A 54,714-nucleotide genomic window follows, 5' to 3' on the forward strand; every position below is an offset into this window, starting at 1 on the left:
CCGCCACATGCAGCCGCTTGAAACCGGCTTCATCGAAAAGTCCGGTCTCCATCAACTGCATCGAACTGTCGAAATCCCCGTGCGGCGTGGCCACACCGCCGGCGAGCAGGAGCGCCTGATCGACGTCCGCTTCGCCCTGATAGCGCGCGATCCAGTCAGCCAGCGTCGCCTTGTCCTTGATGATCCGTGCCGGAAAATGCGGCATCACTGGGTAGCCGTCTGCGTTCAGCCGCTTGGCCGTGGCGATCATGTCCTCGATGGGCGTGCCTTCGATATGAGCGATGTAAACGCGGGTGCCCTCGGGCAGCAGGTCGCGGAAGTTCTCGACCTTCTCTGCCGTGCGCGGCATCACCTCGATGGAGTAATCCTGCAAAAACGCCTCGACCTCCGGGCTGGCGGGGGTCTGCGGGGCCGTGTCTTTCTTCTTGAAGTTCAGCAGAGCCATCAGGCGATCCTTTCGGGTCAGAAGTCGGTCGAAAAATCGGGGCAGGGGTCAGGCCCAGCCATCATTGTTGATCAGGGCCTTGATCCGGTCACGGTCATATTCCGCATCCAGACGGGCGGCTTCGGCGTCGGCAACGGCATCGGGGTCGCCCTCAACGGGAAAGGGGGCGGCCTTGCGCCACTCTGCCAGATAGGCATCGGTGTCCTCCGCGCCAACCTTCATGGCCGCCCGGTCAATCGCCTGCTCAAACCGCTCAGGCAATTGCCGCTTGGAGCCACGACGGCCTTTGCCTACGATCACCTGGGCCGGAATATCGCGCCAATAAACAATCGTGACGTCAGGCATGGGCTGATTCCCCTTCACTCTCTTCTCGCCTGTCTATCGGCAGAAAAGCCAATTTCGAGGCCGATTTTCGACAGAACAACATCTGTCCGCGACGCGTAAGGTCTATCGCAAACGCGCCTCTTTCGCGAGAGGCGCGCGCCGCCATAATCCTCATGAAGACTGTGAGGTCCGCTGTATATACTGCGGGCCCTGTGAAAACGGCCCAGTGGCCAGCGGCGCATACGGACGCTTGCGCCAGCGGTCGGCAGCGACTACTCTTAACCCAACTCGAAATGAAAGGCGCGAAAGATGGCGCCACAGCGTCCCAAAGGTGCGGGCGCGCTCGAAAAAAAGACGGCTCTGAGCCCCGCGCCAGTTCCGCCCCGATCCGGTGAGCTTTATGCCGCGCTCGATCTGGGCACCAACAGCTGCCGCATGTTGATCGCCCAACCTCAGGGCACTGGTTTTCATGTGGTCGACAGCTTCTCGAAATCCGTGCAACTGGGTGCGGGGCTTGAGAAAACCGGGCGCTTGTCGCGCGGGTCCATGACGCGCACCGTTCAGGCTTTGCGCATTTGCCAACAGAAACTGCGCCGTAATAAAGTGCGCCGCATGCGGCTGGTGGCCACCGAGGCCTGCAGGCGTGCCCTGAACGCAGATGATTTTATCCGCCGCGTGCACCGCGAAACCGGTCTGAAGCTCGACATTATCAAGCCACAGGAAGAGGCGCAGCTGGCGGTGATTTCCTGCGCGCCGCTGGTCAGCCGCAACACCGAAAATCTGCTGGTGGTCGATATCGGGGGCGGGTCCACGGAACTGGTGTGGATCGATCTGACAGAGGTGCCGCGCGGGGACCGGCCCCAGGCCATCATGCGCCTGCACAGCGGGTTCCAGCAGGCGGTCTCCGACCTGCCCGCGGCGCGGGTGGTCGACTGGATTTCCGTGCCTCTGGGCGTGGCCACCCTGCGTGACCAGTTCAATGATGTCGAAGACGACGCGGCCCGCTTTGCCCTGATGAGCTGGTTTTTCGAGGAAAACCTCGCTGATTTCACGCCCTATCACGACACCCAGCCCACGGAAAAATTCCAGATCGTCGGGACCTCGGGCACGGTTACGACCGTTGCCGCCAGCCACTTGGGTCTCAAGCGCTATGACCGCACCAAGGTGGACGGCCTGCACATGACCACCGAGCAGATTGACCGTGTCATCCGCTCTTATTTGGCGCTGGGGCCTGCGGGGCGGCGGGCCGATCCGCGCATCGGGCAGGACCGGCAGGCGCTGATCATGTCGGGCTCGGCCATCCTGCAGGCCTTGATGCGCTGCTGGCCCACGGACAGGCTGTCGGTGGCTGATCGCGGTTTGCGCGAGGGTTTACTCTATGCGCAAATGAGCGCAGACGGCGTGTTGGAAGACGGAGAATTCTGATGGCCAAGACCCCAAGCGGCAAGAACACCTCGGGACGCGGGCAACGCGAGCTGAAGGTGAAGGTGAAATCCGCCCGCGGCCGCAAGCTCAGCTCCACCCGCTGGCTGCAGCGCCAGTTGAACGATCCTTACGTCAAACGCGCAAAAGCCGAAGGCTACCGGGGCAGGGCGGCCTTCAAGATCATGGAGCTGGACGACAAGTACCGCTTTCTCGTGCCGGGCGCGCGGGTGGTCGATCTGGGGGCGGCACCGGGCGGCTGGTGTCAGGTCGCCGTCAAACGCGTGAACGCTCTGGGCGAGAAATCCGGCAAGGCGGTCGGCACGATCCTCGGGATCGACCTGCAGGAGATGGAACCGATTGCCGGGTGCGACCTCTACCAGCTCGATTTCATGGAGGATGATGCCGATCTCAAGGTCAAGGACTGGCTGGGCGGTAAGGCCGATGTGGTGATGTCCGACATGGCCGCCAGTAGTTCAGGTCACAAGCAGACCGATCACCTGCGCATCATCGCGCTGTGCGAAGCTGCGGCCTACTTTGCCTTCGACGTGCTGGATGAGGGCGGCACCTTCGTGGCCAAGGTGCTGGCAGGCGGGGCGGAGGGCGAATTGCAAAAGCTGCTCAAGCAGCGATTCTCCAAGGTCGCGAACATCAAACCACCGGCCTCGCGCTCGGACAGTTCCGAAAAATTCGTTGTGGCGACAGGGTTTCGGGCCGAAGCCTAAAAGCTTTACCGATCCTTAAAGGAGTTCTGGATAGCTTGGGATCAGTACAAGCGCTCTTTGGCGCGCCGATCTCAACAAAGGACCCCTCCGATGATCCGCACTCTTGCTTTCTCTCTTCCCATGATCGTGGCCGCTGGCATCGCCGGCGCGGTGGATGCACCGCCCGCCATGAAATCATTTGTCGAAACCGAAGTGATGAGTTGGGCGCAGTCCGCGCAGGTGGTCAATGCCATCACGTCGCAAAACACTCAAACTGCCGGGTCCAGCGCAACGCAAATCGAAGAATGGGATACCCAGTGGCGTGCCGAGGTTGGCCAGGACACCCAGCCGCTGATCAGCGACGTCATGGGGCGCCCGCTGTCCGCTTTCCTGGCGGAACAGGTCGCTGCCTCCGGCGGGCGGATCACCGAGATTTTCGTGATGGATGCGCTGGGGCTCAACGTCGCGGCAAGCGATGTTACCTCCGACTACTGGCAGGGCGATGAAGACAAGTTCTCAAAAAGCTACGGAGCCGGAGCCGGGGCCGTTTTTGTCGACGAGGTGGAATTCGATGAGAGTTCCCAGACCTACCAGGGTCAGGTCTCCATGTCGCTGACAGACCCAGCGACGGGTGAGGTAATTGGCGCCATGACCGTTGGCCTGAACGCCGAAGCCTTCTTTTAAAATTCAGTGCAGGTGCGTTTCCGAACGCGCCTGCAACGATCGTGCGGCGGCACGCTGCATTTGAACCGCTTCATTCGCACTGATGCGTCGAATGGTATGGCCCTGAACCCGGGCCACTGTTGTGTCCGCCTGGTTCTTCTGCCGGATCAACTCAAAGAGCCGTGCGTGGCGCGTATCCATCTTTTCTTGCAAATCTGACATGTGATGGCCCCATCATTGTTCCTGCTCCATGGTCTGACCATCGAACTCGGGCGTGGGTGGGGCAGAAGTGAGGAGATTCGCAGATTTGAGGAAATATTTTGTGTAATCCGAAGCCATCCGCCCGGACCGGCCGGTTTTCTCAACCACAGGGTGCAGCAGGTCGGTAATCTGGGCTCATGCGTTACGAAGTCGGTTCGCGAATTGAATTTCCTGCGCTAGAGTGCGGGTATTCAATTCGACGTGGCCCAGCAGGAGCCGACGTCTCGCATGGGGGTGCGAACCATCGAACGGACTCTCTTTCAATTTATTTGGAAGTACTCGAAGCGCGACCAGATAAAACTTCTGTTGTTCACCAGCACGTTGTTCCCATTCCTCTATCTGACGCTGGAACTACCCAAGCGCATCATCAACGATGCCATCGGCGCGCAATCCTCGTCGGTCACGGTGTTGGGTGTCGAATTCACCCAACTGGGGTTCCTGGCGCTGCTTTGTGCTGCTTTTCTCCTTTCCGTGTTGCTGCACGGCCTGTTGAAAATGAGAATCAACACTATGAAGGGCATCCTCTCCGAACGGATGCTGCGCCGACTGCGCTACAGCCTGATTTCCCGCATGCTGCGCTTTCCCAAGACCTACTTCCGGCGGACGTCCCAGGGCGAACTGGTGGCCATGATCACCGGCGAGACGGAGCCCATGGGCGGCATGATGGGGGATGCGTTGACGCAACCGGTGCTGCAGGCCGGTCAGATGATCACCATCCTTGTGTTTCTCTTTCTGCAAAGTGTCTGGTTCGGTCTGGCCGCCGTGGCGCTGATCCCGCTGCAAGCCTGGCTGATCCCGAAGCTGCAGCGCCGGATCAACCTGATGAACAAGGAGCGGATCAAGGAAGTGCGCCAGCTGGCCGCCATGATCGGTGAGAGCGCCGCTGGGGCAGGAGAGCTGCGCATCCACGGCGGCTGGCGCCACCGTCTGTCGGCGATCAGCCATCGTTTGGGCATTGTCTTCAACATTCGGTTCCAGATCTACCAGAAGAAATTCTTCATGAAGTTTATCAACAACTTCATCACTCAGCTGACGCCCTTCTTCTTCTTCTCCGTTGGCGGATACCTGGTCATTCAAGGCGCGGTGTCACTGGGAGCACTGGTCGCGGCGCTGGCCGCGTACAAGGACCTCAGTTCGCCCTGGAAGGAACTGCTGACCTTTTATAATCAGGCGCAGGACATGAGCCTGCGCTGGGAGACGGTGACCGAGAAATTCTCGCCCTCCGGTGTGATTGACGAGGTGCTGATGACCGGCAGGCCGGAGGTGCTGCCCCACCTTGATGGTGCGATTGAATTGAAAGATGTCACGGTCACGGATGCCGATGGCAACGCTGTGCTGGAGAATATCACGGCCCGATTTGCATCTGGATCGATGGTGGCCGTCACGGCGCCCAGTGTCGAGGACCGTCAGGCGTTGTCTGATCTTTTGACGCGAGAGGTCATGCCTGCCAGCGGAACGATCACCGTAGGCGACACAGCGCTCAAGAACCTGCACCAATCCGTCATCGCCGCCCGCATCGGCCATGCCAGCGCGCGCCCTGTGCTTTTTCGCGGATCGCTGGAAGACAACGTGATGATGTCCCTGAGGTCGCGGCCGACCGGCACCCTTCCACAAGATGCCCAGCACGCGGCGCAGGAAGCCGCCGCCGCCGGCAACAGCAGCGATCCGCTGAATGCCGAATGGCTGGATCCGGACCTCGCCGGGCTCGAGCAAACAAGTGAGTTACGGGGGTGGTGGCAGTCGCTGCTGGAAGCGATGGGATCGGAAGAGACGCTCTATCTGCGCGCACTGGACCAAAAGCTCGACAGCGATGAAAAGATCAATCTGGTTGCCGGATTGGTGGAGGTGCGACCAAGGGTGTGGGAGGCTGTTGTTGCCGCAGGCCTTGACCGACATGTGTACCGCTTTGACCCTGAGCGGTACAATCCGGCGCTGCCCGTCACCAGCAATCTCTTCTTCGCGACAATGCGTCGGCCGCTGAGCCAGCAGGAACTGGCCGCGCAGACCGATCTCTTTGACCTGATGCGTAAACTCGGCCTCGAGGAGGGACTTCTCGATCTGTCCCGTGATGTGATCGATCTGTTGAACCAGATTTTCGGCACCGATGGCACCGAACATCCGCTGTTCCGCAAATTAGGTCTGGATCCGGAACTGTTCGAGCGCTCGGTGCAACTGCTGAGGGCACGCGGGCAGGGGGACGCGCAGACCTGGAGCGATGCCGACAAGGTTCTGCTGATGACGGTACCTGCGCAGATTTCAGCGGAGCAGATTGGCCCCGCGTTTTCCGATACGATGCAGGAGCGTATTCTGGAACTGCGAAAAGCCAACGGTCTGAAGGTTCAGGATGAGCTGCGGGCGCTTTACGTGCCTCTGCGCCCGGACCGGATCGCACCGGGGCTGACGGTTTTGGAAAACGCGCTTTACGGCAAGATTGCCGACACCGCGGGGGGACGCGCGGATGAGTTGCGCAAAATTGTCTCGGAGGTGCTTGACACGGCAGAGCTCCGGTCGAGCGTGACGGAATTGATTTACGATCTGCCCCTGGCCCTTGGCGGGGCCGATCTTCCAGCGGCCTTTGTCGAGCCGCTATCCATCAGCAGGGCGGCGGTTAAACGGCCGGATATTCTCATTCTGGACAATGTCTTACGGGGAACGGAAGCGCTGGAACGCGCCGCGGCGGCCCGGAACCTGAGGCGGCTTTTACCTGACGCCACCCTTATCCATCTTGGCGAAGCTTTCGAAGATATCGATGATTTTGACGATCACATCGAAATCCGCCAGGGGCGCATGGTGTCCGAAGAACAGACCGGAGTAGTTGCGGACGACAGCGCTGCAAGCGCAGACCTGTTGCGCAAGCTGCGGGCGCTGGAAACGACGCCGATGTTCTCTGCCCTGAACCGAAAGCAGCTCAGGCTGCTGGCCTTCGGGGCGCGTTGGTTTTCTGCCTCAGTGGGCGATATCATTTTTCACAAGAATGATATGCCAACCGATGGCGCTTACATGATCCTGTCGGGCGAAGCGCAGCTTTTTCATCCCGGGGAGGGACGCGGCGAAACCCAAGTGGCGATGGTGGGACCCGGTTCGCTTGTCGGAGAGCTTGGCGTAATCCGCAATGAGCCGCGGGCCTTGACCATGCGCGCCAGGACAGAGGTCGAGGCATTACGGCTGGGTGCTGAGGAGTTCCTGGCCGTCGTTCAGAACGATGCGGCCACGTCTTTCAAGCTTTTGCAGGTCGTTGCGGGATATACATCGCAACGATCAGGTTGAGTGCCCGGACGGCCATCCGCCTGAGAATTTGCACGTTTGACGGAATGACGCTGAACCCGACCGGACATTGCAAATTTGAAAAAAAATCCTTCGAAATATTGTGCTTTGTCGCGGTTTCATTTCCGGGTCGTTAACGAAATCAAATCGCTGGGAAGACTAAGATTGCGCTTGGGGTAACGCGCCCAAAAACCCAGGAGGTCCTCATGTTCAGAAACGTGCTGAAAATACTGACGTGTGTGGTCGTGCTGGGCGTCGCACCATCCGCTTGGGCCGACAGGTTGAGCCTCTACATTGATGCAGATTTTTCAATCTCCCGCCGGGCGGCAGAGGCGATTGATCTTGGTGTTCATACCGCATTGGCGGAGGTCGGATATCAGGTGTCGGGTATCCAGCTTGACGTTGTCCGCAAGGATCATCGGGCCAATTCGAAACGTACATTGGCCAACCTGCGCGCATTCCGGAAGGATCCACAGGCAATTGCCATCGTTGGTGGCTCGCTGTCACCACCCTATCTGACGAACAAACAGTATATCAATGAGAACGGTATTCTGCTGCTTTTGCCCTGGTCTGCGGCCGGTCCGATCACGCGCGCCGATGCTGGGGACGAAAACTGGATTTTTCGATTATCCGTCGATGACACAAAGGCAGGCCCGTTCTTGGTCAGTCGCGCGGTGAACAATGCACAGTGTCGCCGCACAGCACTCTTGCTGATTGATACCGGATGGGGCCGCGCCAACAGCAGCACCATGCAGGAGGCGTTCAGTGACGCAGGGCAGGATGCAGCGCCGGTGTTCATGTTTTCGGCAGGCCTTGGCACTGCCAGCGCACGCTCCGTTGCGGCGTCAATGGCAACCACGCGCCCGGATTGTGTGATCATGCTTGCCAGTGCTGACACTGGTGCGCTGCTTGTGAATGCATTGCACGAGGTTCTGCCTGACGTGAAGATCATTAGTCATTGGGGTATCCTTGCTGGTGAATTCGAGAAACAAGTCTCACCCGCCGTGCGCATGGGCATGCACATGGAGGTCCTGCAAACCTGTGGTCTGGAAGTTCAGCAAAGAGGCGGCGCCGTCCTTGCGCGCGCTCTGGATGGGGCGAGCCAGCGTGGCACACAGTTTGACAGTTTATCAGACGTTCCGTCCTCTACCGGGTTTGTGCATGGATACGACCTGACGAAGCTGTTCCTCGCCGCCCTTGAGCAGGCGGTGAATACGGTCGAATGGGGCGATGCGCCGATTGCGGCGCGACGCGATATGGTGCGGCTGGCGTTGGAAAACCTGCCCGGGCCAATCGAGGGAATTCTAAAGTCCTACGAGAGGCCATTCCGCGCGTACTCCATGACCAATCCGGATGCGCATGAGGCTCTTGGTATGCCTGATTTGTGTATGGTGGCATTTTCCCAAGCAAGCGGTCTTGTTCTGGCTGACTCAGTGCAGCGGGACCGCTGAATGCGCAATATTGGTTCAATAAACAGGGTTTTCTGGGTGCTGATCGGGTGCAGTTTCGCTCTCGCCCTGGCAACGTCAGCCGCTGCTGTTTGGATCACTTCGAAACCGTTTCTTTTGGAAACACAGCGCCAAGCCATCGTCAGCCAGGCTCAGCGGGAAGCGGCGCGCGTGGATGCGATCCTTGATCCAAGTGAATCGCTGACCGGGTTTTTGACCTCGGAACCTGCATTGTTGTCCTATGTTCTGGGATACGTCATGACCGATGATGGGTTTGTCGACCGTATTGAAAACACCGTCTTGCCGGCTGATATTTCGGAGTTCTTGATCTTTGATTTCTCCGGTGACCCAATGAGCTTTCACATCGTGGGCACTCAGAGCCAATCGCTGGACATGATGCAGGTTGCGAGAAGCCTCAGTCTTGAAGTTCTGACAACAAACCAGATGACGACAAAGGTGGTCCAGTCCCATGTCGGCCGGATACCGGACCGGCAGACAATCCTGATTGCCGCGCCGATTTTTCACCAGGGGTTTGCCGAAGGTGTTCTGGTCACCGTGGTTGATGTCCCACTGTACAATGCGGCCAAACCGGATGACGTGATTGCACTGAACAAGCGCATCGTGCAATCCCCGGATGTGGCTCATTTGAAGGCAAGCGATGATAACGCGATCCTCGTGCCGATCGGCACCACAGGTTTGTCGCTCTTGTTTACGTCCGAAAGCAATCTTTTCAAAACCATTGGGCAGGAGCTTGTTAGCAAAGCTATTCTGGCCGTCTCCGCAGCTTTGCTGTTGCCCTTCGGTGTTTTTGGATGGCTTGGTAAGCAGACGATCCTGCGGCCACACGCGGAAGTTGAGCGATCCCGAAACAAGCTGCGTGAGCAGCAAAAGGAGCTTAGCGAACTTGCCGCCATTGCGCGCAAGGCCGAAGAAGCAATTCTGATCACTGATCTCGACACGCGGATTATCTGGCATAACCCGGCCTTTGAGCGCATATCGGGCTATAGTGCCAGCCAGATCAAGGGACAGTTGCCCAGTGAGCTCTTACAGGGCAAAAACACCGACCCCAAGGCTCGGGCCAAAATCCGTGCCGCATTGATCTCTCATACACCGGTGACGGTCGAAGTGCTCAACTACAGGAACGTGACCGAGGAATATTGGGTCAGATTGAGTATCTCGACGTTGTTTGATGACCTTGGCAAGCCCTATGGTTACATGGCAATTTCCAGCGATATTTCCGATCGCAAACGGGATGAGGCCAACCTGCTGGCAACGACATCGGCGATGGAATGGCAAGCGCTGCACGATGAGCTGACCGGCTTGCCAAACCGGAGATGTTTCAACGCGACATTTGAAGAGCATTGCCGCGGTCCGGAGCAAAAGCCCGCGCTGGCCATTATCCGGATCGACCTCGATCACTTCAAAAACGTCAACGACACCATGGGCCATGAGGCCGGTGACCTGGTTTTGTGCAAGGTTGCGCGGATACTGCGTGATGTGACGTCTGGACAGAACATCTCCGTCCGGATCGGTGGTGACGAGTTCATCATTCTGCTTGTCGATGATGGCAGTCTGCAAGCTGCATGCGATTTGGCGCATTCCATTTTGCAAAAAGTGGCACAGCCTATCGACTATGAAGGCAAGATCATTCGTGTGGGTGCCAGCTTTGGCATTGCATCTTCGGAATGCCAATTGGTGGAGCGGCGGGAGCTTGTGCGCGCAGCAGATGCGGCACTCTACCTCGCAAAGGAGAGAGGTCGCAACCAGGTGATCGCCTATGGTGCCGAAGAGCATCGCAAAGTCATCGGGGTCCGCGACACTGCAGAACAAATTCGACGCGGGATCGAGCGTGGTGAGTTCGAACCCTTCTACCAACCACAGGTGGATGCCCAGAGCCGTGAAGTCATTGGCGTCGAAGTGTTGGCGCGCTGGGTGCATCCGGATCGGGGCGTCTTGCTGCCGGGCAGTTTCCTGCGGGTAGCAGAACAGCTGTCGATGCTCAGCACACTCGACAAGATGATCATGGAAAAGGCACTGAAAGATGTCTCCACGCTGGAAGAAAAAGGCGTGTGCCTGCCGAAGATATCTTTCAACGTGACGGCAAACCGTTTGTCAGACCCTGACTTGCTCCTTGCAATAGATCAGCGCGATTTCGGTGAAACGGCTGTTTCATTCGAAATACTCGAATCCGTTTTTCTCGACGACCAGCCGGAATTCCTCGACTTCACCCTGGATTTGCTCCGCGAAAAGGGGTTGTCGATCGAGATTGACGACTTTGGATCAGGCCATGCATCAATGATCAGTCTGATGCGGGTGCGTCCGGACGTGCTCAAGATTGATCAGCGTCTCGTCATGGGGGCGCCAAATTCCCGCGTGTGCCAGAACATGGTGCGCTCGATCATCGGTATCGCCGAGTCACTGGAAATCGACGTAACGGCAGAAGGCGTCGAAACACGACAACACGCGGATATGATGCAGCGCATGGGCTGTACGACGCTCCAGGGTTTTCACTTCTCCGAAGCGCTGCCATTTGGCGAGCTACATGCGTTTTTGAAAACCCACGAGGGCGGCCTGCGCAATACCGGCTAGGCTGTGAACATCAACAGATGTCCGCCCGTGTTACCATTTAGGCAACTTGCGCCTCAAGGCGGCACATGCCGCCTTGAGGATTAGATTTAGTGTGCGAACTTCTTGATCTCACCCGACCGGAGACGTTCCGAATAGGAGCGCAGTTCTTCGCGGACAATCGACATCAGGAAATAGAGCGCGGTGATATTCACCACGGCCATTGCGAAGATCGCCGCATCGGAGAAATCGATAACCGGCCCAAGGCTGGCGGCCGCACCGATGACGATGAAGACGCAGAAGATGACCTTGAAGATCAATTCTGAGGTCTTGCCTTCGCCAAAGAGATAGGTCCAGCTCTTCAACCCATAGTACGACCAGGAAATCATCGTGGAGAACGCAAAGAGCACCACGGCGATCGCCAGCACATAGGGGAACCAGCTGATCGAAGCGCCAAAGGCCGCTGACGTCAGAGACACACCGGAGTTCCCGTCAACAGTCGCAATCGCAGAGCCGTCAAGCATGTAGAGCCCGGTGTCAGGATCAATGAGCAACTGACCGGAGATGGTGATCACCAGCGCCGTCATTGTGCAAATCACAACGGTGTCGATCAGGGGTTCCAAAAGGGAAACAAAGCCCTCGGTGATTGGCTCTTTGGTCCGAACGGCCGAGTGCGCAATTGCGGCAGACCCGACACCGGCTTCATTCGAGAACGCCGCCCGCTTGAAACCCTGGATCAGCGCGCCGACAAAACCGCCCGCAACGCCCAGCCCGGTAAAGGCCCCCGCAAAAATCTGACCGAACGCCCAGCCAATCTGGTCATAGTTGACCAGCAGGATGACCAATGCCGCCCCGACATAGAGGATACCCATGAACGGCACGACCTTCTCGGTAACATTGGCGATGGACTTGATGCCACCGACGATCACCGCAAAGACGACGCCCGCGAACACCAGCCCGGTGATCCAGCCCGGATAGTCCCCAACGATACCGGCAATCTGCGCGTGGGCCTGGTTGGCCTGGAACATGTTGCCGCCGCCAAGCGCCCCGAGGATACAAAAGACCGAGAACAGGATCGCCAATGCGCCACCGCCCGGCAACCCGCGTTCCTTGAACCCTTTGGAAATATAGTACATCGGACCACCGGAGACCGTGCCGTCCGGGTATTCGTTGCGGTACTTCACACCCAACGTACATTCCGTGAACTTCGACGCCATGCCAAGCAGGCCGGCGAGGATCATCCAGAATGTGGCACCGGGGCCGCCGATACCGACAGCAACGGCGACGCCCGCGATGTTCCCGAGGCCAACCGTCCCCGAGAGCGCAGTCGCAAGGGCCTGGAAGTGACTGACCTCACCGGCATCGTCCGGATCGGAATAGTCACCCTTTACCAACGACACCGCATGACTGAAGTAGCGCAGCTGCACGAAGGAAAAATAAATGGTGAAGACCGAAGCCGCGACAACCAACCACAAAACGATCCATGGAAAGCTCGTGCCGGGCAGGGGGGCAAAGATCAGGCTCACGAAAGGGCCGGTGAACTCCGCAAAAATGGTATTCACCCGTTCGTCCAGCGACATTGCGTCCTGTGCGTGTGCCGGCAGAGCGGCGGCAATTGCCGGTGCTGCCAACAGGGCTTTGTTCAAGATTTTCATTGTAATGTCCCCTTATCCAATGACCGTGACCGGCACGGTTGCGCTCATCACGAGGTTCGCGGTCGAGCTGCCGAAAATGCGTTTTGTGATACCGCCTTCGGAGGAGCGACACACGATGATCTGGTGGCCGCCTTCCTTTTCGCAGATGCTGTTGAGCGTATGGGCCACGTCGCCATGGCGCACGATCCCGGAGGCCGTCATGCCGTTTTTCCTCAGGCCTTCGACGGCCGGATCGACCACGCGCGTCATCGCGGTGGATATCTCCTCTTCCCGCCGCTTGTGACGCTGGGCATTTTCTTCTGCGGTCTGGAATGAGTAGGGCGACCACTCGATCACATATGCGACGAGAAGCTCGCAGTCTCCGATCCGTTTCGCCAGATCCGTGGCATAGCTGAGAGCGCGGTCGCCAGACCCCGCCCCATCCAGGCCAATCACCAGTTTGGTTGTCATTGTTTGTCCCTTTTCCCTGTTGGTCGTCTTCTTATTCGGACCATGTTCAACGCATGCGTGTGCTTCGGCAAACGATAAATTCATTCTGCATGCCGGAAGTCACTACATATCGTTCCGCTATTCTAGGCAAAAATGACGGTTAATGGTCCCTTATTGCTGGTGTTCGAAGGAAAAGTGATCATGTTTTTCTAAGTTGGAAGGAAATATGGTTGTAAACACGTGCCGCTCAGCAGGCGGATTTTAGCTTTCTCTCACGTTCCTGATCTTCTTTTGTTCGCGAACTCTTAGCGCATATGCGCCTTTAATGACCGCTGTTCAGGTCAATATGCGGTCCAATAGCTCCTCTTGGCATATCGTAAGATGACCGTGACAACTCCCCAAAAACGAGCGTTCCATTGCTCTCTGTCGCAACAGGAGGTGTTGACGGCGGCTAAGACTGTTTTCGAATGTTAGAGAGGCTTGTGGGGAAGTAAAATACAGGCCAGAGGCAGCGTCGCGCTTTGGCGTCCGTCTATCAATGCTCTGATATACATGCGGGCGGAGGGACAGGGCTTCCAGCGCAAAAGCCACCCTCTCTTTCCTTTGCATTCAATTTGCCGGTCGTATTTGACCGTGGACCCAAGCCGTTGGACTGCGGGATTTTATGCGGGTTTCGAACGAGACAGCTTTACTGCGTTTCGGCTGTCCAATTGTGCAAAGCATTTATGTAGCGAACCCGCTTGATGAAGTCATGATGTCGTTCCGTTATCGAACGCCCGAAGCATCACCGTGAATTTGACGGCGCGAAGGTGGTTAGTACTGGCTTTGGACGCCATTGGCCAAATTAGGTTAGCGGACGTGCAGATCCTCCGGAACAGTGCGCAGCTTGATGGCGAGGAGCACGGACACGAGTCCCGCCGCCGAAGCTGCAAACATCAGGATTAAGAGCGTCAGCGCCGGTTCGTCGGCTGGCAGTGCGAGCCCTGTGAGGGTCGTCAGGACGGCACCCGCCGCCACGACCAGGGCACCTGTCACACCTGCTGCGCTGCCGGCGAGGTTTGGCCGCACTGACATGGCTGACGCATTGCTGCTTGGCATGGTGATGCCGTTGCCCAGCCCGACGAAAACGGTGCTGCCAAAGAAGAAAATAGGAGACGTGATCCCGGCCAGAATCGCAACGATGCCTGCGGAGGTGCCAAAGCACGCGATGAGGCGTCCCGCTATCATCATGGTTGTTGGCCTGTATTTCGGTGCCAGGCGGCCTGCGATAAGCCCACCAAGCATGAACCCGGCGGTGATTGTGCCAATCAATACCCCCAGCTCCGCTGTTGACACGCCAAACTGTGTCTGCGCCACCAGGGGCGCGCCCGTCAGAAACATGTAGAAGGCGCCCGCAGAGAAGGCACTGCACGAGGAAAACGCCCAGAAGAGGGGTTCTTTCAGCAGGTCACGCATGCGCTCGGGATTTGCCGTGTGGGTCCCTGTGCGGATTGGTCTTGTCTCACCCAGGTCCACCCAACAGACCGCCGTGAGCACGGCACCTGCGACCATGTAGAAGTAGAAGTTTGCGCGCCATCCAAAGGCCGTGTCCAGAAGCCCACCGAGCATGGGGCCCAGCATCGGCGCGACGGCCATCGCCATGCTGATGTATCCGATCACCCCCGCAGCCGCCCGCTCGGAGGTGGTGTCCCGGACAATAGCCAAAGACAGCGCATATCCGGTGATTATCCCGCCTTGCAGCATTCGGAATGCGAGGAATATCCAGATATCCGTTGCGAGCGCGCAAAGGGCCGATGCTCCCGTGAAAACTAGGAGTGAGGCCAGAAGGACGGGCCGTCGGCCAACCCGATCGGACAGCGGCCCGACGATGAGCTGGATGACTGCGGTGACAGCGAGATAGCCTGCGACGGCAAGGCTCACCGTCGCGTAGGGCGCATCGAGATCGACAGCGATGCCTGCAAGCGACGGCAGGAACATGTTCAGCGACAAGGTCGAGACCGCTGTAAGCAGGATCAGCGTGACAAGGCGGGGAGGCGTTCGGGCTTTCATGTCGTGTTGTTTTCCGGGTCCTGGAACAAAAAAAGCCCCCGAACTTCATTCGGGGGCGCATGGTCACGGATATGGATACCGTTATCGGACCATGCACCTCTCGGATACGACGACGATGTTGTTCGGTGTCATTGAAGCTTCTCCTTGAGCGATCAGGCTAGCGAGGTTCACATACCTTGGCAATGGCTGCTTTGCCGAACGGCGAAGCGGTGACGGATGGAACATGGAGAGAAGGAGGCAGCCTCTCTTCTCTCCGAAGTATCAACTTGGCTTACTTGGGCAGCAGCACTGTATCGACGACGTGGATCACGCCATTCGATTGGTTGACGTCGGCGATGGTCACGCGCCCTGCGTTACCGTTCTCGTCATAGATATAAAGCGCGCCCGATTTCACCTGCGCCGACAGGGCATCGCCGGAGAGGGTTTCCAGATGGAAAAAGCCGTCGGCGCTGTTGCGGGCCTTAGTCATCAGTTCAACGCCTGAGAGTTTGCCCGCGATTACATGGGCGGTGAGCACCTTCGTGAGCGTGCCCTTGTTTTCTGGCTGGAGCAGGGTGTCGACGGTGCCATCGGGCAGGGCGGCGAAGGCGTCGTTCACCGGGGCGAAGACGGTGAAGGGCCCGTCGCCCATCAGCGCGTCGACAAGGCCGGCGGCCTGCACAGCGGCGACAAGGGTTGTGTGATCGGCGGAGTTCACCGCGTTTTCGACGATATTCTTGTCTGCAAACATGGGCGCGCCGCCTACGTCCGGATTGGCAGCAAAGGCCACGCCGCCGAGCAAGAGGGCTGCAATGGTGGAAGAGAATTGAAGGGTGCGGATCATCTGAGTTCCTTTCATGTCCTAGGTCATCCCGTTTTCGGTGGGACTGTCCGAAAGACGAGCCGCCGCGCAGGAAAGTTTCAAAATTCAACCGTGGGCGCGACTGAAACTCTTTGCTGCATCGGACCGTAGTGTTGAGACATCACACTGGATCGACGAGAGAAAGATGCACCGAGTATATTCGAACAAGCGGTTGATCAAACGACACACGGTGACCGCCCGGCTGGCTCATTGGGGCTGGGCCATCTCGCTGCTGTTCCTTCTCGGCTCCGGTCTGCAGATCTTTAACGCGCACCCGGTACTCTACATCGGGGACCAGTCGGGCTTTGGCTTTGACAACGCGGTTCTGACCCTTGGCACGGAGGGGCGCGCCTTCCCTGCCTGGGCCACTATCCCGAGCGGTATGGATCTGGCCACCGGGCGGATCGTTCATTTCTTTTTTGCCTGGGTGCTGGTGTCCGCGCTGTTTCTGTGGCTGCTGGGCGCTCTTGTCTCGGGGCACCTCTGGCGCAACCTGCGTCCGACGGCGCGGGATCTGCGAAGCCTCGGAACCGACATTCGCACCCATGCGCGGTTTCATTTTCCCCATCGGCGCACCTATGGGCCGCTGCAAAAGCTCAGCTATGGGGCCGTGCTCTTTGCTCTTTTTCCGCTGATCGTGGCGACGGGGCTGGCGATGTCGCCCGGAATGAATGCCGCAGCACCCTGGCTTCCAGACTTGCTGGGCGGACGCCAGACCGCGCGGACGCTGCATTTTTGTGTCGCCGCTGCGCTGCTTGGTTTTTTTGTACTGCACATCGTGATGGTCGTTCTGGCAGGCCCGCTGAATGAACTGCGGGCGATGGTGACGGGCTGGTACCGCATCGACGAAGGAGAGTGAGATGTGTGCAACGAAGATCAATCGCCGGGCTGTGCTGCGCCTCGGCGGGGCCGGGGTGGTCACGGCAACACTGGGGGGCTGCAAGGCGTTCGACCGGCTTGCGGATCCTGCAGACCCGCTGCGCCATTACATGGAGCGTGCCAACCGTCTGACCATGGCAGCACAGCGCGGCCTGTTGGACCGGGAGGCCATGGCACAAGAGTTTCAATGGTTCGACATTCGACAGCCGCAGCGTCCGAACGGTGTGACCGATCCACAGGACTTGGACTATCTCGCGCATGTCGCGACCGGTTTCAGCGGTTATCGGCTCTCGGTTTCGGGGCTGGTGAAAAGACCGCAGACCCTGTCGCTGGGTGATCTTGAAGCGATGCCAACGCGGCGCCAGATCACGCGGCATGACTGTGTCGAAGGCTGGAGCTGCATCGCGCAATGGACCGGTGTGCCGCTGTCCGCGGTGCTGGATCGGGCCGGCTTGCTTCCCGGGGCCAACTTCGTCCTGATCCGCTGTTTCGATACGATCGAACGCAGCCTGTCGGGCGCGGTCAAATACTACGAAACGATTGATATGGTGGATGCGATGCACCCGCAGACGATCCTTGCGTTCGGTATGAACGGATCGGCCCTTCCGGTCCCGAACGGCGCGCCCTTGCGCCTGCGGGTCGAGCGGCAGTTGGGCTACAAGATGGCGAAGTACATTCGCGCGATCGAGGTTGTTGACAGCTTTGCCGGTGTCGGCGGCGGGCGCGGAGGTTATTGGGAAGACCGTGGCTACGCGTGGTACGCTGGCATCTGATATCTGTTGTGACGTTGCGTCATCTGCAACCATGGGCGACCGCGTCCCGTCGTGTCTGAGTGACACGCACGAAACCTGTCAGCGATGACCCAGAACGATGAAACGTATACTTCAGCACTTCGCCTTTTGGAGGGCGCGCGATGACTGGGCGGCACCGGCGCTGCAGCCCGAAGATCTTTGCATGCTTGCGCCGCTGGCGGAGATGCTCAATGAGCGCCGCCCCGAAAAGGGTCTGCTCACTGACATCGAGGCGGAGATCGACATTGGATCGTCCGCCACGGCGCCCCGCGCCACGCGGAGATTTGGGCTGCGCGCCTTGATCTTCTGCTTCCTTCTGGGGGGCGGTGTATCCGCGTCGATTCTCTCCGGATATGCCGCCATGACCGGTCCGACACAGCAGATCATAGTGCGCCCGGCGCTGGATCAGAGCTGGTTGCAACTGGGTGAGGTTGCGCTGGAGGGCAAAACACTGCGCAGTTTCGTGGCAGCAAAATGCGAGGCGCATTCACATCTGCTGATTGAGTTAAGCGGTTACGATTCGGGCAAGAATCCCGAACACCTCGTCGCTGACGACCTCGTGTCCGGGCGTCCCGTGATGGCGCCGGACGAAAAAATTCTGATGGCGTGCAACTTTTGAGCCGTCGCTCCCGTCCTTGCTAGATGCCAAGTAAGGGGAGACACTGACGTGGGAGTAACCAAACTGGTGCCCGCACCCGACGCCGAGAAACGCAAGGCCAGGACCATGGCAGCAACAGAGCAGTGCCGACAATTGGCCCAATTGCTTGCCGCGTGCGCCGAGGGCGACCGGGCAGCCTTTCGCCGGTTCTACGATCTGAGCGCGCGCTATGTTTTCGGCGTGGTGCTGTCGATCATGAGGGATCATGATCTGGCCAAGGAGGTGGCGCAGGAGGCTTTTGTCCGCATGTGGAAGCGGGCGCATCAGTATCATCCGGAGAGCGGCAACCCACTGTCGTGGATCGGCACCATCGCCCGCAACTGTGCCATTGATCGGTTGCGGTCGGAGCGCACGCGCGGGTTCGTCGAATTCACGGATGATGTGCCCGAGCTTTCGGATCAAACCGACCCGGCCACCCAGACGCTCGACAGCCTTGTGATCCGGCGGTTGATGGCCGACCTGAGGCCCGAACATCGCAAGGCGCTGATGCTTTGCTATTTCCAGGGCTACACCTACATCGAGCTCGCAAGTGTAATGAATATCCCCGTTGGCACGGCCAAGAGCTGGGTCCGACGCGGGCTGGCAGCCTTACGCGAGGCAATGGAATGACACAGGATACCGAAAAAGTAATGCGTTCACTGGACAAGCTGGTCAGCAATCTCGACACCATCCCGGCCATTTCGGGCACAATGCCACAGTTGGGAGCGCGCGCCGACGACCTGTTCGCCGGGCTCGCGCCGCTGGCACAGTCGCTGCCCGAGGCGGATCCGCCCGCGGATCTGCTGGAGGGGATCGAGCAGGAGCTTGACGCGGCGCCGGATCAGCGGACGCGGGTGCAACGCGCCGACGACGGCACCTGGGAGCAGCGCTCCGAGCGGGTCTGGAAGAAGGTGCTGACCCTCGACCCGGAGACCGGGCGGACGATGTACCTGCTGCGCTGTCTGCCGGGCGCGCGGATCAAGCCGCATGTACATGACCGTTCCGAGCATCTGTTTATCATCGAAGGTGAGTTCTGGATGAACGGCAAGCTCTATACTGCAGGGGATGCGCAATGCTCCCTGCCGGGCACCGAGCACCACGAGATCACGATGCCAAACGGCTGCCTCGTCTTGGTCTGCGCCTAAGCCAAGAGCATCCAGTGCAACAGGAGGCTGGCCGAGAGCCATGGGCCGAAGGCCAGCCGCCGACATTTTGCTGCTAAGGCATAGGCAAGTGCTGAGATCGCGGCCAGCGCAACGAGGCCCGGCAACGCGGCAAGGCCAACCCAGGCGCCCGCCGCCCCGAGCAGCTTGGCATCGCCGAGGCCAAGCCCGTCCTCGCCGGTACGACGAAAATAGACTGCACCGATGATTGCGAAGAGGATGTAGCCCACTGTGGCGCCTGCCATCTGCGAGGCGGGCCATCCGTCGCTTCTCCATGCCGCGAGGAGTAGGCCGGAGAGCGCGAGCACGGCATTCGCCATGTCCGGAATGCGCAGGTGCTTTAGGTCCCAGATACTTATCCAGATCAGGAGGGAGGCAAGCCAGAGGCTTGCCCATGTGTGGAGCATTTCGGGAGCAACGGGCACTTGGTTTCCTTGCGGTTTCAAGAGGCTGTACCAAGTAGTACGGGCGGCTCGGCGAAATTGTTGCAGCGGCTGAAACTTAATCTGAGTCCCCCCCGTTTTAGTGAATACAGCTTGATCAATCCCGCAGCGGAGACCCCGCGACAGGACCAAACCGCTGTCGCGCAGAGCCAAGGCAAAAGATCCGTCTTTTGCCAACGGAGACGCTTTGCGTGCAACAAGAACGTGAGGAAAACAGATGACGACCAAACGACCCCTTGCCATGAGCAGTCTGCTCGCCGCCGCCCTCATGGCCGCCGCAGCGCCCCTCGGCGCCTCGTCGCACCGCGAAGCACCGGCCATCACCGAGCATCCGAAAGTGGACGGCACCGATTTCTACGTCTTCCGCAGCTACGAGCCTGGCCGCGAGGATTATGTGACCTTCCTGGCCAACTACCAGCCGTTGCAGGTTAACTACGGTGGCCCGAGCTACTACACGCTGGATGCGGACGCGCTTTACGAGATCCACATCGACAACGACGGCGATGCCATCGAAGACCTGACCTTTCAGTTCGAGTTCGACAACCAGCTTGCCAATAACGGTGCGGGCATCGGGCTCGACATCGACGGTGAACAGGTAGCCATTCCGCTGAAAATCGCAGGCATGATCCTGCCGAACGACCAGTCGCTGCTGAACGAATCCGAAAGCTATGGCATCACATTGGTGGAAGGTGACAGGCGCAGTGGTACGCGCAGCGTTGTAACCCGTGCGGGCTCGGCAAATCCGAGCTTCGTGAAGCCGCTTGATCATATTGGGGTCAAGACCCTGCCGGACTATGACGGTTACGCGGACCAGTTCATTTATGACATTGATGTCCCCGGATGCGAAACACCGGGCCGGGTCTTTGTCGGGCAGCGATCCGATGCTTTTGCGCTGAACCTCGGCGAGGTTTTTGACCTTATCAACCTCGTGCCTATCGAAGGTGACAGCGCGCCCGGCGCAGGCGATGGTGGCGGTCAGAACGGTGGTATCACGCAGAGTCGTGACAACGATGACGTTTTCGGCAAGGTCAACGTGTCCACAATCGCGCTGGAAATGCCGATTTCCTGCCTGACCACCGGAGACGAAACCGTTATCGGCGGCTGGACCACCTCCAGTCTCGCGCAGGCGGAGCTTGAAGATGCGACGCCGGGCTACGAAGCAACCTCGCGGATTGGCGGCGCCTGGGTACAGCAGTCGCGTATCTCGACCCCACTGGTGAATGAAATTGTGATCGGCATTCCTGACAAGGACCGTTTCAATGGCTCCGAGCCTATCGATGACGTTGGCCTGGCGACCTATGTGACAAACCCGTCCTTCCCGGCGCTGGTCGACCTGCTGTTCCGCACGCCGCTTGGCGCGCCTGGGAACATCGCGCCGTCGAACTTCCCCCGTCAGGACCTCGTCACGACCTACCTGACCGGTTTTCCGGGTCTGAACCAACCTGCGAATGTGCAGCAGGGGGAAATGTTGCGTCTCAATACAGCGATCGCGCCAACCCCGCGTGCCGAGCAGCATACGTTAGGCGTGGTGGGCGAAGACCTTGCCGGGTTCCCGAACGGTCGTCGGCCCGGGGATGACATCATCGACGTCTCCCTGAGGGTTGCAATGGGGGCATTGTGTCATCCGGTACCGCTTGGTGCGGAACTCGGCATTGACGGCGCAGTCGAAGATGAAGCGAGCGATCTGATTAATCTCGGCCTCTGCGCGGAGGCGGATGCACCGGTTGGAACCGAGGCCTTCACCGACGGAGCACCGATTGCAGCCACCGAGTTGCAGAATCGCTTTCCCTATCTGAATGCGCCGATCCCCGGTTCGCCGAACTAATTGACCCAGGACAAGGAGCACTCCTATGAAAACCTTCTCATTTCGTGTCATCTGTGCCTTGGGTCTGGCGACCGGACTGGTCGCCTGCGATGACAGCGATGGGCCCCTGGACGGGTTGAGCCTTGCGCTGCAGTCGCTGGGCAGCGACTTTCAGACAGCCTTCAACCAAGGGCGCAACGACACGCCTATCGACGTTGATGTGGCGCGGCTGACCCAGAAACGCACTGCCGAACCGTTCGAGTTCTGATCCCCTCAAGACTTGCCTCGAACGTAGGACGCCGCCGGAGCCTTTCCGGCGGTGTCTATTGCGTTCGGGGCCACGCTTGCGGCAAATCGGTGAGCGTCCCGGTCTCGGGGTCGCGCAGGAGTCTGCGGGCATATTGCACCGTCATGCTTCCGACCTGTGCCGTGACCCTGACGTCGTAGACATCGGATCGCCAGCCCGTGAGCACCGGTTGCAGGATCCCCAGACTGGCCAAATCTTCGCGTGTCAGAAACCCTCTGGCCGTGCGCCGCATCACAAGACTTCGGGCGACGATGGCATTGCCAAAGACCGCGTGCAAAACGGGCTCGGGTGCCGTGTTCAGGTTGATGGCCGCGGGCGCGGGGAGCGTTGTCACAAAAGGTGCCAGCCGGTCTAGAAGCAGATCGTCGATCCCGAAGTGGCGCAGATCCTGCGGCGCGGCAAGCGGCCCTTCATTGCGGAGGATATCGCTGATCTGAGCGCCGATCTCGTCCGGCAGCTGCAGCGCCGCGAGCAGCCCGGCGAAGACCCGCTGCTGTGCAATGGCGTTATTGGTCAGGCTGTTAAGGTCGAACAGACCCTGCGCGTCTCGCAGTGCCACGGCATAGCTGCCGACGTCAAATGTGACCTCTTCCTGCGCGATCTGCCCCCATGGTTCTTGCGGGTGGTCGCTGTCGGGACCCGTCGTCAGGTCGCGCCGCAGCGCAGAGCGCAGCGATGCCACGCCGCCCTTGGCCAAGGCGAAGGCCTGGGTTCTGTTCAACGCTTTCCGGGTTTCGGAAATGGCGCGCTCTTCGGCGCTGAGCATCGCCTGGACCAGCGTCGCAGCGATGGCCATGACCAATAGAACATTGATCAGTGCGACGCCGTCTTGTGAAGGACGGCGGGTCATGGCTGCTCGGTCAGAGCGGGTGGCACGGGCACCAGTTTCCGCACCGCGATTGTGCTGTTGCCCTCGGGCCGTATGACGAGTTCGATGGCGGCCCGCTGATCTGGTCCGCCTGATGTAGCTGGGGTCACAAACCGCCAAGCGGCTGAAGCGGGCGGCGGAAGGAGTTGTTGCTCAAGTCGGTCAAGCCCCGTGCGGTCGATGCGACGCATCATACCTCCGGGTGTCTGAGCATAGCTCACAGAGCCATCACCTGTGGCAAGTGAAAGCTGTTCGGCGCTGATCGTCGGTCGGGTCTGAGCGCGGAGGACATCTGTTTCGAAGATCTGCAGGGCGATCTCTATCCGTGCAAGTGCAGCAAGCCGTCCGCTTGTCTGGCGGTCCGTGCGCAGGATCGTATCGAGCACGGCAAAACTGGCGAGGCCGATCAGCGAGAAGACTGAAAGCGCCACCAGCATCTCGATCAGTGTCACACCAGATCGGCCGCAGCGATGGGTCATGCCACTTTCATCACCCGGCCGTCCTTGAGTTGAAGCACGGCGAGTTCGCGGGCGCAGGTGCGGTCCTTACGGAAGGCGCTGGTGCCCAGCAGCCCTTTCATCGGTGTGCTTCCGGTCATCTGGATTTGCCCGTTGCGCTCGCGGGGCAAGCGGTTTGCCAGCAGCACAGCATCCACTGCAAGACCGGAGATGATGCCCATCTCTTCGCCCAAAGCGTTGCGATAGCTGGCGGAGAGGTTTTCAAAGAGAGCCGGGTCCGGCCCGACAAAACGCACGTCTCCCGCCGTCTTCAGGGCCGCGGCGGGAACATCTGCCCATTGCACTGACCCGATCACCTGAATACCGGCTGCACTCGCCTGTTTGGCCAGGCTGCGGCTGCGTCTGTCGGCAGCCGGAAGGTACAGGCTGTCTGGAGTCTGCCCGGCGTTGGAGGAGAGCAGGGCGTCCAAGGCACGGTCGGAACCTTCGGCGGGCAGTGGCGGCAGCGCAGTCAGGCCGCTGGCCTTCGCCGCTTTAGCGAGCGCGGCGGTCGACCGCGCGCCGAACGCTCCGGGTGGGGGCCGCAGGGTGATCGTCTTCGCCCCGGATGTCGCCGCGAACCGGGCGGCGGCCCCGGCGGATTGTGCTGGAGTGACGCCGAAGACCCAGGCACCGGCCGCAGCTAGCTGATCATTATTCGACAGTGTGATGACGTGTGGCATGGGCCCGGATTTAAGAACCGCCGCAGTGTGATCGGAGAAGAGAGGTCCCACAATGATGTCGGCCCCGGCGGCCTGGGCTTGTTGGGCCGCGGCCACCGCGCCCTCGGGCGACGGTCCAGTGTCAAAGACTGCCGCCCGTTGCAGCAGCCCGCGCCGGTCCTCGGCGAACCACACTGCCTTGGCCATGGTCTGGCCGAGATCGGCCTGGGGCCCGGAGAGAGGCACCAGCAGGGCCGTTTTTGCGAGCCCTGCTGAGGGCGCGTTTTCGGGGCGGGGTGCCGCGCCGCAAGCGGCCACAAAAGGCAATAGCCCAACCGCGCCGAGACGCGACAGAAGCTTTCGTCTGGAACAGGCTGTGGACATGGTGCGATTTCCTTCTTGGCCAAGGCTGATGGATCAGCCTACGAGAGTGTTAAGGTTGACAATTGGCAGCAAGATCGCGAGCACGAGCAACATCACGATGCCGCCCATCAGCAGCAGTACCAACGGCTCGACGAGGCCCACAAGCGCCTTGATGGTAGCATCAAGGCTGTGGCTGGTGTCCTCGGCATGGCGTGCAAGTGCGTCCGGCAGGGAGCCGCCCGCTTCGCCACTGGCGACCATGGTGATCATCACCGGCGAAAAGACGCGGTGCCGCGCCATCGCCTGTGACAAGGCGGTGCCATCCCGCACGGCAGTCGCGACCTGGGAGAGGATGCCGCGGTAGGTCAGGTTGCTGACAGTGCGGGCGGCGGCGGTGAGGGCGTCATCCAACGCCACGCCGCTTTGCGTCAAGGTGGCGAGCGTTCCCGAGAATTGCACCGCCGCAATCTGGCGGACGAGCGGCACCCGCAGAAGCGCCTGGTGCAGCCGCTGGCGCGCCGCGATTTGGCGCAGTGCCTGCCAGACTGCGCCCGCCATCAACGAGAGCAGGCCCAGCATCCAAGGCCACCAGACCAGAAGCCCGTCACTGAGCGCGATGAGTGCGCGGGTGAGCCCCGGCAGCTCGGCCCCCCGGCTTGCGAAGACGCGCACGATGTCCGGCACAACGAACATCAACAGGGCGATCACGACTGCTACGGAGACAAGCGCGAGGATGGCGGGGTAGATCAACGCGAGCTGTACGCTGTTGCGGTTGCGCGATTTCGTTTCCACATGGGTGGCCAGATGCGTCATGACCGCCGCCAATCGTCCGGCGGTCTCACCCGCCCGAACGGAGGCGATGTAGAAGACGTCAAAGGCGCGCGGATGTTTGGCGAGGGCTGCTGCGAGGCTGCGCCCGTCCAAGATGGTGGCGCGCATGTCGGCGGTGAGCGACGAGAGCCGTACGCCCGATTGCCTGCCGACTGCTGCCAGCGCGTCTTCGATCCGCACGCCGCTGCCCAGAAGTGTGGCCAGCTGGCGCGTCAATACGGCCAGTTCGGAGGGTTTGAGGGATGTCCGTGCCGGGAGGGACAGGGATACTGCACGCCGCGCCGCTTTCACTTCCAATGGCAGAAGACCCCGCGCGCGCAACGATTGGATCGCGGCCTGCTTGGAGGTGGCAGTGATGTTACCCTCTTGCCGCTGGCCGTCGGTGGTTGTTGCGACAAATCGGAAGCCTGGCATGATCAGCCCTCAGTCCCATGTGTGACGCGCAGCACTTCTTGCGGTGTGGTGAGGCCCGCCCGGACCTTCTCCAGTCCGTCCGCCAAAAGGGTCTGGGACTGCTGCGTGGCGATGGCCTGCAGGTCGGCGTCCTGCACCCCGCCGGTGATGGCGGCTTCCAGCGCAGCGCTGCCTTCGATCACCTCATAGAGGGCCACCCGGCCGCGATAGCCCGTGTCGCCGCAGGCACGACAGCCTGTGCCTTTTTTGAAAACCTCACCCGCCGACGCGCCGAGAGAGGCCGCCGCGACCGTGCCAAGGCGGTGATCCGTTGCGCAGTCCTTACAGATGCACCGCACCAGCCTCTGTGCGATCAGCCCTCTTAACATCGGCGCCAAAAGGAACCGTTGCACGCCGAGGTCGACAAGACGCCCCACGCTGCCAATGGCGGTATTGGTGTGCAGAGTGGAGAGGACCAGATGGCCGGTCATTGCGCTTTCCACCGCGATGCGGGCCGTTTCGCCGTCCCGGATTTCGCCGACCATGATCACATCCGGGTCCTGGCGCAAAATCGCCCGCAGCCCGCGCGCGAAGGTGAGGTCCGTTGCGGTGTTGACCTGCATTTGACCAATCCCATCGAGCGCGTATTCGATCGGATCCTCGATCGTCATGATGTTTCGCTTGCGGTTGTTCAGCGCATCAAGCGCCGCGTAGAGCGTGGTGGTCTTGCCGGACCCGGTTGGGCCGGTCACCAGGACGATGCCGTCCGGCCGGGCGAGCATGCGTGTGAAGGCTCTTTGCGCCTCGGGTCCCATGCCGAGGCTGCTGACACCGGTGCGCGTCTGCCCCCGATCCAAAAGGCGCAGCACCACCCGCTCGCCATATTGCGCGGGCAGGGTCGAGATGCGCACGTCGAGCTCATACTCGCCGACACGCAGCGATACCCGCCCGTCCTGCGGCACCCGCTTTTCGGAGATGTCGAGTTTGGCCATGACCTTGATCCGGCTGGTGAGCAGGGGCGCGATGGCGCGGGAGGGTTCAAGCACCTCGCGCAACACCCCGTCGACGCGGAACCGCACGACGAGCCGTTTCTCCTCCACTTCGATATGCACGTCCGACGCGGCCTCGCGGATCGCTTCCAGAAGCAGCGCGTTGATCAGGCGGACAACGGGTGCGTCGTTGGTCTGATCGAGCAGGTCATCGACTGCCGCAGCGTCATCGGCAAGTTCGTTGAGATCCGGATCACCGGCACCGGCCTCGGCGGCGGCATCCTCCGCGCTGTCGCGATAAAGACGTTCGATGTGGTCGGCCAGATCATCCGGTGTGACCCGTCTCAGCTGCAGCAGACCAGGTTGATTTCGTTGCGCTTCGACCACTGCAGTTATCGGTGTTTTAGCCGTGACAAGGCAGGTTTCGCCATCGTCTAGAATCACCAGCCCGTGGTCGCGCGCAAAGCTGTAGGACACTCGGGGGATCATCGGCCTGGCTCCAACACGATCCGCGCTGAGACCATGCCCGGCGCCGTGAGGCGCTCCATCTCGAGCGAGGCAACGCGCAGCCCGTCGTCGCCCGTCAGTACTGCCAGCCAGTCAATTACAGAAGGATAAGGCGTTTCATCGAGTGTGACCGAGATCGCCCCCTGCGACGGGTCCAGACGACGGATTGAAATGTTTGCAGCCTCCGCCCGCCGGGTCAGCACGCTGGCCAGGGGCCGGGCCGTGGCGGGCGCTTGTGTCAGCGTGGTGGTGGTTGCAAGTAGTTCTGCGATTGCATCGGCCTTGTGAATTCGTGCCCGGCTATCGGCCCTGTCCTGCGCGAGCGGCAGGATTGCCAGCGCGATCGCAAACCAGGCACCCATCGCAGCACCGCAGAGCAGGAGCAGTCGGCGCTCGCGGTCCGTGAGGCGGCGGATCACGGACCGCTCCTGACCTGTAGAAGAACTTCTGCGCCGGCCTCGGTGGTGTTGGCCGTCCCGCTGGTGACGCGCAGGCCCGCATTTGCGAGCGCGGCTTCGGCGCGTTGCAGCGGGCCGAAATCATTGCCTTGAATGAGCAGGGTCATCACCCCGTCTCGCGCGCCATAACGCATCTCGCGAAAGGTGATCTCCGGGGCCTCGGCCTGCAGGGCTTGAGATACATGAGAGAGTAGGGTCATGAACGGGTCCTGTTGTACGGGGGTGGATGCGCTGGCCACACGGGCTTCGATCAGCTGCAGGGGCTGATCTGCTGTAAGGTCAGGCAGCCGCGCGGTGAGTTCTGCGCTGGCGCGGGCCATGTGATCGTCGGCGATCCGTGACAGCGCCCGCACGTCTGCCGCCAGAAGTGACATGTGGCCACCCGCCGCCACCAGTGCCGCGGCGAGAGCGCACTGCACGAAGCGCCGCGGCATCCGTTTGCGATGCCTGAACGCCCCATAGCGCAGGTCAAGCTGCAGATCTTCGACGTCAAACGGGGGTACCGGGCCCGCTATGTCATAGATCGGAAGGCCTCCTGCGACCGGCCCATTGAGTGATGTGAGTGTGGGTTTGCCCGCCAGTGTCCAGAACGCTGGAAGTTCCGCACTGCGACATAGAAATCCGGTGCCGTCGGAGGCGCGCACGTAGATAGCCCCAGCGTCTTGCCAGAGATACCATGCGGGAGTGTCCGACCGGGGGCGGGGCATGCCAAGCACGTCGGGCACAGCGATGCCTGGCCGGTCGTCCTCTTCCAGCGCGGCGGCGAGGGTGGCATCATCACAGACAGCGACCAAATAGTGGTCGGGCCCAAGCCGTGGCCCGAGAGCCGGGGTTGGGGCGTGAGCGTTGTCGCTCAGCTGTCCCTCCAACGCGTAAGCCAGCGCCCTGACGCGCTGGCGATGGGTTTTCAGGGGCAGCGGCACCGAAAAAAGCGTTACCTTTGCCGTTGGGAGGATGATGGGGTCAGGTAAGCTTGCCGCGCGCGCCGCCTCTGTCAGCCGCCGCGCGAGCGGCCTGCAGATCGGCGGCGCAAATGCCGGTTGAGGGCAGGTCACCAGCGCGTGAGCTCTGGATTTTCCACCTTCTTCCGTGGGTTGGGCGCAGCCCTCATCAAATTGTGTAAACATATGTTTTTCCACAATAAAAGCTCTTTTCAGCACGATTTTTTGTGCCTATGTACTCAGGATTACGAGACTCGAAAGGAAAAGGTTTCATGACCCATTACGCTTTGAAACGCGCGCATCGACCCCGCGATGCAGGTGTCACTTTGATTGAAATGATGGTGGTTCTGGTGATGATTTCAGTTGTCGCGGCGATCATCGTGCCAAATGTCATCGGGCGCCCGGATGAGGCCCGGACCAGTGTCGCAGAGACCGATTTGCGGTCTATCGCAAGCGCGCTGGAGCTCTATCGCCTCGACAACCGCAGCTATCCTACCACGGTGCAGGGCCTTGCGGCGTTGGTTGACCAGCCGGTCAGCCCGCCGGTACCCCGCAACTGGGCGCAGGGCGGCTATCTGACCGCACTGCCGCAGGACCCTTGGGGCAATGCCTATGTGTACCGCTCACCGGGTGCCAGCGGCGCCTTCGACTTGGTATCGCTGGGGTCGGATGGTGTGCCGGGCGGCGATGGTGCGGCAACCGACATCCCGCTGGGTGGTCGGCAGGCAGGGCTTCAATCGCAATGACCCGCAGGTCCGGCACGGCCGGTGTCACGCTGGTGGAGATGCTGGTCGTGCTTGTTCTGATTGGCGTGTTGTCGGGGGCGGTGGCACTTGGCCTGTCACACCGCCCCTCGGGCGATCAGGCGGAGTTGAGTGCCCTGAAACTGACGGCCGATCTTGACCGCGCGGTGCGCTATGCGCTCGATCATCAGCTGGCGTTCGGTCTCAAGGCCGATCCGCAAGGCTATTCGGTTTTACTGTCCTCCGAGGGGGGCTGGCGGCCGCATCCTGATCCCGCTCTGCAAGAGGTGAAACTTTTCCCGTCCAGCCTGCGTATCTCGATGCAGGACCACGATGGTGTGGTTTTTCGCGTGTCACGGACCCTTGTCCCAGACGACAACAGGCCGTGGCGTGCAACATTGGGGCGCGGGGCGTCTGCGCGTGACGTAGTCTTTGACGGGATCACCGCGCGGATTGTCCCGGCAGGCGGAGGCTAGACAGGATGCACAGGGCTCAGGACGCGGGATTTACTCTCATTGAATCGCTGGTGGCTCTGGGTGTCCTGTCGACCGCAGCCGTCTTTTTGCTGGCGGCCACGCAGTCTCATGTGACGCGCATCGGGATGATCGCGGACCGCAAGGCGGCGCTGTGGGTCGCGGAAAACCGTCTTGTTGAATTGGAGCTGGGCATTCCGGACCTGCCGTCCGACGTCGAGGCGCTCGACCATCTCTGGCACATCACCACGGAGCGGCAGGCTACCTCCGATCCCGATCTCGCCCGTGTCGATATCCGGGTCAACCCGCAAGGCCCACAGGCGGAGGCTGCCAGCGCGCTGCTGACGGGTTTCATCGAGACACGGACAGCGGGCGGATCATGAGGGTCGATTTTTGGACAGTGGGGCAATGGGGCCTGTTGCTCTCGGCGGTTGCCTCGCTCGCGGTCGCGGCACCACCGGTTGCAAGGCACACACTCGGGATCGTCGTGCTTGAGCAACCGGCGCAGACACAAGCGGCGCCCTTGGCCATGGAACGTCAGGATACGGACCTGACCGCCGTTTTAACGCTTGCGCCCTTCGGGCTTGCGGTTGCAAGCGTGCCGGAGATCGCTGCATCTTCGACGCAGGGGCAACCGGACATGGCGCTCAAAGGGGTCTTTTCTGCGCCGGATGGCGGCAACTCCTCAGCGCTGATTGCGGTATCGAAGGATCAGGCGTTCTACGTCATGGGAGACTTGATTTCCGCCGACTTGCGCCTGCTAAGCATTGCCGCAGATCACGTGGTCATCGCAGCGCCGGATGGCACCATTACCCTATACTTCGATCAGGCGGCAGAGACCGACTTCGCGGCACCCGCCGCCAACGTCAATGAAACTGGCGCGCTTAACGATCAGCTGCGCAGCGCCGTCGTGGTCGCCGACAGAAACCAGCGCGCGGGCGCGCCACAAACCACCGAGGACTACATCAGCTACTGGCGCCGCAAGATCCGCAAGAACCCGCAGGCCGTTCTGGAAACCATCGGCCTGGAACCCGCTGACGATGGGTACAGAATTGCCCAGACCCACAATCGCGGCGTGCGCCTTGCCGGTCTTCAGGCGGGCGACCTGGTGCGCAGCGTCAATGGGCGTGCCGTTGGGAACCCGGATGAGGATCGTGGTGCTTATGACCAGATCGCCGCCTCCGGTCACGCCCGCCTTGAGGTGCAAAGGGGCAATAAAACTCTCACCTTTTCCTTTCCGCTGCGGTGATGATCATGCTGCGTTTCACTTCCGTTTTGCTCGGCGTGCTGCTCATCGCTGCCCCGTTGACCGCGCAGGAGACATCAGAGACCTTCGTGATTAATCTGCGGGATACAGATGTGACGGTGCTCGCTGAACAGGTGGCCGACATAAGCGGGCGCACCCTTGTCGTTCACCCGGACCTGCGCGGTGAGATCACCGTGGTCTCTGCCGAACCGCTGGATGCTGAAGGCGCGTGGGAGCTCTTTCAGTCGATCCTGAGGGTCCGCGGCTTTCAAGCGGTGCAGAGCGGCGCGGTCTGGCAGGTGCTGCCACTGGAGGCTGCACGCACGGCGGCGCGGGTCAGCGGCGCCCAGAAACCCGGAAGTCAGGACTTCGTGACCCGACTTGTCCCGCTCGACCGGGTGCCCGCCGCAGAGGCCGTGCGCGTGTTGCGCCCGCTGGTGGCCGCCTCCGGATCGATCGAAGCGCTGGACGACCCCAATGCGCTGGTGATCACCGACACCTTTGAGAGCACTGCGCGGATCATGCAACTGGCCGCCGATCTCGACCAGGAAGACACGCGCCAGTCCCGTGTGCTGCGGTTCAAGCATACGCAAGCTGCTGTCATCGGTGCGGCAATCGTCGAGGTTCTGGGTCCTGACCCGAATGGCGCGCGCCTGTCCGTCGATCCGGGCTCGAACACGCTGGTGGTGCGCGGCACGGCCAGGGACCTTGAGGAAATCGACGCGCTGGCACAGTCGATGGACCTGCCGCCAGAGGAAAACCCGCAGGTGGCGCTGAACACCCGGGTGATCCGGCTGAAGTTTGGCGAAGCCACGCAGGTGGCCGAGTTGGTCCGTGCGACCTTGTCGGGGTCGGCCGGGCTCACCAACCCGGTGGCCGAAAGCCTTGATGCGACCGGCCTGCAAAGCACGGCGGCGGAGGGGGATGCCCCCGAGATTTCTGTGCAGCCTTCGACCGAACTGAATGCGGTGGTGGTGCGGGGGACCGCCGCCCAGGTGCGCGAAGTGGCGGCGCTTGTCGGTCAACTCGATCAACGCCGCGCTCAGGTGCTGATCGAAGCGGCCATCGTTGAAGTGTCAGGCGATGTTGCCCAACGGCTGAGCGCGCAGTTGGGGTTTAGCGATCTTGCCCCGCCCGGCGGGCTGGCTGCGACTTCCTTCAGCAATGGCGGGGTCTCGCTCGGCTCGGTCCTCTCAGCCATTGGTGTGCCCAATGCCAGTTTGGCTCCTCCGGGCGGGACCTTCAGCATCGGGAACGACAGTTTTGGTCTGCTGTTGCAGGCACTGAACCAGACCAGCAAGGCCAACCTCTTGTCGACCCCGTCTCTGACGACCTTGGACAACCAGGCTGCCTCCATCGTTGTCGGTCAGAACGTGCCGTTCCGAACCGGATCCTTCGCCACCGATGGCAACACGGTGCAGCCCTTCACCACCATCGAGCGGCGTGACGTTGGCATCACGATGAACGTGCTGCCGCGCGTGAATGCCGGCGACGTGGTGCGCCTGGACATCAGCCAGGAGGTGTCGTCGTTGGTGAACGCGAACCTGGAGGGTGCTGCGGACCTGATCACCAACCGCCGTTCCATTGAAACGAGTGTTCTGGCTGATGACGGGGCCACGATTGTCCTGGGCGGTTTGATCACGCGGGACGATCTGGAAAGCCTGCAGAAAGTGCCCGGGGCAGGGGACATCCCGCTACTCGGCAACCTATTTAAATCCCGCAGCACGACCAGCAACCGGCGCACGCTTTTCGTGTTCCTGAAGCCCACCATCCTGCGAACTGCACCGGACATCCGAGAAACATATGATGCGCGATTGAAAGCGCTCAGCCGGGCGCGCGCCGCGCAAACCCCGCAGGGCCGTGACCGTCGCGCGCCTGTACGACTTGAAATTGGGGGACTGTATTGATGAGCAACCTGACGACAGCACGGGACGCACCTGCGCCCCATCCACCAATGGACGGCGAGGTTGAATTGTCAGACCTGATTTGCCGGGTTGCCCTACGGGATCGAGGTGCCTTTGACCTGCTCTATCTGGCCACATCCCGCAAGCTTTTTGGTGTGGCGCTGCGGATGCTGCGCGACCCTACCGAGGCCGAAGACGCCATACAGGACGTCTACGTGCGCATTTGGCAAAAGGCGGCCCGATTCCGGCCAGGTCATGCGCATCCGATGTCGTGGCTGATTGCCATCGCTCGTAACCTGTGCATCGATCGGCTGCGGCAACGCAAAGCGCCAGCGGTGCCGATCACCGATGCGACCGATGTGGCCGACCCGGCACCCGGGCCGGAAGCGACGACAGCGCAATCTGAGCAACGTACCCAACTGGACAACTGCCTGGACAAGCTCAGCGCGCGCAAGGCGGAGGCTGTCAGGTCGGCCTACATGGAGGGGTATAGTTACCAGGATCTGGCGGACCGGTTTCAGATGCCGATCAACACGGTGCGGACATGGTTGCGCCGCAGCCTTCAAGTCTTGCGGGACTGTCTGAAGGAGAGCTCGCTGTGACAGATCGGGAGGATGACGATATCCAGGCCGCTGAATACATTATCGGTCTGATGCCATTGGCGGATCGCAAGGAGTTCGAAACGCGTCTACAAACCGACACGACATTGGCCGCGCATGTTGATGACTGGACAGATCGGCTAGCGCCCTTCAACGCCGATTATGCAGACAGCGCGCCGCCACCGGCAGTAAAGGACGCCATCGACCAGCGGCTGTTCGCGTCGCCCGTGGGGCGTGGGAGCTGGTGGTCGGCGCTGCGCATCAGGTGGGCCGTAATCACGGCGGCGTTGGCAGCGGTTGTGCTGGTGCTCGGTCTGCAGACCCTGCAAACGCAGCCAAAGCTTGTGGCCCAGTTGAATCCGGTGGAGATGGGGTACCGCTTTGCTGCGACGTACAATCGCGACACCGGCGTGCTGACGGTCTCGACGCTCGAAGCCGTCGATATCCCTGACCGGGCGCTGGAGCTTTGGGCGATTGGCGAGGCCGGTGCGCCCATGTCGCTCGGGCTGCTCACCGCATCGGAGGATTTTGCGATATCCACCGGCCTGCAATTGCAACCCGGAACGACGCTGGCGGTCAGTCTTGAGCCGCTGGGCGGATCACCCACCGGGGCACCCACCGGCCCGGTCCTGTCGGCGGGGGTGCTGAGCGATGTTTAGAAAGCTTCTGCTGGCGCTGGTCGGTCTGGCCCCGGCCAGCGTTGTGGCGCATGAGTTCTGGTTGCAGCCCGATGCTTTTGTGCTGGAGCCGGGGGCGTCGGTGTCGATCATTGTGCGCATTGGAGAGGACCTGGTGGGGCGGCCCTTTCCGTTCGACCCCCGTGCGTATCGGTCTGCACTGTGGTCCGGCCCCGAACGGAAGGTCGAGTTGAGCTCCCTGCCATCACGCGCAGAATTCAACGGCCTGCCCGCTTATGGGACTGGCCTGCACAGCCTGACGGTGTCTTCGTTCGAACAGTCACTCACCTACCGTGATCTGACAGAACTGCAGCGGTTCCTCAAGTCGGTCGGGCAAGAAGAACTGCTGATGTCCGTCGCGGGGCAAAGTCTTCCGCGCACGCAGATCACGGAAAGCTATGCGCGATCTTCAAAGGTTCTCGTTCACTTTGGCCAGGTAGAAGGCAGAGATACCCGGGTGAGCACGGGGCGGGAATGGGTCGCCCTGGAGGATGGCTTCATACTGTTCAACAATGACGGTGGCGCAGGAGGACACGAGGTACAGATTTATTGCAAGACGCAGAGCGACAACCATGCTGTCATCCGACAAGACACAAGGACGCGGAGCGATGGACACATTTTTCCTGATCTCCCGCCGGACGCGATGTGTTTGCTAAACGCCGTTTTCGTCGAACTGACCGGATCAGGCAGTGACCTGACGAGCGACTGGGTTTCGCTCCTTCTTCAAACTCCTGAGCCAAGAGCTGCTGTGAAGAAGAGCGAAGGCGATCGGCTGTGAAGGTTTGGGTGAAATCGCCAATCGTATCTGGATACAGCGCTGGATCGACATCCTGACGGAATTGCCGATCAAGGTTTGATAGCTTCTCATCAGATCTGGATACATCTCATTTGCAATGCCAATGAGCTTCCGTGTTGCAGCTCGCCTGTTGGTGGTGCCGCTGGAACGATTCACCTGTTTCATAGGGCCGGTTTGCAACGGTGCGGGCAGGGTGACGCACAGGTCATACTTGCCGTCCTTTGCAGTCAGTTTAATCAACGCCGGGGCATGATAATCAGGCCGATTTTCGAGGCCTGTAACCGGCAGCATTCATTCATCAAAGCGGTCATTCATGAGCAGTGTTTTACCGTAAGGCGCAACTTCCCATGTGCGGTTTTCGGATTAAGAACAGAGGCTCGAAACCAAGCCACCATCGCCACCACAACCATTGAGTTTGGACTCCGAAATAGACGACGCATCACCCCCGTAGGCCAATGCGTTTTTCCCATCAACGCTATCAGCAGGGACTGCCGCCTTGGTGACTAAGCAGGAATCGGTGCGCGATCCACGCCGATATAGGCGCTCGGTCTCAACCATGACTGCACATTGCGCGTGAGCGACGTATCCCCCTGCACGGACAAATCACCAGATTTTATAGCCTCTTTGTAGGTCCGGTCACCCATCCAGACATCGTGCATGGTGCGAACCGAGCAATCAAAGAACACATTCACATCCTTACCGGGATCTTTCAGGCATACCTGAGCCTTGTCGTTCTGAATCAGTAGCCACCAGTTTGGCTGTTCGGATAGATCTGCGAAGCGGAATTTAATGACCGTCTCATCTCCGATCAGCTTTTTGGGATCAATGCTGCGCTCCAGATAAAACATCAAAAACTCGACATCGAAATCCTCATCCAGGATCGTGTGCCGCGCCCAGAGTAGGGACCATTTCCCGAGAGAGATGATGATCGGCAGCAACGCCTGGCAAGCTTCGGTCGGAAAGTATTCATAGCCACGCTGACCGGGGATCTGGCGGCGCACGAGCATCCCCTTGTCTTCGAGTGTTTTCAGCCGACCGGTCAGCAGTGCCGGAGAGATATCGCCAAGCCCGCGCTGCAATTCGTTGAACCGCCGGCCGCCCATCAAAATCTCCCGGACGATCAGAAGGGTCCATTTCTCCCCCAGAATCTCAGTGGCTTTCGCGATCGGGCAAAACTGATTGTACTGCATCTTTCCATACCCCCCCACCCGGCGTTTTAGCACGCCTACTTCATTTTGTGTAGTTAGTTACTCTGCTTTCTGTAGTGCATCGCTACTGTCCGTGAAGTAGCCGCACCGCCGCCGCCGCCATACACCTCGCCCATCCGGTCTGGACACGCACCAGACGGCTTTTGGAAACGACGCCTTGCGAGGCATGGAGACGTGAAATGAACGTTCAAAACACACAGACTGCGGTCACGACACCGTCGCCCCTTGTTGACTTCTGGAACGATGTGCTGGCCCCGAAATTCATGGCCTACCGCCACATTCTGGTTGGTGGCCTGTCGCGGCATAGCGCCGAAATCATGCCTGCCCTGGATGTGCGCCGCGGCGACCGCGTGCTGGACGTTGGCTGCGGGTTCGGCGACACGGCGGTCGAGCTTGCGCTGCGGGTCGGCCCGGACGGTGACGTCCTCGGCGTGGATTGCTGCCGGGCCTTCATCGACTACGCCTACCAGATGGCGGGCCTGAGCGAACTGCCGCACCTTCGGTTCGCCTGTGACGATTTCGAACGGAGCACCTATGACAGCAGTTTCGATTTCGTATTCGCCCGCTTTGGAACGATGTTTTTCGCCAATCCGGTGACAGGCCTGCGCGCAATGCGCGCGGCGATGGTCCCGGGCGGTCGGATGGCACATATTGTCTGGCGGCAACGGGCCGACAATCCCTGGCTGATCGCCGCACGGGACGTGGTTCAGACCATCCTGCCCAAGCCCGGCGAAGACGCCCTGACCTGCGGCCCCGGCCCGTTTTCGATGGCTGATGAGGCGACCACCCGAGCGCAGATGGAAGCTGCCGGTTTCACCGAGATCGCGTTCCAACGCGTCGACGCTAAGGTGATGGTCGGGCGCACGATTGAAGAGGCTGTCGCTTTCCAGCTGGCGATAGGCCCTGCGGGCGAGACGTTCCGCGAAGCTGGAGCGCTTGGCGAAGAGCGCCGTGCAGATGTCGAGGCTGCATTGGCCGAGATGTTCGAAACCGTCGAAACGAATGACCAGGGACTGTGGATGGACAGTTCCTCCTGGCTCATCACCGCGCGCAATGCTGCGGGCAACTGATCTCCGTCCAAATTCAACCAACTGTAAGGAAAGACCATGAACATCGCAGAAACCGTCGTCGACAACGGCGTGAATACCGAAGCCCTCTTGGGTGCGCGCGGCGCGTTCGCCGACATGCCCGAGGCGGCATCCTTCACCTTCCGCAGCACCTGTGACTGGGTCAGCGGGACGCAAAGCAGCAACGCGATCAACGGCTATTTCGGTCTCGGACAGGACCATGTCCGCAAGGAGACCTTTGTGATCACGTCTGATCACCCTGAGGTTTTCGCAGCTGCCGACACCGCGCCGACACCACCGGAAATCGTTCTGTCGGCGCTCGGCAGTTGTCTGACCGGTGGCGTGGCCGCCGTCGCCCAGCATCGCGGCATTCAACTGCGCAAGGTGCAGGCGATCATCGAGGGGGATATCGACGTGCGCGGCATCCTCGGAATGGACCCCGAGATTCGAAACGGTTTCAAGTCGGTTCGCGTCCGGTTCGAGATCGACGCCGATGCCTCGGCCGATGATATACGTGCGCTGGTTGCCCAGTCGCAGAAGCGATCCGCCGTATTCGATCTTCTGACCAACCCAACCAACGTTCACGTGGACGTCGCCTGAAGCGGTACCAAACAAGAAGGGCGCGTGTCGTGAAACAGATATCGACCATCATTATCGGTGCCGGGCAAGCCGGGCTCGCCATGAGCAAATGCCTCGCCGAGCGTTCGGTCCCCCATGTGGTGATCGAGCGCGGCGAGATCGCGAATGCCTGGGTCAGCGAACGTTGGGACAGCCTGCGTTTGCTGACCCCGAAATGGCAAAGTCGCCTGCCGGGTTATTCCTATTCGGGCAGCGATCCGGATGGTTTCATGACCATGGCCGAGATCACGGAGTATCTCCGCTCCTATGCGGCGCAAAGTGCGGCACCGGTCGAGGAAGGCGTGACCGTCACATCGGTCACTGTTCAGAGCTTCGGATACCGGGTTGAAACCACAAAGGGGGACTGGCTCTGTGACAATGTGGTTCTGGCGACCGGGGCCTGTGCGCAAGCCAGGGTGCCGGCCGTGGCGGGCCAGCTGCCATCCGGTATAACCAGTCTGACACCGATGTCCTACAAGTCACCGGCTCAGATCGATCCTGGCGGCGTGTTGATCGTCGGCGCCTCGGCCAGCGGAACCCAGATCGCCTCTGAACTCCTCACGGCGGGCCATGATGTCACGCTGGCCGTTGGCGCGCATATCCGTGTTCCGCGGCATTACAGGGGTCGCGATGTTCAATGGTGGATGGATCAGAGTGGCGTTCTCGATATGCGCGCCGATCAGGTGGATGACATCAACCGCGCGCGGCGCGTCCCCGCCCTTCAACTGGTCGGAGACCACTCAATCGATGCCCTGGATCTCAACTACTTGCGTTGGCAGGGCGTTGAGGTTGTCGGCCGTCTTTGTGGCATCCGAAACGGGTACGCCCTGTTCTCGGGGTCGTTGGCCAATTACTGTGCGCTGTCGGATCAAAAGATGAACCGGTTGCTGGAAGGATTTGATCTTTGGGCGGAAAGTCAGTCGCTGATCGGACTGGCGCCGCCGGAGAGGCCGGACCCGACGTATGTCGACCCAGATCCCGCCTTGCGGTTGCGCCTTTGCGACGGACACATCCGTACAGTGATCTGGGCCACTGGATACCGACCGGATTTCAACTGGCTCCACCTCCCCGTATTCGATGCGAAAGGGGCACTGAGGCATAAATTCGGCGTGGTGGCACCTGGCCTCTACGTCCTTGGCCTGCCGTTCCAACAGCGCAGAAAGTCCGGATTGATCGACGGCGTCGGTGCCGATGCCGAAACCCTATCGAACCACCTCATTCTCACTCGCGCCAATCGCGCCGCCTAAAAAAGGAAACCGAACATGACAATCGCAGGCTCAGAACAGGTTCGAACGCCGTCGAAAACGGACCGGGACGCCCTTATTCAGCTCAGCCAGGCAAACGTGATTGAGCGCCTTTCGGCCAATCCTGAAAAAGCAGTGACAACGCTGGCGATGTCCGGCTCTATCGATGACGGGTTGGTCTGCAGTGTTACGCAAGGGTCGCACTCGGCCGTCATGGATATGGGGATCGCCATGGGCGGTGAGGCCCGCGGACCGTCCCCGGGGTTTTTCGGGCGCGCGGGCATTGTCGGATGTGTCGCGATCGCAACGAAGATGACGGCGGCACGCGAGGGCCTCGAATTCCGGTCGGTTCATGTCGATCTGGAGATGGACAGTGACGACCTGGCAGTTTTCGGACTTGGAAGCAGGAAGGCCGCGCCATTGCAAACCCGTATCATGATTCAGATCGAAACAGACGAACCCGCAGATACCGTTTCGCGGTTGGTCGAGCGGGTCCTTGACGCAGATCCCTGGTATCTGGCGCTACGCGATCCGCAGACTGTTTCGGTCAAGTGGCAAAAATCCAGCCGGGGTGAGCTTGGGAAGCTCGGGACACCTGCCGAAGCAATACGCCAGCCGATTGATGAAGATGACACTGCCGCGCAAACCAAGGCGTAGAGCAGCACAGCTGTCATTCGCTGCAGCATCGCAAATGGAAAGGTAGGGCCGATTTTTGAGAAGCTCCCGCGATCTGTAAATTCAACAGGACAATCTCGCCGTGCTATCGCGACCAGATTGATAATCAGGAACTCGCTAATTCCCGTCAAAGAAGTGGGAATATGGGGTTCGGTACTTTCCAATATTTTTTTGAAAGGAACTCAGATGAACAAATTCTTAAACGCCGCGGTGCTGGCAGCATTGTTGACTGCCTCAGCGTCAGCAAAAGCCGCAACCGTGCTAAGCTTTAAGGAAGTAGGTAGTGATGTGGTCGCAACCCTTTCCGGATCGCTTGATTTAACCGGAGCAACGTTTTCAAATACGCTTGCGGGCACCAACGCTAATTTTATTCACTCGGGAGCCGGGCTTCTCGCATCGGGAAACGGCTTATTTGAAACTCAGAGTGAGTACGATTTCACTAATCCTGGCGTCTTCGGCTCGGGCCTAACGGTTTTTTCTAGCTTCGATACTACGAATTTCAGCTTTGTTTTGACACAAAATTACATTCGGATCGGGGCATTTGCAGATGATGCGACACTGTCAGGTCAAATAGGATACAATGGTCAAAGCTTTGCGTCCCTTGGGCTTAGTGTCGGACAAAGTATCTTTTCACTATCCAATGGCGATACTTTTACAATTGATGTCCAGCCAAGCGTTGCGCCTGTCCCGCTTCCAGCTTCTTCATTGCTGTTGCTCGGTGGAGTTGCTGGCCTTGGCCTAATGCGCCGCCGAAAGAAATCTTAAGGCTCTTCTAAATAGCAAAATAACGGTCAGTCCTTGGGCTGGCCGCTTTCGTTTCTGGTAATCTAACTTCTGTCCATATCGCGTTGCCCAAATCGATGTAACGCTATTCGGCATTGTTGTCGTGTGCCCAAGTCAAGATTGCCCGGCTTTTAAACTCCGTCCCATTGTCACTGACAATGCGGGCGGGCTTGTCATAGATGCGCTCAAGTGCATCCAGCTCCCGCGCCACGCGGGCGCCCGAGATACAGGTATCCATGGTCGTTTCTCCCGTCGCGGTTCTTGAGGGGCTGTACGGAATGGCTGAGCTTGCACCGATGGAACCGCCTTTCCTTTGTCATTGGCGTGAAGGGGCCGGATGTTGGATCTAGTCGCGCGAAGTGTTCAACCATTGCTGTCCATACTTGGTGTTTTCCACGTCAGCAGGCGGTCGATATGCGCCTTGCGGCTGATTTCTTCAAAGGTCGCGATTTCGCGATGAGCATTAAACCGAGGATTCAAGCCAGCCTTGGCCCTCCGGCGATATTTAAGCGCGCGTTCTCTCGGTTGATTGAGCGTGACGGTATCTGCGCTTCCCTCCAAAACCGAAATCCGTCAGCAGCGGTGCGCCCTTGCGGTTTTTCTGATCTGTCACGGTAACGCGAACAATCCAGCGCCGCGCGCCAGAGGGGTCAACAACCAGATACAACCCCCGCCATCGCCGTGCCGACCCGGTTCAAGGTTCTCTACCAGTTTCTTTGTAAGCTTGCCGCATGGCGTCGCCATCAATAATTACAACGATGTGTACCACTCAACGAAAGTACAGGAGTACAATCGGGCAAAAGCTAATCCAAAGCAAAAGTTGCCAAGTGACCATGAAAATATTGCGATTTTACAACCAGCAATAATTCGATGAAACGAAAGGTGGTCATGGCGGAGAGACAGGGATTCGAACCCTGGGTGGGCTTGCACCCACAACGGTTTTCGAGACCGCCCCGTTCGACCACTCCGGCACCTCTCCGTGGTTGATTTCCCTACGCTTTTCCTTTTCCGCCCGCAAGGCCCTTTATCGGTTTGAAAACTGGTTTTTGGATTTCAAGGTCTGGTGCGTTTTTCCCTTGTTTGGTGCTGGCCTTTTTGCGCCGCGGTTTTGCGGATGTGGGCTGCAAGATCGGTCCACAGGCCGCGACGCTTGCTGCCTTCCAGTGTCCGCTCGTGGTTTTGACGAAGCCAGTGGATTGTTTCTTGTTGATTGCATGGATTAACGTGTGTATAAAAATATGTGGAGATTGGGTGAAATGACGCTGAGTCGCGCGCGCAGGTTTCGAACTGCGTCAATGGTTCTGTCGGATTAGTACGCTGCGTTGACGGCACAGCAAGAGCGGCGCTTTTCACCATCGGACGATTGCTGACACCTGTATTTCCTTGTGAGGGCGGCTCGTGCCGTAAAGCCAGGTGCCATTGATCTTCGCCGGGTAAATACAAGCGAGGTGAAAGGAAAAGGATATGACAAAACCTGAGCCATTGACCAGCACAGGCGGAAAGGTGCGCGAGCTTGATGCGTATTTCTTTAAAAAGGCAAAGCGCGGCAGACCTTTTTTGGATGCTCGAAAAAAGCGTGTGCGTTTGAATTTCACGCTGGATCCCGACGTCGCAGCGGCTCTGCGCGCGGCGGATGAAAATGCGAGCGAGCGGGTCAATCGTCTGCTGCGCAAGGATTTGGGACTGTAATTCATCTGGATTTGCCGCTTTCGGGTGGGAAACATGAGACGCGGTGTCGAGCCAATAGGTGGCATTGCGCGGCTTATAGCTGAGTAGGGGGCGTCACGCGCGGCTGCCTCGGTTTCTGTGCCCTTTCTTCGCCTCACCGGGAAAGTGCACGGGCGGCCTCACGGCCCAGAAAGGCGGACAGATATTGATTGGCTTCGTATCTGGACGATGTGGACGCCAAAGGGCGCTACTTATGGCGGAAGAGGTTTGCCCTGACGCCCTATATTCTGGACTTCAAAACCCGATCTTGCGTGGCTTTGACGATTCATAGCGACCTCGGAACAGGCCTGAAACACCCGTTCAAAGACACCGGCAACTCACCGAAGGTGCTACGGTTGGGACCGATTGGCTTTTCCACCCGTGATAGGAGCCTATTGGCCAGCTGGCGCCTTACACGGGAAATTTCATTGCCCTGCGGATCAAAACACTTAAGTTTTCTGTAAACGGCAAAACGCCTCTACAGGAGACCCGACATGACACCTTTGATCCGACATTGCGCTTCGTTCCTAATGGTCACAGTGATGGCAGGTGTGCTTGCAGGACAGGCCCGCACGGCCGATCTCGACCGGCTTGAGGCGTTTCTGGAAGTGACTGGCTTTGACGTGGCGCTGGAGAGCATCAAGCTGACAGCAGAGACGGCACCGAACATGATCGGGCTCGAGGCGGATGATTTCGGGTCAGAGTGGACCCGTCTTGTGGAAGATGTCTTCGATACGGACCAGATGCACGCCATGGCGCTGGATATCCTGTCCCAGACCTTGAGCGACGAGCTTCTGACCCACGCGGTCGATTTTTATGCCTCTGATTTGGGGCAACGGCTCGTCGTGGCGGAAAACGCCTCGCATATGAAGGAGGACGAGGAGCTCAAGAGCGAAAGCGGAGAGGCGATTGTTGCCGGGCTGGTGCAGATCGGCTCGCCCCGTCTGGAGGAATTAAAGCGGCTCAACAAGGCGACGGGATCTGAAGATGCCTCGATCCGCGCCATCCAGGAGGTACAGGTGCGGTTTCTGATGGCGGCGGCGGCGGCTGGCGTCATTGAATTGCGTATGGAGGAAGCCGACCTGCGCGAAAGCCTCAAATCGCAGGAGGGGGAGATGCGGCGCAGCATGCAGATCTCCGCGCTCTCCGGGTCAGCCTATACCTATCAGGCATTTTCTGATGCGGATGTTACCGCTTATGCGGACGCGCTCGAAAATCCCAAGATGCAGCGGGTTTATGAGTTGATGAATGCGGTGCAGTTCGAGATCATGGCCAACCGGTATGAGGCCGTGGCCGATCGGATGAGCGCGCTACAACCCAGTCAGGACCTCTGACCGATGCGCGCCGCCGTCCTTGCCTTTGCGTTTTACCTGATGGCCGTGCCGCTCTGGGCGGATGCGCGGGTGACCGTGCTGATGGATGCGCTGCGGGTGCCGGAGCTTGTCGATGCCTTGCGCACCGAAGGGTTGAGTGACGCGCAGGGTCTGAACGACGACATGCTGAACGGGCAGGGTGGCGCCTTCTGGCAGGAACAGGTGTCTCAGCTCTACGCGCCGGCGGCCATTGAAGACAGTTTCTATCACGCGGTGAAAACGAGCATGGATCCGGAGGCGCTTGACGTGGCGGTGCAGTTCTTTGACAGCCTGCGCGGGCAACGTATTACAGGGTTGGAAATCGCCGCGCGCAAGGCAATGATGGACCCTTCCGTTGAAGAAGCCGCCTCCGAAGCCTTTGCCAGCCTGCCGGATGATGATCCGCATCGCCGTTTGCTGACGGAATTCGTCACGGCCAATGACTTTCTGGAGCTGAACGTGGCTCTGACCATGAGCGCCAGCTACCAATTCTCCCGCGGTTTGGCGGATGGCGGGTTGCTGCAGATGACGGAAGACCAGATCCTTGCGCAGGTATGGGAGTCGGAGCAGACGTTGCGGACAGAGGCGCAATCCTGGCTTAACGGATACTTTCTGCTGGCCCAGCAGCCACTGGAGATCAGTGACCTCGAAGCCTATGTGGCCTTTTCACGCAGCCCGGCAGGCAAGCAGCTAAATGCCGCGCTTTTCAAAGGATACGAGAGCGTCTTCACCGACATCGCCTATGGTCTGGGGCGGGCGGTGGCCCTCAACGCGGCGGGCAACGATATCTGAGGGATCGTGCTTGACATGGGCGTGCGGGTGGTGCACATGGCGGCTTCATAAATGAGGTCCGGTTCGCCGGGCCTTGTTCTCTTATAAAACGATCACTCCGACCGGAGTGCGCTGTTCGAGGTGGCCATCAGGCCAAAACGCCCAAGCTTGGGGACCACAGGACGCGGTTGAGCAAAGGAAATGCTATGTTTGCAGTCCTCAAGACTGGCGGCAAGCAGTACAAGGTTCAGGCGGGCGATACGCTCCGTGTTGAGAAACTGGCTGCTGATGCGGGTGAAACCGTTCAATTCAACGATATTCTGATGCTGGGGGGCGACAAGACCGTTGTCGGCGCACCCTTCGTCAAAGACGCCGGCGTTCAGGCCGAAGTCGTCGATCAGGTCAAGGGCGAGAAGGTCATCAACTTCGTCAAGCGCCGCCGGAAGCACTCTTCCAAGCGCACGAAGGGCCACCGTCAGAAACTGACCCTGATCAAGGTCACCGATATTCTGGCCTCTGGTGCGGATAAGTCGGGCGTAAAGGCAGCCATGGGCGCAGGCTCCGTTTCCGCGAAAGCGGTCGAAGCGGCAGCACCCAAGAAAGCGGCCCCTAAGAAAGCGGAAGCCAAGGCCGCTGCGCCCAAGGCAAAAGCGGCCCCCAAGGCGGCCAAGGCCGACGCGGGCGCGGACGATCTGAAAAAGCTGTCCGGCGTGGGTCCGGCGCTTGAGAAAAAACTGATCGAAGGCGGCGTGACCTCCTTTGCGCAGATTGCGGCATGGACCGAAGAGGACGTTGCTGCTATGGACGAGAAACTGTCGTTCAAAGGCCGGATCGAGCGTGAAGGCTGGATCGAACAGGCCAAAGAACTGGCTAAAGGCTAAGGAGAGACCAAATGGCACATAAAAAAGCAGGTGGTTCATCCCGGAACGGTCGCGACTCAGCGGGTCGTCGCCTTGGCGTGAAACTCTATGGTGGCCAGGCGGCCATCCCCGGCAACATCATCGTGCGTCAGCGCGGCACCAAGTTCTGGCCGGGCGAAGGCGTGGGCATGGGCAAGGATCACACGATCTTTGCAACTGTCGACGGCGCCGTGACCTTCCACAAGGGTCTCAAGAACCGTACGTTTATTTCGGTCCTGCCGCTGGCGGAGGCCGCTGAATAAGCCCTTTCCCAAGGACATGACACATTCAGGGGGATCGGCGACACCGCCGGTCCCCTTTCTCATTTTCGCCACACCAAAGTGTTAGGCCAAGCCGATGTCAGAATGCATCCAGACCCAACGCCTCGTTCTGCGCCCGCACCGGGCGGAGGATGCGGGCGCTGTGGCTTCGCTGATCGGCAATCACACCGTCGCGCGATGGTTGCCGCGGGTTCCGCATCCTTACACCGAGGCCGATGCACTGGCGTTCTTTGCCCGGGATCGGGTGCAGGATGAGGCGTTGGCCATCACCCTGAATGGCGAGCTGATCGGCGGCTGCGGGATTGATGAGGAGCTGGGCTATTGGCTCGGCGAACCCTTCTGGGGGCATGGATACGCCAGCGAGGCTGCGCGCGCGTTGATCGAGCGGTACTTTGCCAGAACGCAGGCACCGCTGATGTCCGGGCACCGGATCGGGAATGCCGCCTCGCGCCGGGTCCTGAGCGGGCTTGGTTTCGCGGATGCGGACCTCGTGTGGCGGCATAGCCTTCTGGAAGATGCAGAGGTTGAGATCCAGCAGATGGTCCTATCTGCCGAGCAGTGGAGTGCGGCAGCATGAGCGTCGCGGTCACCTCTTTTGCGATTTTCGCAGCCAGTCAGGTCGGCACGCCAGGACCGGCCAATATGGCCCTGATGACCACCGGGGCGCGCTATGGCTTTCGCGCAGCGCTGCCGTTCGTGGCAGGCGTGGCCCTGGGCAAGCAACTGGTGATCTGGCCCGTTGGGTTCGGTCTGATGGAACTGGCAGAGCAGGCGCCCTGGGTGTTCGAGACGCTGAAATACGCCTCGGCCGCCTACATCATCTGGTTGGCCTGGCGCGTGGCGCATGCGCGGCTGGGCGCCGTGGATCAGGCGCAGGCGGCCCCCGGTTTTGCCGCAGGCCTGATCGTGCACCCGCTCAACCCCAAGGCCTGGGCCATGATTGTGGGCGGATTCACGGCCTTCGTGGCCCCCGGCACGCCGGTTATTGAGGCAACTGCAACCATTGCTGCTGTATTGCTCGGCTGCCAGGTTCTGCTGCATCCGCTCTGGACACTTGCCGGTGAGGGGATCGCGCGCACCATAGCGGGAACGGCAATGGAACCTTATCTAATGTGGACCCTCGCGGCGGTAACCGTCGCGTCGGTGTTGTTCGTATTGTTCGGAGGAGGGACATGACGGTGGAAATGGGAAAGATCACGGTACAGCCGACCGTTGAAACGGAGCGTTTTGTTCTGCGGCCCCTGCGCAAGTCTGACATGGGGCTGATCGAGCTTTATGGCGGCGATGAACGTGTGGCACGCATGACCACCAGCATTCCGCACCCGCTGCCGCCCGGCCGGACCGAAGCCTTTGTCACCCGCGCCATGTCGAATGACCGGGACGAGGACGTCTGGGCCATGGATGGCACCATAGCTGACGGCTCTGAGCTGATGGGCTTGATCTCGCTGGAGCGGATGGATCGCGACCAGTCGGAGGTCAGCTATTGGGTCGCACCGCCCTATTGGAACACGGGCCTTGCGTCGGACGCGGTGCAGGCGCTGGTCGAGGCGAACCCGCTGGAGAACAAGACCATGTTCGCCAGTGTCTTTCAGGACAATCCTGCCTCGGCGCGGGTGCTGACACATTGCGGCTTTGAATACCTCGGCGATGCCGAAAGTTTCAGCGTGGCGCGCGATACCACGGTGCCGACCTGGACCTATTTGCGAAAACTGTGATTGAGGGCCGCGCCCCTTAAGGCTAGGAAGCCCCCATGAAGTTTCTCGATCTGTGCAAAGTCTATATCCGCTCGGGCGCGGGCGGCGGTGGCTGTGTCAGCTTCCGGCGGGAGAAGTATATCGAATACGGCGGGCCCGACGGCGGCGACGGCGGCACCGGTGGCTCGGTCTGGGCCGAGGCGGTGGAGGGGCTGAACACGCTCATCGATTTCCGCTACCAGCAGCACTTCTTTGCCAAGAACGGCATCCCCGGCATGGGCCGCCAACGCACAGGCGCGGATGGCGATGATATCGTGTTGCGGGTCCCGGTGGGCACCGAGATCCTGGACGAGGATCAGGAAACGGTGATCGCCGATCTCACCGAAGTGGGTCAACGGGTGCAACTGGCCCGTGGCGGCAATGGCGGGTTTGGCAACCTGCATTTCAAATCCTCGACCAATCAGGCGCCGCGCCGGGCCAATCCGGGACAGGAGGGGGTCGAACGCACGCTGTGGCTGCGGCTGAAACTCATCGCGGATGTGGGGCTGCTGGGGCTGCCCAATGCGGGTAAATCCACCTTCCTCGCGGCCACCTCCAACGCGCGGCCCAAGATCGCCGACTATCCGTTCACCACGCTGCACCCCAATCTCGGGGTGGTCGGTGTGGACAATACCGAATTTGTCGTGGCCGACATCCCCGGCCTGATCGAAGGCGCGTCCGAGGGCAGGGGGCTGGGGGATCTCTTCCTGGGCCATGTGGAGCGCTGTGCCGTCCTCCTGCACCTTGTCGATGGCACGTCGGAGACCGTCGCCGAAGACTACCAGACAATCATCACCGAACTCGAAGCTTATGGTGGTGATCTTGCGGAAAAGCCCCGCGTGACCGTGCTAAACAAGATCGACGCGCTGGACGATGACGAACGGGCCGCCGCGCGCGAGGCGCTTGAAAAGGCCAGTGGCGGCGCGGTGATGCTGATGTCCGGTGTCGCGCGCGAGGGGGTGACGGAGGTGCTGCGCGCGTTGCGGGGGCAGATCGACGACGACCGTTTGCGCCACAAACCTGTCGTGGAGGAAGAGCCGTGGCATCCCTGACCGCCGCCCGGCGGATCGTGGTCAAGATCGGCTCTGCCCTGCTGGTAGACCGCGAAACTGGGCATCTGCGTGCCAACTGGTTGACGTCACTGGCCGAAGACATCGCGTGGCTGAAAGCACGGCAGGTTGATGTTGTGCTGGTCTCCTCCGGCTCCATTGCCTTGGGGCGGGGCGTCTTGGCCCTGCCGCCGCAGGAGCTGGCGCTGGAACAATCGCAAGCCGCTGCGGCCGTCGGGCAGATCCGGCTCGCCCGCGCCTATGAAGAGGTGCTGGCCCCGCATGGCATCACCACCGCGCAGGTGCTGGTCACGCTGGAAGACAGCACCAACCGCCGTCGTTATCTCAACAGCCGCGCGACGCTGGAGCAGCTTTTGTCGCTGGGCGTTGTGGCCATCGTGAATGAGAACGACACCATTGCCACCGATGAAATCCGTTTTGGCGACAACGACAGGCTGGCGGCACAGATCGCTGTGACCGTGGGCGCGGATCAGTTGATCCTGTTGTCGGATGTGGATGGGTTCTACAGCGCGAACCCGAATGAAGATCCGCAGGCAAAGCGGTTCGATATCATCGACAAGATCACCGGCGAGATTGAGGAAATGGCGGGCGATGCGGGCTCCGGTCTCTCAAAGGGCGGGATGAAGACCAAGCTGATGGCCGCGAAAACGGCGACTGCCGCCGGCTGTGCGATGGCGATCACGGAAGGATCGCCGATGAACCCGCTGCGCCAGCTTCATACCGGTGCGCCCGCCACCTGGTTCACCGCCCATACGGATCCACAGGCCGCCCGCAAGGGCTGGATTGCTGCAATGAAGCCGCGCGGCACGGTCACTTTAGACGCAGGTGCCGTGGCCGCACTCATGTCCGGCAAGAGCCTGCTGCCAGCAGGCGTCGCCACGGTGTCGGGAACCTTCCAGCGCGGCGATGCGGTCGCGATTGCGGATGGGAGCGGCCATATTCTGGGCCACGGTCTGGCCCGCTATACGGCAGAAGAGGCCCAGATCATCAAGGGCAGGAAATCGCAGGAAATCGAGGCATTGCTGGGGTATCCCGGGCGCGCCGCTTTAATCCACCGCGATGATATGGCATTGTAGCAAAGGATTGAGGGTGGATTTCAACCTTAACGAGAATTAATTACGGGATGTAGTGCAATGAAAGATATGAATAATATCCCGGTGATGATGGCCGATATCGGTGCGCGTGCCAAAGCAGCGGCTGCCAGGCTCGCCTTTGCCAGCGCTGAACGCAAGCATGCCGCGCTGATTTCCGCAGCAGAGCAGGTCTGGACCGACCGCGCCGCCATTCTGGACGCCAATGCCAAGGATTTGGACTACGGGCGCGAAAAGGGCCTGTCCGATGCGATGATGGACCGGCTGGCGCTGGACGAAGACCGGCTGCGCGGCATCATCGACGGGCTGCGCGCCATTGCCGAGCAGCCCGATCCCGTGGGCGAGGTGATCGCGGAGTGGACCCAACCGACCGGGTTGCACATTCAGCGGGTGCGTACGCCTTTGGGCGTTGTTGGCGTGATCTACGAAAGCCGCCCCAATGTGACGGCCGACGCCGGTGCTCTGTGCCTCAAGGCCGGAAACGCCGTCATTCTGCGCGGCGGGTCAGAGAGTTTTCATTCCTCGTCAGCCTTGCACGCCTGCCTTGTGAAGGGGCTGCGCGATGCCGATCTGCCGGAAGATGCCATTCAACTGGTGCCGACCCGCGACCGGGCGGCGGTGTCTGAAATGCTGACCATGACCGATACGATTGATGTGATCGTGCCGCGCGGCGGCAAGGGCCTTGTCGGTCTGGTGCAGCGCGAGGCGCGGGTGCCGGTTTTCGCGCATCTCGAAGGGATCGTGCACATCTACATCGACAAGGACGCCGACCCAGAGAAGGTGCTCAAGGTCGTGCTCAACGCCAAGACCCGGCGCACGGGCATCTGCGGCTCCGCGGAATGCCTGCTGATCCACGAGGATATCGCGCAAACGATGGGGCGTGGCCTGATCCGCGCGCTGATTGACGCGGACGTCGAAGTGCGCGCCGATGCGACGCTCACCGCGATCGAGGGTACCGTGGCGGCACAGGAAGACGATTGGGGGCAGGAGTACCTCGATATGATCATCGCGGCGCGGGTGGTGCCCGACCTTGATGCGGCGATGGCACATATCCGCACCTACGGGTCGAACCACACGGACTGCATCCTGACCGAAGACGCGGAGGTCGCGCGGCGTTTCATGACGGAACTGGATTCTGCGATTCTGATGCACAATGCATCGACGCAATTCGCCGATGGCGGCGAGTTTGGCATGGGCGCGGAGATTGGTATTGCCACGGGCAAGATGCACGCGCGCGGCCCGGTCGGGGCCGCTCAACTGACCAGCTTCAAGTATCTGGTCACCGGGGACGGGACGGTGCGCGCTTGATAGCCTTGCGGGCCCCGCGCTTGGTGACGTGGTTGCAGGTCGTCAGAACCGCAGCTTGACCTGCGTGTCCGACATTTCCGTGACGATCCGGCGGCTCGCGTCCCCCGCGATGATCGGCAGCAAGGCGAATTGAACCTGCGCCGGCCGCAGGTCTGCGGGGGCGTCCCGCGTGGCCAGGATGTTCCAAAGCGGCTCATCGATGTTCAGCTTGTCGGCCTGGCCATGCAGCAGCCAGTTGCTGTCATCATTGCTGACCTCGATACGGCCTCCGTATGGCATGGCATTTTCCAGACACTGCAGCGCGAGAAAGGCCATGCGCACATCGCCGCGCGGTTGCGGATCCAGTGGACCCCAGGCCACATCCAGACGGCCACCGTCCATAAGGTCATCGAGAATCGAGGTCACTTCGGCACGGCCCATCATCTGCTCTCCCGCCGCGCCAAAGGCGATGCGGAAAAACCGGATTCGGGCGCTGGCGTTGCCCACACTTTCCTGGATGAGATCAATCTCGGGGCCGGGGGTGCCACCCGCCATCCCCAAAAGCTCCAACCCGTTGTTGATCGCACCGATTGGCGATATCAGGTCATGGCAGATGCGGCTGCCGATCAGTGCGGCAAGGTTAATATTGCTGTGGCCCATCTACTGTCTCCTGCGCGAAAGGGTGCCATGGAAGATTTAAACGCGATCCTGTCACCCGGTATGCTTGTACGGCATCCTGACCGCCCCGAATGGGGGACAGGGCAGGTACAAAGCAACATAAACGCCCGTGTCACAGTGAATTTTCGCGACGAAGGGAAGATCGTCATTGATAGTACCCGTGTTGCCTTGACCCCGGTGTTTGATGGATGAAGAACCTTGCCAAAAGGTTAACGCACACCTCTGGATTGTAAACCTGCGACAGCTGTTGCGTTGCAAGCACGCCGCCAATTCACTAAGAGCAAAGCAGATCTCCGGAACCCAGGATGACCCCCCTAAAGATGGACGCAAAGCCCAAATCCCCATTCTCGGTCAAGCTTGCAGAGACCGAGGCAGAACTCGAAGCAGCGCAGCGCTTGCGCTATGCGGTCTTTGTCGAGGAGTTGGGCGGCGGTGGCGCGTTGGTGGATCACGCGGCGCGTCTGGAAAAAGACAGGTTTGACCCGTTTTTTGACCACTTGCTGCTGACGGAAGAGACAAAGGGCGAGGTGGTTGGTGTCTACCGGGTCATGCGCTCTGATCAGGCTGCGGCGGCGGGGCAGTTCTACTCCGCAGATGAATATGATCTCTCAGTCTTGCTTCGGTCCAACCGCCGCTTGTTGGAGCTGGGGCGGTCCTGTGTGCATCCGGCGTATCGCGGCGGCATGGCGATGTATCACCTGTGGAGCGGGCTGGCCAATTACATCGCGGACCATGACATCGAAGTGCTGTTCGGCGTGGCAAGTTTCCACGGCACGGATGTAGGCGCGCTTGCGCAGGCGTTATCGCTTCTGCACCACCGCCACCTGGCCCCGGAGGAACTGCGCGTGCGAGCGCAGGATGCGGCTTTTCAACGCATGGATCTGGTGTCCGAGGAAGCACTGGACCCGCGCGCCGCGATGCTCTCCGTGCCTGCGCTGATCAAGGCTTATCTCCGGCTCGGTGGGTTTGTGGGCGAGGGGGCCTTTATCGATCACGCCTTCAACACCACGGATGTTTGTCTGATCCTGGATACGGCGCGGATGAACGAACGACAGGCCCGCCTGTATCAAGGCAACGCGGTATGAACACGACGTGGTTCGGGGACGCGCCGCCGCCCGCGCCGCGGCTGACGGCACTCGGCTGTCTGTTGATCCTGCTTCGGGGGCTGCCGCTGGCGGTCCTTGTCTTTGGCGGGCTGGCGCTGTTGCTACTGGTCCGCCTGATCGAGCGGCCCGTTTTCGGCATCGCCCGCCCGGTCACCCCCTATATCACCGTTTTTGTCTGTCGGATGGCCTTGCGCATCATCGGCGTGACACTGCGCGTGAAAGGGGAACCGGCGCATGGGCCGGGGGCCGCCGTGGCCAACCACGCCAGCTGGCTCGACATCTTTGTGCTCAATGCATCGAACCGCATCTATTTCGTCTCCAAATCCGAGGTGGCGGGATGGCCGGGGATCGGGTGGCTGGCACGGGCGACGGGCACGGTTTTCATTGAGCGCAATCGCGCGCAGGCGGCGGCACAGGCGGCGCTGTTCAAAGAGCGGCTCAGCGCGGGCCATCGCCTGTTGTTTTTCCCCGAAGGCACCAGCAGCGATGGACAGCGCGTCTTGCCCTTCAAGACCACGCTTTTTGCCGCCTTCTTTGCCGCAGAGTTGCGTGAAACGCTCGAAATACAGCCCGTTTCCGTCATCTACGACGCCCCCACACAGGCGGACAGCCGGTTTTACGGATGGTGGGGCGACATGGATTTTGGCAGCCACTTTCTAAAGATGCTGGCCAGCCCGCGCCACGGGCGGGTTACAGTGGTCTACGACACGCCGTTGCAAGCTCGCGCATTTGCGGATCGCAAGGCATTGGCCGCGGCCTGCGAAGCCCGCGTGCGGGCAGGCTTCGAGGCGAAGGGGCAGGGCGCCCGTAAATCAGTGGAAGAACGCTGAATCCGGGACCAGTTCCAACCCGTCACTGTCCGGTCCCCACTCCATCATCAGGCAGGCTGTGCCCTTGCGCTGGAAATAGGTGGCCTCCAACGGGTAGTATCCCGCTTCGGGCACCGCCACTTCGATCTCGCCCGCGTACCCGCAAGAGTGCACTTCGTCATAGTCGCCCACGACCTGCCCGCCGATGCTGATCTCCAGCCCGTCATTGTTCAGGAAATCCAGCACGTAGGTGCCGGGCGCATCGAACTTGATGTAACCGGAGATTGCGGCGGCCACCTTGGTCGCCTTGTCCGAGGTCAGTGTCGGATCGCCCTCGCTGTTGTCGTCATAGGAGAGCCCGGCCAGCGGCGCGCCCGCCACGCTCTTGCGTTTCAGTGCGTTCCGCGCGTCCTTCACGGTACGCACATCCCCCGGAAAGGCGTAAAGCACCGCAAGGCCCGGGGTCAGGCTGCCGGCAGCGGGCTGCGGGTTGGCGGGGGCAAGTTGCACGGGCGCAGCAAGAGCGGAAACTGGAACAGAAAAAGCAATCGCCAAAACGGCGGATTTCAAGGAAAAGGTCATGGTCACTCCCGGTGGTAGATCATTGGATCGTCCGGCCCTCTGCGGGGACGGTTAAAAAGATACTAGAATGCGCCTTCTGCAAGTGACAAGCACCCAGCGCCGCAAAAGCGATCACATATTGCGCGAATGGGGCTTTTCCGCCCTTGCAGGAAAGGGCCGAGTGGCCTATAGCGCACCCACTGAAACCCGCAGGCGGGGTTTGGGCCTTTTGGGGGAGACATCCTCAACGGTCCGCCGGTTGGCAGAAATCTGTCATGCCCCCGCCGAGGATAAAACCGGAAAGGTAGACAAACATGGCTCTTCCAGAGTTCACCATGCGCCAATTGCTTGAAGCAGGCGTACACTTCGGCCACCAGACGCAGCGTTGGAACCCCCGCATGGGTCCGTTCATCTATGGCGCGCGCAATGGCATCCACATCATGGATCTCACCCAGACCGTTCCCATGCTGGACGCGGCCCTGAACGTGATCCGTGAAACCGTCGCCAAGGGCGGCAGCGTTCTCTTCGTCGGCACCAAGCGTCAGGCCCAGCAGCCGATCGCCGATGCCGCAGAGAAATGCGCACAGTATTACATGAACCACCGCTGGCTGGGCGGCACGCTGACCAACTGGCAGACCGTGTCCCAGTCGATCAACCGCCTCAAGAACATTGACGAGCAGTCCGAGAACGGCTTTGCCGGTCTGACCAAGAAAGAGCGTCTTGGCATGGAACG

60 protein-coding genes, 1 tRNA gene and 1 pseudogene (2 of these 62 running past the window's edge) are annotated in these 54,714 nt (G+C 60.3%); 41 read left to right on the forward strand and 21 right to left on the reverse strand.

Features of this window, described 5'->3' with window-relative positions; genetic code table 11:
- Both Q1A07_RS16980 and Q1A07_RS16985 read right to left on the reverse strand, forming a co-directional pair.
- Positions 1 to 445: the start of a methylenetetrahydrofolate reductase gene (locus Q1A07_RS16980; RefSeq protein ID WP_299783213.1), read on the reverse strand. It extends 482 nt beyond the left edge of the window; only the first 445 of its 927 coding nucleotides appear in the window; the start codon lies at positions 443 to 445; the stop codon falls past the left edge of the window.
- 48 nt (positions 446 to 493) lie between these two features.
- Complete coding sequence (locus tag Q1A07_RS16985) at positions 494 to 790, reverse strand: virulence factor (RefSeq protein ID WP_195822057.1); 297 nt, start codon at positions 788 to 790, stop codon at positions 494 to 496.
- 288 nt (positions 791 to 1,078) lie between these two features.
- Between Q1A07_RS16985 and Q1A07_RS16990 the strand changes: the two genes are divergently transcribed.
- The 3 genes from Q1A07_RS16990 to Q1A07_RS17000 all read left to right on the forward strand — a co-directional run bounded on the left by Q1A07_RS16990 (position 1,079) and on the right by Q1A07_RS17000 (position 3,579).
- Complete coding sequence (locus tag Q1A07_RS16990; RefSeq protein WP_299783214.1) at positions 1,079 to 2,194, forward strand: Ppx/GppA phosphatase family protein; 1,116 nt, start codon at positions 1,079 to 1,081, stop codon at positions 2,192 to 2,194.
- The gene (locus Q1A07_RS16995; protein ID WP_299783215.1) at positions 2,194 to 2,916 is read left to right on the forward strand and encodes an RlmE family RNA methyltransferase; all 723 of its coding nucleotides are present in this window, start codon (positions 2,194 to 2,196) and stop codon (positions 2,914 to 2,916) included. The genes Q1A07_RS16990 and Q1A07_RS16995 overlap by 1 nt, the downstream gene beginning before the upstream one ends.
- Positions 2,917 to 3,006: 90 nt before the next feature.
- A complete protein-coding gene (locus tag Q1A07_RS17000; RefSeq protein ID WP_299783216.1) occupies positions 3,007 to 3,579 on the forward strand; it encodes a hypothetical protein in 573 nt (190 codons plus the stop codon).
- 3 nt (positions 3,580 to 3,582) lie between these two features.
- Here Q1A07_RS17000 and Q1A07_RS17005 read toward each other — a convergent pair whose 3' ends face one another.
- Entirely contained in the window at positions 3,583 to 3,759 is a 177-nt protein-coding gene (locus Q1A07_RS17005; RefSeq protein WP_299783217.1) for a hypothetical protein, read from the reverse strand.
- Between the two features lie 366 nt (positions 3,760 to 4,125).
- Here Q1A07_RS17005 and Q1A07_RS17010 point away from each other — a divergent pair, with 366 nt between their 5' ends.
- From Q1A07_RS17010 to Q1A07_RS17020, 3 genes are all read left to right on the forward strand, one after another.
- On the forward strand, positions 4,126 to 7,086 hold the full coding sequence (locus Q1A07_RS17010) for an ABC transporter transmembrane domain-containing protein (RefSeq protein WP_366944109.1): 2,961 nt from the start codon (positions 4,126 to 4,128) through the stop codon (positions 7,084 to 7,086).
- A 203-nt stretch (positions 7,087 to 7,289) separates the two neighbouring features.
- Positions 7,290 to 8,534: an ABC transporter substrate-binding protein gene (locus tag Q1A07_RS17015; RefSeq protein ID WP_299783219.1), complete on the forward strand. Its 1,245-nt coding sequence runs from the start codon at positions 7,290 to 7,292 to the stop codon at positions 8,532 to 8,534.
- Entirely contained in the window at positions 8,535 to 11,120 is a 2,586-nt protein-coding gene (locus Q1A07_RS17020) for an EAL domain-containing protein (protein WP_299783220.1), read from the forward strand.
- A gap of 86 nt (positions 11,121 to 11,206) precedes the next feature.
- Here Q1A07_RS17020 and Q1A07_RS17025 read toward each other — a convergent pair whose 3' ends face one another.
- The 4 genes from Q1A07_RS17025 to Q1A07_RS17040 all read right to left on the reverse strand — a co-directional run bounded on the left by Q1A07_RS17025 (position 11,207) and on the right by Q1A07_RS17040 (position 16,052).
- Positions 11,207 to 12,751 carry a sodium:alanine symporter family protein gene (locus Q1A07_RS17025; RefSeq protein ID WP_299783221.1) on the reverse strand — a complete coding sequence of 515 codons (1,545 nt, stop codon included), beginning with the start codon at positions 12,749 to 12,751 and terminating at the stop codon, positions 11,207 to 11,209.
- 12 nt (positions 12,752 to 12,763) lie between these two features.
- On the reverse strand, positions 12,764 to 13,201 hold the full coding sequence (locus Q1A07_RS17030) for a universal stress protein (RefSeq protein WP_299783222.1): 438 nt from the start codon (positions 13,199 to 13,201) through the stop codon (positions 12,764 to 12,766).
- A gap of 828 nt (positions 13,202 to 14,029) precedes the next feature.
- A complete protein-coding gene (locus tag Q1A07_RS17035; protein WP_299783223.1) occupies positions 14,030 to 15,229 on the reverse strand; it encodes a multidrug effflux MFS transporter in 1,200 nt (399 codons plus the stop codon).
- A 271-nt stretch (positions 15,230 to 15,500) separates the two neighbouring features.
- Positions 15,501 to 16,052: a fasciclin domain-containing protein gene (locus Q1A07_RS17040; protein ID WP_299783224.1), complete on the reverse strand. Its 552-nt coding sequence runs from the start codon at positions 16,050 to 16,052 to the stop codon at positions 15,501 to 15,503.
- A gap of 163 nt (positions 16,053 to 16,215) precedes the next feature.
- On the opposite strand from Q1A07_RS17040, the gene Q1A07_RS17045 reads away from it, so the two are divergent.
- From Q1A07_RS17045 to Q1A07_RS17065, 5 genes are all read left to right on the forward strand, one after another.
- Positions 16,216 to 16,929: a cytochrome b/b6 domain-containing protein gene (locus Q1A07_RS17045; protein WP_299783225.1), complete on the forward strand. Its 714-nt coding sequence runs from the start codon at positions 16,216 to 16,218 to the stop codon at positions 16,927 to 16,929.
- 1 nt (position 16,930) lies between these two features.
- Positions 16,931 to 17,722 (forward strand): molybdopterin-dependent oxidoreductase, encoded by a 792-nt coding sequence (locus Q1A07_RS17050; protein WP_299783226.1) that lies wholly within the window; start codon positions 16,931 to 16,933, stop codon positions 17,720 to 17,722.
- A gap of 97 nt (positions 17,723 to 17,819) precedes the next feature.
- Positions 17,820 to 18,359: a hypothetical protein gene (locus Q1A07_RS17055; RefSeq protein WP_299783227.1), complete on the forward strand. Its 540-nt coding sequence runs from the start codon at positions 17,820 to 17,822 to the stop codon at positions 18,357 to 18,359.
- Between the two features lie 48 nt (positions 18,360 to 18,407).
- Complete coding sequence (locus Q1A07_RS17060; protein WP_299783228.1) at positions 18,408 to 19,007, forward strand: RNA polymerase sigma factor; 600 nt, start codon at positions 18,408 to 18,410, stop codon at positions 19,005 to 19,007.
- A complete protein-coding gene (locus Q1A07_RS17065; RefSeq protein WP_299783229.1) occupies positions 19,004 to 19,522 on the forward strand; it encodes a cupin domain-containing protein in 519 nt (172 codons plus the stop codon). The genes Q1A07_RS17060 and Q1A07_RS17065 overlap by 4 nt, the downstream gene beginning before the upstream one ends.
- Here Q1A07_RS17065 and Q1A07_RS17070 read toward each other — a convergent pair.
- Complete coding sequence (locus tag Q1A07_RS17070; RefSeq protein WP_299783230.1) at positions 19,519 to 19,965, reverse strand: A24 family peptidase; 447 nt, start codon at positions 19,963 to 19,965, stop codon at positions 19,519 to 19,521. The genes Q1A07_RS17065 and Q1A07_RS17070 overlap by 4 nt on opposite strands.
- Positions 19,966 to 20,200: 235 nt before the next feature.
- On the opposite strand from Q1A07_RS17070, the gene Q1A07_RS17075 reads away from it, so the two are divergent.
- The gene (locus Q1A07_RS17075; RefSeq protein WP_299783231.1) at positions 20,201 to 21,808 is read left to right on the forward strand and encodes a DUF4331 domain-containing protein; all 1,608 of its coding nucleotides are present in this window, start codon (positions 20,201 to 20,203) and stop codon (positions 21,806 to 21,808) included.
- 25 nt (positions 21,809 to 21,833) lie between these two features.
- Positions 21,834 to 22,055: a hypothetical protein gene (locus Q1A07_RS17080; protein WP_299783232.1), complete on the forward strand. Its 222-nt coding sequence runs from the start codon at positions 21,834 to 21,836 to the stop codon at positions 22,053 to 22,055.
- 55 nt (positions 22,056 to 22,110) lie between these two features.
- Here Q1A07_RS17080 and gspK read toward each other — a convergent pair whose 3' ends face one another.
- From gspK to gspL, 7 genes are read right to left on the reverse strand one after another with little or no spacing between them, the layout of a single operon-like run.
- On the reverse strand, positions 22,111 to 22,944 hold the full coding sequence (gspK, locus tag Q1A07_RS17085; RefSeq protein ID WP_299783233.1) for a type II secretion system minor pseudopilin GspK: 834 nt from the start codon (positions 22,942 to 22,944) through the stop codon (positions 22,111 to 22,113).
- Positions 22,941 to 23,441: a type II secretion system protein J gene (locus Q1A07_RS17090; protein ID WP_299783234.1), complete on the reverse strand. Its 501-nt coding sequence runs from the start codon at positions 23,439 to 23,441 to the stop codon at positions 22,941 to 22,943. Before Q1A07_RS17090 ends, gspK begins: the two co-directional genes overlap by 4 nt.
- Positions 23,438 to 24,505: a penicillin-binding protein activator gene (locus tag Q1A07_RS17095; RefSeq protein WP_299783235.1), complete on the reverse strand. Its 1,068-nt coding sequence runs from the start codon at positions 24,503 to 24,505 to the stop codon at positions 23,438 to 23,440. Before Q1A07_RS17095 ends, Q1A07_RS17090 begins: the two co-directional genes overlap by 4 nt.
- 33 nt (positions 24,506 to 24,538) lie before the next feature.
- The gene (locus tag Q1A07_RS17100) at positions 24,539 to 25,729 is read right to left on the reverse strand and encodes a type II secretion system F family protein (RefSeq protein ID WP_299783236.1); all 1,191 of its coding nucleotides are present in this window, start codon (positions 25,727 to 25,729) and stop codon (positions 24,539 to 24,541) included.
- A 2-nt stretch (positions 25,730 to 25,731) separates the two neighbouring features.
- Positions 25,732 to 27,186, reverse strand: coding sequence for a GspE/PulE family protein (locus Q1A07_RS17105; RefSeq protein WP_299783237.1), 1,455 nt, complete (start codon positions 27,184 to 27,186; stop codon positions 25,732 to 25,734).
- Positions 27,183 to 27,623 (reverse strand): type II secretion system protein GspM, encoded by a 441-nt coding sequence (gene gspM / locus Q1A07_RS17110; protein ID WP_299783238.1) that lies wholly within the window; start codon positions 27,621 to 27,623, stop codon positions 27,183 to 27,185. The genes Q1A07_RS17105 and gspM overlap by 4 nt, the downstream gene beginning before the upstream one ends.
- Positions 27,620 to 28,789: a type II secretion system protein GspL gene (gene gspL / locus Q1A07_RS17115; RefSeq protein WP_299783239.1), complete on the reverse strand. Its 1,170-nt coding sequence runs from the start codon at positions 28,787 to 28,789 to the stop codon at positions 27,620 to 27,622. The genes gspM and gspL overlap by 4 nt, the downstream gene beginning before the upstream one ends.
- An 86-nt stretch (positions 28,790 to 28,875) precedes the next feature.
- Here gspL and gspG point away from each other — a divergent pair, with 86 nt between their 5' ends.
- Genes gspG through Q1A07_RS17155 form a run of 8 tightly spaced genes read left to right on the forward strand, consistent with a single transcriptional unit; the run spans position 28,876 to position 35,023 of the window.
- The gene (gene gspG / locus Q1A07_RS17120; RefSeq protein WP_299783240.1) at positions 28,876 to 29,349 is read left to right on the forward strand and encodes a type II secretion system major pseudopilin GspG; all 474 of its coding nucleotides are present in this window, start codon (positions 28,876 to 28,878) and stop codon (positions 29,347 to 29,349) included.
- Positions 29,346 to 29,822, forward strand: coding sequence for a prepilin-type N-terminal cleavage/methylation domain-containing protein (locus Q1A07_RS17125; RefSeq protein WP_299783241.1), 477 nt, complete (start codon positions 29,346 to 29,348; stop codon positions 29,820 to 29,822). The genes gspG and Q1A07_RS17125 overlap by 4 nt, the downstream gene beginning before the upstream one ends.
- A 5-nt stretch (positions 29,823 to 29,827) precedes the next feature.
- Positions 29,828 to 30,202 (forward strand): type II secretion system minor pseudopilin GspI, encoded by a 375-nt coding sequence (gene gspI / locus Q1A07_RS17130; protein WP_299783242.1) that lies wholly within the window; start codon positions 29,828 to 29,830, stop codon positions 30,200 to 30,202.
- Complete coding sequence (locus Q1A07_RS17135) at positions 30,199 to 31,068, forward strand: type II secretion system protein N (protein WP_299783243.1); 870 nt, start codon at positions 30,199 to 30,201, stop codon at positions 31,066 to 31,068. Before gspI ends, Q1A07_RS17135 begins: the two co-directional genes overlap by 4 nt.
- Before the next feature lie 5 nt (positions 31,069 to 31,073).
- On the forward strand, positions 31,074 to 32,972 hold the full coding sequence (gspD, locus tag Q1A07_RS17140) for a type II secretion system secretin GspD (RefSeq protein WP_299783244.1): 1,899 nt from the start codon (positions 31,074 to 31,076) through the stop codon (positions 32,970 to 32,972).
- A complete protein-coding gene (locus tag Q1A07_RS17145) occupies positions 32,972 to 33,571 on the forward strand; it encodes a sigma-70 family RNA polymerase sigma factor (protein ID WP_299783245.1) in 600 nt (199 codons plus the stop codon). Before gspD ends, Q1A07_RS17145 begins: the two co-directional genes overlap by 1 nt.
- Positions 33,568 to 34,227, forward strand: coding sequence for an anti-sigma factor (locus Q1A07_RS17150; RefSeq protein WP_299783246.1), 660 nt, complete (start codon positions 33,568 to 33,570; stop codon positions 34,225 to 34,227). The genes Q1A07_RS17145 and Q1A07_RS17150 overlap by 4 nt, the downstream gene beginning before the upstream one ends.
- 43 nt (positions 34,228 to 34,270) lie before the next feature.
- On the forward strand, positions 34,271 to 35,023 hold the full coding sequence (locus tag Q1A07_RS17155) for a hypothetical protein (protein ID WP_299783247.1): 753 nt from the start codon (positions 34,271 to 34,273) through the stop codon (positions 35,021 to 35,023).
- Positions 35,024 to 35,544: 521 nt separating this feature from the next.
- Here Q1A07_RS17155 and Q1A07_RS17160 read toward each other — a convergent pair.
- Positions 35,545 to 36,231, reverse strand: a complete 687-nt coding sequence (locus tag Q1A07_RS17160; RefSeq protein WP_299783248.1) for a winged helix-turn-helix transcriptional regulator — start codon at positions 36,229 to 36,231, stop codon at positions 35,545 to 35,547.
- A 197-nt stretch (positions 36,232 to 36,428) separates the two neighbouring features.
- Here Q1A07_RS17160 and Q1A07_RS17165 point away from each other — a divergent pair, with 197 nt between their 5' ends.
- From Q1A07_RS17165 to Q1A07_RS17185, 5 genes are all read left to right on the forward strand, one after another.
- Positions 36,429 to 37,319, forward strand: a complete 891-nt coding sequence (locus tag Q1A07_RS17165; protein ID WP_299783249.1) for a class I SAM-dependent methyltransferase — start codon at positions 36,429 to 36,431, stop codon at positions 37,317 to 37,319.
- Between the two features lie 36 nt (positions 37,320 to 37,355).
- Entirely contained in the window at positions 37,356 to 37,916 is a 561-nt protein-coding gene (locus Q1A07_RS17170; protein WP_299783250.1) for an OsmC family protein, read from the forward strand.
- A gap of 29 nt (positions 37,917 to 37,945) precedes the next feature.
- On the forward strand, positions 37,946 to 39,181 hold the full coding sequence (locus Q1A07_RS17175; protein ID WP_299783251.1) for an NAD(P)/FAD-dependent oxidoreductase: 1,236 nt from the start codon (positions 37,946 to 37,948) through the stop codon (positions 39,179 to 39,181).
- Positions 39,182 to 39,196: 15 nt separating this feature from the next.
- Positions 39,197 to 39,835 carry an OsmC family protein gene (locus Q1A07_RS17180; protein ID WP_299783252.1) on the forward strand — a complete coding sequence of 213 codons (639 nt, stop codon included), beginning with the start codon at positions 39,197 to 39,199 and terminating at the stop codon, positions 39,833 to 39,835.
- 204 nt (positions 39,836 to 40,039) lie between these two features.
- Positions 40,040 to 40,618, forward strand: coding sequence for a VPLPA-CTERM sorting domain-containing protein (locus Q1A07_RS17185; RefSeq protein WP_299783253.1), 579 nt, complete (start codon positions 40,040 to 40,042; stop codon positions 40,616 to 40,618).
- Positions 40,619 to 40,733: 115 nt separating this feature from the next.
- On the opposite strand, the pseudogene Q1A07_RS17190 reads toward Q1A07_RS17185, so the two are convergent.
- The 3 genes and pseudogenes from Q1A07_RS17190 to Q1A07_RS17200 all read right to left on the reverse strand — a co-directional run.
- A pseudogene (locus Q1A07_RS17190) lies at positions 40,734 to 40,871 on the reverse strand (IS3 family transposase); the annotation flags it as partial.
- Between the two features lie 128 nt (positions 40,872 to 40,999).
- Positions 41,000 to 41,197: a hypothetical protein gene (locus Q1A07_RS17195; protein WP_299783254.1), complete on the reverse strand. Its 198-nt coding sequence runs from the start codon at positions 41,195 to 41,197 to the stop codon at positions 41,000 to 41,002.
- 328 nt (positions 41,198 to 41,525) lie between these two features.
- Positions 41,526 to 41,615: transfer RNA gene (locus Q1A07_RS17200), tRNA-Ser, on the reverse strand.
- A 485-nt stretch (positions 41,616 to 42,100) separates the two neighbouring features.
- Here Q1A07_RS17200 and Q1A07_RS17205 point away from each other — a divergent pair.
- The 11 genes from Q1A07_RS17205 to Q1A07_RS17255 all read left to right on the forward strand — a co-directional run bounded on the left by Q1A07_RS17205 (position 42,101) and on the right by Q1A07_RS17255 (position 50,848).
- Positions 42,101 to 42,325, forward strand: a complete 225-nt coding sequence (locus Q1A07_RS17205) for a BrnA antitoxin family protein (protein ID WP_299783255.1) — start codon at positions 42,101 to 42,103, stop codon at positions 42,323 to 42,325.
- 512 nt (positions 42,326 to 42,837) lie between these two features.
- Positions 42,838 to 43,677, forward strand: coding sequence for a DUF2059 domain-containing protein (locus tag Q1A07_RS17210; protein ID WP_299783256.1), 840 nt, complete (start codon positions 42,838 to 42,840; stop codon positions 43,675 to 43,677).
- A gap of 3 nt (positions 43,678 to 43,680) precedes the next feature.
- The gene (locus tag Q1A07_RS17215; protein ID WP_299783257.1) at positions 43,681 to 44,487 is read left to right on the forward strand and encodes a hypothetical protein; all 807 of its coding nucleotides are present in this window, start codon (positions 43,681 to 43,683) and stop codon (positions 44,485 to 44,487) included.
- A 185-nt stretch (positions 44,488 to 44,672) separates the two neighbouring features.
- On the forward strand, positions 44,673 to 45,347 hold the full coding sequence (locus tag Q1A07_RS17220; protein ID WP_299783258.1) for a 50S ribosomal protein L21: 675 nt from the start codon (positions 44,673 to 44,675) through the stop codon (positions 45,345 to 45,347).
- An 11-nt stretch (positions 45,348 to 45,358) separates the two neighbouring features.
- Entirely contained in the window at positions 45,359 to 45,628 is a 270-nt protein-coding gene (gene rpmA / locus Q1A07_RS17225; protein ID WP_299783259.1) for a 50S ribosomal protein L27, read from the forward strand.
- Between the two features lie 94 nt (positions 45,629 to 45,722).
- A complete protein-coding gene (locus tag Q1A07_RS17230) occupies positions 45,723 to 46,223 on the forward strand; it encodes a GNAT family N-acetyltransferase (RefSeq protein WP_299783260.1) in 501 nt (166 codons plus the stop codon).
- A complete protein-coding gene (locus Q1A07_RS17235; protein WP_299783261.1) occupies positions 46,220 to 46,822 on the forward strand; it encodes a LysE family translocator in 603 nt (200 codons plus the stop codon). The genes Q1A07_RS17230 and Q1A07_RS17235 overlap by 4 nt, the downstream gene beginning before the upstream one ends.
- Positions 46,819 to 47,361 carry a GNAT family N-acetyltransferase gene (locus Q1A07_RS17240; protein WP_299783262.1) on the forward strand — a complete coding sequence of 181 codons (543 nt, stop codon included), beginning with the start codon at positions 46,819 to 46,821 and terminating at the stop codon, positions 47,359 to 47,361. Before Q1A07_RS17235 ends, Q1A07_RS17240 begins: the two co-directional genes overlap by 4 nt.
- A gap of 35 nt (positions 47,362 to 47,396) precedes the next feature.
- Positions 47,397 to 48,431 carry a GTPase ObgE gene (obgE, locus tag Q1A07_RS17245; protein WP_299783263.1) on the forward strand — a complete coding sequence of 345 codons (1,035 nt, stop codon included), beginning with the start codon at positions 47,397 to 47,399 and terminating at the stop codon, positions 48,429 to 48,431.
- On the forward strand, positions 48,419 to 49,525 hold the full coding sequence (proB, locus tag Q1A07_RS17250) for a glutamate 5-kinase (protein ID WP_299783264.1): 1,107 nt from the start codon (positions 48,419 to 48,421) through the stop codon (positions 49,523 to 49,525). The genes obgE and proB overlap by 13 nt, the downstream gene beginning before the upstream one ends.
- Positions 49,526 to 49,582: 57 nt before the next feature.
- Positions 49,583 to 50,848 (forward strand): glutamate-5-semialdehyde dehydrogenase, encoded by a 1,266-nt coding sequence (locus Q1A07_RS17255; protein ID WP_299783265.1) that lies wholly within the window; start codon positions 49,583 to 49,585, stop codon positions 50,846 to 50,848.
- 42 nt (positions 50,849 to 50,890) lie between these two features.
- On the opposite strand, the gene Q1A07_RS17260 is transcribed toward Q1A07_RS17255, so the two are convergent.
- Complete coding sequence (locus Q1A07_RS17260) at positions 50,891 to 51,487, reverse strand: histidine phosphotransferase family protein (protein WP_299783266.1); 597 nt, start codon at positions 51,485 to 51,487, stop codon at positions 50,891 to 50,893.
- Between the two features lie 27 nt (positions 51,488 to 51,514).
- Between Q1A07_RS17260 and Q1A07_RS17265 the strand changes: the two genes are divergently transcribed.
- The 3 genes from Q1A07_RS17265 to Q1A07_RS17275 all read left to right on the forward strand — a co-directional run bounded on the left by Q1A07_RS17265 (position 51,515) and on the right by Q1A07_RS17275 (position 53,441).
- The gene (locus Q1A07_RS17265) at positions 51,515 to 51,697 is read left to right on the forward strand and encodes a DUF3553 domain-containing protein (protein WP_195820315.1); all 183 of its coding nucleotides are present in this window, start codon (positions 51,515 to 51,517) and stop codon (positions 51,695 to 51,697) included.
- A gap of 113 nt (positions 51,698 to 51,810) precedes the next feature.
- Positions 51,811 to 52,590, forward strand: a complete 780-nt coding sequence (locus Q1A07_RS17270; RefSeq protein WP_299783267.1) for a GNAT family N-acyltransferase — start codon at positions 51,811 to 51,813, stop codon at positions 52,588 to 52,590.
- Entirely contained in the window at positions 52,587 to 53,441 is an 855-nt protein-coding gene (locus Q1A07_RS17275) for a 1-acyl-sn-glycerol-3-phosphate acyltransferase (protein ID WP_299783268.1), read from the forward strand. The genes Q1A07_RS17270 and Q1A07_RS17275 overlap by 4 nt, the downstream gene beginning before the upstream one ends.
- Here the strand turns inward: Q1A07_RS17275 and Q1A07_RS17280 are convergent.
- Entirely contained in the window at positions 53,424 to 54,002 is a 579-nt protein-coding gene (locus Q1A07_RS17280; RefSeq protein ID WP_299783269.1) for a PA14 domain-containing protein, read from the reverse strand. The two genes, Q1A07_RS17275 and Q1A07_RS17280, sit on opposite strands and share 18 nt — an antisense overlap.
- 293 nt (positions 54,003 to 54,295) lie before the next feature.
- Here Q1A07_RS17280 and rpsB point away from each other — a divergent pair, with 293 nt between their 5' ends.
- Positions 54,296 to 54,714: the beginning of a 30S ribosomal protein S2 gene (rpsB, locus tag Q1A07_RS17285; RefSeq protein ID WP_299783270.1), read on the forward strand. The gene runs 454 nt beyond the window's last position; only the first 419 of its 873 coding nucleotides appear in the window; it begins with the start codon at positions 54,296 to 54,298; its stop codon lies beyond the right edge, outside the window.

It is taken from the genome of uncultured Roseobacter sp. (assembly GCF_947492555.1).
Lineage (GTDB): Bacteria > Pseudomonadota > Alphaproteobacteria > Rhodobacterales > Rhodobacteraceae > Roseobacter.

Excerpts from the sequence above, each read along its gene's own strand:
- Q1A07_RS16985 (WP_195822057.1), bottom strand. The coding sequence starts at position 790 with ATGCCTGACGTCACGATTGTTTATTGGCGCGATATTCCGGCCCAGGTG.
- Q1A07_RS16990 (WP_299783214.1), top strand. The coding sequence starts at position 1,079 with ATGGCGCCACAGCGTCCCAAAGGTGCGGGCGCGCTCGAAAAAAAGACG.
- Q1A07_RS16995 (WP_299783215.1), top strand. The coding sequence starts at position 2,194 with ATGGCCAAGACCCCAAGCGGCAAGAACACCTCGGGACGCGGGCAACGC.
- Q1A07_RS17000 (WP_299783216.1), top strand. The coding sequence starts at position 3,007 with ATGATCCGCACTCTTGCTTTCTCTCTTCCCATGATCGTGGCCGCTGGC.
- Q1A07_RS17005 (WP_299783217.1), bottom strand. The coding sequence starts at position 3,759 with ATGGATACGCGCCACGCACGGCTCTTTGAGTTGATCCGGCAGAAGAAC.
- Q1A07_RS17015 (WP_299783219.1), top strand. The coding sequence starts at position 7,290 with ATGTTCAGAAACGTGCTGAAAATACTGACGTGTGTGGTCGTGCTGGGC.
- Q1A07_RS17020 (WP_299783220.1), top strand. The coding sequence starts at position 8,535 with ATGCGCAATATTGGTTCAATAAACAGGGTTTTCTGGGTGCTGATCGGG.
- Q1A07_RS17025 (WP_299783221.1), bottom strand. The coding sequence starts at position 12,751 with ATGAAAATCTTGAACAAAGCCCTGTTGGCAGCACCGGCAATTGCCGCC.
- Q1A07_RS17030 (WP_299783222.1), bottom strand. The coding sequence starts at position 13,201 with ATGACAACCAAACTGGTGATTGGCCTGGATGGGGCGGGGTCTGGCGAC.
- Q1A07_RS17035 (WP_299783223.1), bottom strand. The coding sequence starts at position 15,229 with ATGAAAGCCCGAACGCCTCCCCGCCTTGTCACGCTGATCCTGCTTACA.
- Q1A07_RS17040 (WP_299783224.1), bottom strand. The coding sequence starts at position 16,052 with ATGATCCGCACCCTTCAATTCTCTTCCACCATTGCAGCCCTCTTGCTC.
- Q1A07_RS17045 (WP_299783225.1), top strand. The coding sequence starts at position 16,216 with ATGCACCGAGTATATTCGAACAAGCGGTTGATCAAACGACACACGGTG.
- Q1A07_RS17050 (WP_299783226.1), top strand. The coding sequence starts at position 16,931 with ATGTGTGCAACGAAGATCAATCGCCGGGCTGTGCTGCGCCTCGGCGGG.
- Q1A07_RS17055 (WP_299783227.1), top strand. The coding sequence starts at position 17,820 with ATGAAACGTATACTTCAGCACTTCGCCTTTTGGAGGGCGCGCGATGAC.
- Q1A07_RS17065 (WP_299783229.1), top strand. The coding sequence starts at position 19,004 with ATGACACAGGATACCGAAAAAGTAATGCGTTCACTGGACAAGCTGGTC.
- Q1A07_RS17075 (WP_299783231.1), top strand. The coding sequence starts at position 20,201 with ATGACGACCAAACGACCCCTTGCCATGAGCAGTCTGCTCGCCGCCGCC.
- Q1A07_RS17080 (WP_299783232.1), top strand. The coding sequence starts at position 21,834 with ATGAAAACCTTCTCATTTCGTGTCATCTGTGCCTTGGGTCTGGCGACC.
- gspK (WP_299783233.1), bottom strand. The coding sequence starts at position 22,944 with ATGACCCGCCGTCCTTCACAAGACGGCGTCGCACTGATCAATGTTCTA.
- Q1A07_RS17090 (WP_299783234.1), bottom strand. The coding sequence starts at position 23,441 with ATGACCCATCGCTGCGGCCGATCTGGTGTGACACTGATCGAGATGCTG.
- Q1A07_RS17095 (WP_299783235.1), bottom strand. The coding sequence starts at position 24,505 with ATGTCCACAGCCTGTTCCAGACGAAAGCTTCTGTCGCGTCTCGGCGCG.
- Q1A07_RS17100 (WP_299783236.1), bottom strand. The coding sequence starts at position 25,729 with ATGCCAGGCTTCCGATTTGTCGCAACAACCACCGACGGCCAGCGGCAA.
- Q1A07_RS17105 (WP_299783237.1), bottom strand. The coding sequence starts at position 27,186 with ATGATCCCCCGAGTGTCCTACAGCTTTGCGCGCGACCACGGGCTGGTG.
- gspL (WP_299783239.1), bottom strand. The coding sequence starts at position 28,789 with ATGTTTACACAATTTGATGAGGGCTGCGCCCAACCCACGGAAGAAGGT.
- gspG (WP_299783240.1), top strand. The coding sequence starts at position 28,876 with ATGACCCATTACGCTTTGAAACGCGCGCATCGACCCCGCGATGCAGGT.
- Q1A07_RS17125 (WP_299783241.1), top strand. The coding sequence starts at position 29,346 with ATGACCCGCAGGTCCGGCACGGCCGGTGTCACGCTGGTGGAGATGCTG.
- gspI (WP_299783242.1), top strand. The coding sequence starts at position 29,828 with ATGCACAGGGCTCAGGACGCGGGATTTACTCTCATTGAATCGCTGGTG.
- Q1A07_RS17135 (WP_299783243.1), top strand. The coding sequence starts at position 30,199 with ATGAGGGTCGATTTTTGGACAGTGGGGCAATGGGGCCTGTTGCTCTCG.
- gspD (WP_299783244.1), top strand. The coding sequence starts at position 31,074 with ATGCTGCGTTTCACTTCCGTTTTGCTCGGCGTGCTGCTCATCGCTGCC.
- Q1A07_RS17145 (WP_299783245.1), top strand. The coding sequence starts at position 32,972 with ATGAGCAACCTGACGACAGCACGGGACGCACCTGCGCCCCATCCACCA.
- Q1A07_RS17160 (WP_299783248.1), bottom strand. The coding sequence starts at position 36,231 with ATGCAGTACAATCAGTTTTGCCCGATCGCGAAAGCCACTGAGATTCTG.
- Q1A07_RS17165 (WP_299783249.1), top strand. The coding sequence starts at position 36,429 with ATGAACGTTCAAAACACACAGACTGCGGTCACGACACCGTCGCCCCTT.
- Q1A07_RS17170 (WP_299783250.1), top strand. The coding sequence starts at position 37,356 with ATGAACATCGCAGAAACCGTCGTCGACAACGGCGTGAATACCGAAGCC.
- Q1A07_RS17180 (WP_299783252.1), top strand. The coding sequence starts at position 39,197 with ATGACAATCGCAGGCTCAGAACAGGTTCGAACGCCGTCGAAAACGGAC.
- Q1A07_RS17185 (WP_299783253.1), top strand. The coding sequence starts at position 40,040 with ATGAACAAATTCTTAAACGCCGCGGTGCTGGCAGCATTGTTGACTGCC.
- Q1A07_RS17205 (WP_299783255.1), top strand. The coding sequence starts at position 42,101 with ATGACAAAACCTGAGCCATTGACCAGCACAGGCGGAAAGGTGCGCGAG.
- Q1A07_RS17210 (WP_299783256.1), top strand. The coding sequence starts at position 42,838 with ATGACACCTTTGATCCGACATTGCGCTTCGTTCCTAATGGTCACAGTG.
- Q1A07_RS17215 (WP_299783257.1), top strand. The coding sequence starts at position 43,681 with ATGCGCGCCGCCGTCCTTGCCTTTGCGTTTTACCTGATGGCCGTGCCG.
- Q1A07_RS17220 (WP_299783258.1), top strand. The coding sequence starts at position 44,673 with ATGTTTGCAGTCCTCAAGACTGGCGGCAAGCAGTACAAGGTTCAGGCG.
- rpmA (WP_299783259.1), top strand. The coding sequence starts at position 45,359 with ATGGCACATAAAAAAGCAGGTGGTTCATCCCGGAACGGTCGCGACTCA.
- Q1A07_RS17230 (WP_299783260.1), top strand. The coding sequence starts at position 45,723 with ATGTCAGAATGCATCCAGACCCAACGCCTCGTTCTGCGCCCGCACCGG.
- Q1A07_RS17235 (WP_299783261.1), top strand. The coding sequence starts at position 46,220 with ATGAGCGTCGCGGTCACCTCTTTTGCGATTTTCGCAGCCAGTCAGGTC.
- Q1A07_RS17240 (WP_299783262.1), top strand. The coding sequence starts at position 46,819 with ATGACGGTGGAAATGGGAAAGATCACGGTACAGCCGACCGTTGAAACG.
- obgE (WP_299783263.1), top strand. The coding sequence starts at position 47,397 with ATGAAGTTTCTCGATCTGTGCAAAGTCTATATCCGCTCGGGCGCGGGC.
- Q1A07_RS17255 (WP_299783265.1), top strand. The coding sequence starts at position 49,583 with ATGAAAGATATGAATAATATCCCGGTGATGATGGCCGATATCGGTGCG.
- Q1A07_RS17260 (WP_299783266.1), bottom strand. The coding sequence starts at position 51,487 with ATGGGCCACAGCAATATTAACCTTGCCGCACTGATCGGCAGCCGCATC.
- Q1A07_RS17265 (WP_195820315.1), top strand. The coding sequence starts at position 51,515 with ATGGAAGATTTAAACGCGATCCTGTCACCCGGTATGCTTGTACGGCAT.
- Q1A07_RS17270 (WP_299783267.1), top strand. The coding sequence starts at position 51,811 with ATGACCCCCCTAAAGATGGACGCAAAGCCCAAATCCCCATTCTCGGTC.
- Q1A07_RS17275 (WP_299783268.1), top strand. The coding sequence starts at position 52,587 with ATGAACACGACGTGGTTCGGGGACGCGCCGCCGCCCGCGCCGCGGCTG.
- Q1A07_RS17280 (WP_299783269.1), bottom strand. The coding sequence starts at position 54,002 with ATGACCTTTTCCTTGAAATCCGCCGTTTTGGCGATTGCTTTTTCTGTT.